The sequence below is a fragment of the Bacillus sp. AFS017336 genome, assembly GCF_002555445.1.
Taxonomy (GTDB): domain Bacteria; phylum Bacillota; class Bacilli; order Bacillales; family Bacillaceae_G; genus Gottfriedia.
The window spans coordinates 1-57,671 of sequence record NZ_NUCO01000145.1 but is presented as its reverse complement, the minus strand read 5'-3'; the positions used below and the strand labels follow the sequence as shown (position 1 = coordinate 57,671).

The 57,671-nt window shown below is 35.0% G+C and carries 33 protein-coding genes and 1 pseudogene (1 of these 34 running past the window's edge); 9 read left to right on the top strand and 25 right to left on the bottom strand.

Going from position 1 to position 57,671, the window contains the following annotated elements; translation table 11 throughout:
* A protein-coding gene (locus CN601_RS24915) for an InlB B-repeat-containing protein (RefSeq protein WP_098172698.1) crosses the window boundary here: on the bottom strand, window positions 1-4,396 show its 5' portion. Its footprint begins 1,538 nt before the window's first position; only the first 4,396 of its 5,934 coding nucleotides appear in the window; its start codon is at window positions 4,394-4,396; its stop codon lies off the left edge, out of view.
* An 841-nt stretch (window positions 4,397-5,237) separates the two neighbouring features.
* On the opposite strand from CN601_RS24915, the gene CN601_RS24910 reads away from it, so the two are divergent.
* A complete protein-coding gene (locus CN601_RS24910) occupies window positions 5,238-6,476 on the top strand; it encodes a hypothetical protein (RefSeq protein WP_098172697.1) in 1,239 nt (412 codons plus the stop codon).
* A 103-nt stretch (window positions 6,477-6,579) separates the two neighbouring features.
* Here CN601_RS24910 and CN601_RS24905 read toward each other — a convergent pair whose 3' ends face one another.
* From CN601_RS24905 to CN601_RS24880, 6 genes are all read right to left on the bottom strand, one after another.
* Window positions 6,580-8,211, bottom strand: a complete 1,632-nt coding sequence (locus CN601_RS24905) for an amidohydrolase (protein ID WP_098172696.1) — start codon at window positions 8,209-8,211, stop codon at window positions 6,580-6,582.
* A gap of 18 nt (window positions 8,212-8,229) precedes the next feature.
* Window positions 8,230-9,087, bottom strand: coding sequence for a YitT family protein (locus CN601_RS24900; RefSeq protein ID WP_098172695.1), 858 nt, complete (start codon window positions 9,085-9,087; stop codon window positions 8,230-8,232).
* A 49-nt stretch (window positions 9,088-9,136) separates the two neighbouring features.
* The gene (locus tag CN601_RS24895) at window positions 9,137-10,483 is read right to left on the bottom strand and encodes an APC family permease (protein WP_098172694.1); all 1,347 of its coding nucleotides are present in this window, start codon (window positions 10,481-10,483) and stop codon (window positions 9,137-9,139) included.
* 49 nt (window positions 10,484-10,532) lie between these two features.
* Window positions 10,533-12,149, bottom strand: a complete 1,617-nt coding sequence (locus CN601_RS24890; RefSeq protein WP_098172693.1) for an amidohydrolase — start codon at window positions 12,147-12,149, stop codon at window positions 10,533-10,535.
* A 239-nt stretch (window positions 12,150-12,388) separates the two neighbouring features.
* Window positions 12,389-13,738, bottom strand: a complete 1,350-nt coding sequence (locus tag CN601_RS24885; protein WP_098172692.1) for an APC family permease — start codon at window positions 13,736-13,738, stop codon at window positions 12,389-12,391.
* 458 nt (window positions 13,739-14,196) lie between these two features.
* Window positions 14,197-15,060, bottom strand: a complete 864-nt coding sequence (locus tag CN601_RS24880; protein WP_179865685.1) for a MerR family transcriptional regulator — start codon at window positions 15,058-15,060, stop codon at window positions 14,197-14,199.
* A 598-nt stretch (window positions 15,061-15,658) separates the two neighbouring features.
* Between CN601_RS24880 and CN601_RS24875 the strand changes: the two genes are divergently transcribed.
* The 4 genes from CN601_RS24875 to CN601_RS24860 all read left to right on the top strand — a co-directional run bounded on the left by CN601_RS24875 (window position 15,659) and on the right by CN601_RS24860 (window position 16,939).
* Complete coding sequence (locus CN601_RS24875; RefSeq protein ID WP_179865684.1) at window positions 15,659-15,859, top strand: hypothetical protein; 201 nt, start codon at window positions 15,659-15,661, stop codon at window positions 15,857-15,859.
* A gap of 219 nt (window positions 15,860-16,078) precedes the next feature.
* A complete protein-coding gene (locus CN601_RS24870) occupies window positions 16,079-16,477 on the top strand; it encodes a hypothetical protein (RefSeq protein ID WP_098172689.1) in 399 nt (132 codons plus the stop codon).
* Between the two features lie 12 nt (window positions 16,478-16,489).
* The gene (locus CN601_RS24865) at window positions 16,490-16,693 is read left to right on the top strand and encodes a helix-turn-helix transcriptional regulator (RefSeq protein WP_088011638.1); all 204 of its coding nucleotides are present in this window, start codon (window positions 16,490-16,492) and stop codon (window positions 16,691-16,693) included.
* Between the two features lie 39 nt (window positions 16,694-16,732).
* Window positions 16,733-16,939: a hypothetical protein gene (locus tag CN601_RS24860; RefSeq protein WP_098172688.1), complete on the top strand. Its 207-nt coding sequence runs from the start codon at window positions 16,733-16,735 to the stop codon at window positions 16,937-16,939.
* A 444-nt stretch (window positions 16,940-17,383) separates the two neighbouring features.
* Here CN601_RS24860 and CN601_RS24855 read toward each other — a convergent pair whose 3' ends face one another.
* From CN601_RS24855 to CN601_RS24800, 12 genes are all read right to left on the bottom strand, one after another.
* A complete protein-coding gene (locus tag CN601_RS24855; RefSeq protein ID WP_179865683.1) occupies window positions 17,384-23,551 on the bottom strand; it encodes an Ig-like domain-containing protein in 6,168 nt (2,055 codons plus the stop codon).
* A gap of 224 nt (window positions 23,552-23,775) precedes the next feature.
* On the bottom strand, window positions 23,776-24,825 hold the full coding sequence (locus CN601_RS24850; protein WP_098172686.1) for an aldose epimerase family protein: 1,050 nt from the start codon (window positions 24,823-24,825) through the stop codon (window positions 23,776-23,778).
* Window positions 24,822-26,327 carry a UDP-glucose--hexose-1-phosphate uridylyltransferase gene (gene galT, locus CN601_RS24845; RefSeq protein ID WP_098172685.1) on the bottom strand — a complete coding sequence of 502 codons (1,506 nt, stop codon included), beginning with the start codon at window positions 26,325-26,327 and terminating at the stop codon, window positions 24,822-24,824. The genes CN601_RS24850 and galT overlap by 4 nt, the downstream gene beginning before the upstream one ends.
* A 4-nt stretch (window positions 26,328-26,331) precedes the next feature.
* Window positions 26,332-27,327, bottom strand: coding sequence for a UDP-glucose 4-epimerase GalE (galE, locus tag CN601_RS24840; RefSeq protein ID WP_098172684.1), 996 nt, complete (start codon window positions 27,325-27,327; stop codon window positions 26,332-26,334).
* Window positions 27,328-28,509: a galactokinase gene (locus CN601_RS24835; RefSeq protein ID WP_098172700.1), complete on the bottom strand. Its 1,182-nt coding sequence runs from the start codon at window positions 28,507-28,509 to the stop codon at window positions 27,328-27,330.
* Window positions 28,510-28,642: 133 nt separating this feature from the next.
* Complete coding sequence (gene mglC / locus CN601_RS24830) at window positions 28,643-29,665, bottom strand: galactose/methyl galactoside ABC transporter permease MglC (RefSeq protein WP_098172683.1); 1,023 nt, start codon at window positions 29,663-29,665, stop codon at window positions 28,643-28,645.
* Window positions 29,666-29,678: 13 nt separating this feature from the next.
* A complete protein-coding gene (gene mglA, locus CN601_RS24825; RefSeq protein WP_098172682.1) occupies window positions 29,679-31,181 on the bottom strand; it encodes a galactose/methyl galactoside ABC transporter ATP-binding protein MglA in 1,503 nt (500 codons plus the stop codon).
* Window positions 31,182-31,278: 97 nt separating this feature from the next.
* Window positions 31,279-32,340, bottom strand: coding sequence for a galactose/glucose ABC transporter substrate-binding protein MglB (gene mglB, locus CN601_RS24820; protein ID WP_098172681.1), 1,062 nt, complete (start codon window positions 32,338-32,340; stop codon window positions 31,279-31,281).
* 371 nt (window positions 32,341-32,711) lie between these two features.
* Entirely contained in the window at window positions 32,712-34,289 is a 1,578-nt protein-coding gene (locus CN601_RS24815; RefSeq protein WP_098172680.1) for a response regulator, read from the bottom strand.
* Window positions 34,283-35,749, bottom strand: coding sequence for a sensor histidine kinase (locus tag CN601_RS24810; RefSeq protein WP_098172679.1), 1,467 nt, complete (start codon window positions 35,747-35,749; stop codon window positions 34,283-34,285). The genes CN601_RS24815 and CN601_RS24810 overlap by 7 nt, the downstream gene beginning before the upstream one ends.
* A gap of 18 nt (window positions 35,750-35,767) precedes the next feature.
* A complete protein-coding gene (locus CN601_RS24805; protein ID WP_098172678.1) occupies window positions 35,768-36,751 on the bottom strand; it encodes a sugar-binding protein in 984 nt (327 codons plus the stop codon).
* Window positions 36,752-36,974: 223 nt separating this feature from the next.
* The gene (locus CN601_RS24800) at window positions 36,975-41,801 is read right to left on the bottom strand and encodes a S8 family serine peptidase (RefSeq protein ID WP_098172677.1); all 4,827 of its coding nucleotides are present in this window, start codon (window positions 41,799-41,801) and stop codon (window positions 36,975-36,977) included.
* 780 nt (window positions 41,802-42,581) lie between these two features.
* Between CN601_RS24800 and CN601_RS24795 the strand changes: the two genes are divergently transcribed.
* The gene (locus tag CN601_RS24795) at window positions 42,582-43,754 is read left to right on the top strand and encodes an ROK family protein (RefSeq protein WP_257131814.1); all 1,173 of its coding nucleotides are present in this window, start codon (window positions 42,582-42,584) and stop codon (window positions 43,752-43,754) included.
* A 125-nt stretch (window positions 43,755-43,879) separates the two neighbouring features.
* Here CN601_RS24795 and CN601_RS24790 read toward each other — a convergent pair whose 3' ends face one another.
* The 5 genes and pseudogenes from CN601_RS24790 to CN601_RS24770 all read right to left on the bottom strand — a co-directional run bounded on the left by CN601_RS24790 (window position 43,880) and on the right by CN601_RS24770 (window position 49,515).
* Window positions 43,880-44,053 carry an aspartyl-phosphate phosphatase Spo0E family protein gene (locus CN601_RS24790; RefSeq protein WP_098172675.1) on the bottom strand — a complete coding sequence of 58 codons (174 nt, stop codon included), beginning with the start codon at window positions 44,051-44,053 and terminating at the stop codon, window positions 43,880-43,882.
* 205 nt (window positions 44,054-44,258) lie between these two features.
* Entirely contained in the window at window positions 44,259-44,624 is a 366-nt protein-coding gene (locus CN601_RS24785; protein WP_098172674.1) for a hypothetical protein, read from the bottom strand.
* An 850-nt stretch (window positions 44,625-45,474) separates the two neighbouring features.
* Window positions 45,475-45,742 (bottom strand): annotated as a pseudogene (locus CN601_RS24780) (DDE-type integrase/transposase/recombinase); the annotation flags it as partial.
* Between the two features lie 20 nt (window positions 45,743-45,762).
* Window positions 45,763-47,856, bottom strand: a complete 2,094-nt coding sequence (locus tag CN601_RS24775; RefSeq protein ID WP_098172673.1) for a sigma-54 interaction domain-containing protein — start codon at window positions 47,854-47,856, stop codon at window positions 45,763-45,765.
* Window positions 47,857-48,078: 222 nt separating this feature from the next.
* Entirely contained in the window at window positions 48,079-49,515 is a 1,437-nt protein-coding gene (locus CN601_RS24770; protein ID WP_098172672.1) for a YfcC family protein, read from the bottom strand.
* A 333-nt stretch (window positions 49,516-49,848) separates the two neighbouring features.
* On the opposite strand from CN601_RS24770, the gene CN601_RS24765 reads away from it, so the two are divergent.
* The 3 genes from CN601_RS24765 to CN601_RS24755 all read left to right on the top strand — a co-directional run bounded on the left by CN601_RS24765 (window position 49,849) and on the right by CN601_RS24755 (window position 55,455).
* On the top strand, window positions 49,849-53,967 hold the full coding sequence (locus CN601_RS24765) for a S8 family serine peptidase (protein ID WP_098172671.1): 4,119 nt from the start codon (window positions 49,849-49,851) through the stop codon (window positions 53,965-53,967).
* A 157-nt stretch (window positions 53,968-54,124) separates the two neighbouring features.
* Complete coding sequence (locus CN601_RS24760) at window positions 54,125-54,682, top strand: signal peptidase I (RefSeq protein ID WP_098172670.1); 558 nt, start codon at window positions 54,125-54,127, stop codon at window positions 54,680-54,682.
* A gap of 29 nt (window positions 54,683-54,711) precedes the next feature.
* Window positions 54,712-55,455: a hypothetical protein gene (locus CN601_RS24755; RefSeq protein WP_098172669.1), complete on the top strand. Its 744-nt coding sequence runs from the start codon at window positions 54,712-54,714 to the stop codon at window positions 55,453-55,455.
* Between the two features lie 1,271 nt (window positions 55,456-56,726).
* On the opposite strand, the gene lsrF is transcribed toward CN601_RS24755, so the two are convergent.
* Entirely contained in the window at window positions 56,727-57,518 is a 792-nt protein-coding gene (lsrF, locus tag CN601_RS24750) for a 3-hydroxy-5-phosphonooxypentane-2,4-dione thiolase (protein WP_098172668.1), read from the bottom strand.
* Between the last annotated feature and the right edge of the window lie 153 nt (window positions 57,519-57,671).

The following is a 57,671-nucleotide window of genomic DNA, read 5'->3' as shown; positions in this document are numbered from 1 at the left end:
GAGTATCATAAGTAACATTGCGATACTCAGGTCCATATATATCTGGGATTAATGGAACAAGTGGATCCATATCAAGTGAATTTTCGAATTCTACTAGTCCTATACCCGCGACTTTCGGTATAATTTTTTGAGTAGGAATCGAATCAAGATCACGATATAAGTAGCCTTCTTCGATGCAACGAACATCATATGCATTTATTTTACCATCACTATTGACATCATATTTACCAAGATCATTTCCATAATCATAATAATGCTCTACTAATAATTGAAGATCTAGGGCATCAATGATGTGATCACCATTCAGATCACCAGCATGGTTCGGATCAAATGATTCGTAGAACGTTCCGCCAATCACACTTCCAGCTACGTTCTTGCCAGCCTTCACCTTCACATTTACTGTTAAATGCTTTGGAATTGATAAATAAACAGTATACTTTTCAAGTGTTGCCGGTAGATTTTCGAATATTGCAGATACAGTCGCAACACCATTTGAAGAAACGTCTTTAAAAAATCTTCCAGGATAAGTAGTCTTTCCATCAGGTGATTCCGCCCAAGTCTTTGCGCCCATTGCAGCAAGGTCAACTTTATTATCAATCAATCTGCCTGCTTTCATGAAAGCATTTGACTCCATAAATACCCATAAGGTAGATTTATTCGTCTCGATTTTGATATTGTTTACACTCGTTGCTTTCGGTGGGAATTGATTATTAATCAGACCAGCTAACCCGTTCTCATCTGTCCACACTAGACTTGCTGAATTGACTGGGAAATATTCAGCACCTGGCGCTAAAGGTTCATCATTAATGACTTTAAATGTAATATCATACATTGGAATGTTGTTTACGTCATACGTATTGCCGTTATACGTAAACGTACCTCTATCAGGAACCGCTTTACTGAAAGTTGTAGGCGTACTTGGGTTATTATTAAAATCCTTTGTCCCAATTTTTAGTGAACCACTACTGAAATTTACTTTATTCGATTTCGTACCAATTGTCGCAGTTGCACCTTTTGATGCTAGATACGCATTAAATATAGGATTGATTTGTATATCTTGGTACTCGAAATGCTTTGCATCATACCCTAAAGCCATCGTCATCCCTTTAAAAGTTGATGTAAAATTACCAGGACCAGGAATCTTATTATAGTTATTTGCGTTCATTGATACTGTTAGTGTATCGCCTAAAACCATTTGTTTTTTGTCATAGGTTAGCGTGGTAACCGGCGAATCTGTCGTCATAAACTTGTAATTCATCACGGCATCACCGCAAGTCGCGTAATCGAGAACAGAAAGATTTGCACTAAAAATGCCGCCTATTAAATTTGGATCGGTCACCCATTTTTTGAAAATTGGGAATTTGAAATCGCCATCTGGTGACAGTTCTATAAACCCACCTTCATTAGGCGTACTAAAATAGGCAAAGTTATTTGCTTGTGTAGCCTCTGGATAGCCATATTTTTTAAGCTTATCGATAATTGGATCCGTCACCTTTCCATGAATCCAGATGGCAGGATCAAACCCATTTTCCGTCGTATATTCAGAATCAGCTACTTGGTAAAAACCAGGTTTTCGATCCAACGTCACTTTTGGAGGTGTATTATCGACGAGCATTAATGTTTCTGCATCATACGTATGACCATCAGCGTCTGTCGCAATCGCGACTAATTCATAGTCTCCCTCTGGCACATCTCTAGGAGTATCGGCCCACGGGTGATAAGGGTTACCAGTAAAGTAATGTACATTCCCCATAAAAAGGAATGGAAGATAGTATTGTATATCCGTCATAGCACCTTCCGCAACAAGTCCATCAACATAACCAACATACTGACCTGTTTTAATATCTTTTAAAACAATGTCAAGGTAGTCTTGTGGAGACTGAAAGCTAATGCTAGCATCCGCATAAGGAGATGCCATTGGATTTTCCCAATTCGTTGTGACTGCTAATGGATAGGTTGCAAATTCACCGATTCCTTTTTCAGAGATTCGAATGGAAAACGGAACTTGATAGTGCTCAGAAGGATCTTGTTTATTTGTCAGATTGATATACCCTTCAAATTGTCCAGGAGTGACGGCTCCAGGGATGTTAAGAGTAGGCTTTAAGTCAACTGTTTGCCCTGCACACACGTTAACAGTTGTCGGAAGTGACATCGTCACGTTATTTAACGAAGCATCCAAGATACGACCACCATTTGATGGGGTAAACTTCACACTCGTTGTAAACGTTTTGTTTTGACTTTGACTACTATTCTTGATTTGAACGGTTTCGGTTGCTGACGTTGCTTCATCCGTTACATTGTGATTTTGAAATGATAGTGATCCTGTTTGTTCATCAACCTGAATCAGTTTGCCATCTCGAACTTGGTCCGTCTTCGTTATTGCTCGAATCGAAACATCAGCATGTACAGCATCATATACATCGACACGACCAGCACCTACTTCGTTAACCGAGTGAGTTTCTTTTAAATCTACTGCAGTATTCATTAAGGCTACTTTTACATCAAATGGCGTATAGTCTGGGTGAGCTTGTAAAATTAAAGCTGCCGCGCCCGCCACGTGTGGAGAAGCCATGGACGTTCCATCCATTCGACCATAGGCAAGTTTATAATTTTCTCCATCACCTGGGTCGTTCACAAATTCTGGTAATGTCGAGAAAATGCCAACTCCTGGAGCCACCACATCTGGTTTAATGTTAAAAGTTCCCTCAACAGGCCCTCTCGAACTAAAGTCAGCTAATTGGTCACCGTCCAGAACAACACTTCCCATTTTTCCTAACGTAAACGAAACTGTACCAAGAGCTTGTAAACGTTCACCATCCACTTTGGTCATTGTGAAAGTTGGAATAAAGTTAGTTCCGTCACCGAAATTATATGGGATAACGCCATCTACGTTATTATAAAGAATAACAGCTTTTGCTCCTGCTTTTTTGGCATTTTCAATCTTTTCATTCAATGTGATATCGCCACGTTTAATCAGTGCAATTTTCCCTGTCAAATCTTTACCAGTGAAGTTATCTGCTGAACCATTTCCACTATCTACTACAGGAAGAGTAAGATTTTTAAAATCTGCAAGATTGTCATTGAAATTTTTAGCTAACACTCTCATCCCTGTGAATTGGTCACTTCCTGCGTTACCATCAAAAGTTGTAATCGTTTGACTCACAGTACTTGCTCCCACTGTGATTGGCAATTCTGCTGCCGCAGGTGTTCCTAATGTTTTCTCATTTGGGCCTGCATTACCTGCTGCAACCACTGTCACCACTCCAGATAACATTGCGTTGTTGACAGCAATCGCAACTGGGCTAAGTGGATCATTCACATCCATCCCTAAAGACAGATTGATGACATTCATCTTATCTGAAACTGCACGGTCAATTGCTGCAATAATATTGACATTGGACCCAGACCCACCTGGTCCTAATACTCGATATACATAGAGATCAGCTTCAGGTGCAACACCTTCTACTGCATAGTCTACATTGTTTTTCTGACGAGCCAAAATCGAACCTGAAACATGCGTACCATGTTCAGTAATATAGCTCTCCCACGAAGGTGGCTTTTGATCAGCAGGGGCTTTTTCCCAATCAGCAATGGTTGTTTCCATAGGATCATTATCATTATCGACAAAATCATATCCGCCTTTAAAAGCGTCTTTTAAGTCTGGGTGATTGTAATCCACACCTGTATCGATTACGCCTACTTTAATTCCCTTACCAGTAATATGTTCGCTGTGCAATTTATCAGCACCGATTTGCTTTATATCATCTCCAGGTGTTGCAGCATTTCCACCACTTGGTGTTTCTTTCGGTTCTTTCGGGAGGTCAAGTTTCACAACCTCTGACTTCCAAATGCGTTCGACAACCCCTGTGCTTAATAAATTCTTAACTTGATTTGCTGGCAATGTCATCGAAACACCATTAAGAGCATTTCGATATTCCCGTTTGATTGTTGCGCCACTTAATTTTTTTGATTTTTTAAGATTAGCTACTTTCGTTTTAAAAGTTGAGTGATTTGATTCAACTTCTTTTTTTGCATCTGTAAGTGATAATTTTTTACCCTTCACAGCCTGCTTAAGCACAGCAATTTTTGCTGGTGCCTGTTTAAACTGAACAATGACATCAATGGGTGCATTACTTTTCAGGTTAATACCCGGTGAAATCACTGGGAATTCCTGCAAATCTGGCCCTTTTAGAGCAGCTCTTTGTTCAGGTGTTAAGTTTTTAAGCAACTTGTTCAGTTCAGCATCATCCAATGTGACACCAGATTTAGTCGAAGTTGGTGTTGATCGAACTTGAGCTTTCGACACAATTGGACCTTGCATACTAAACAATAGTGAAGAAATGAGCATCGTGGATCCAGTCACCTTCATCAGGTGTTTACTTTTCTTTTTCCTCATCTACAAAACCCCTTATAGTAGTTTTTGATTTTTGAAATTGGCGTATCATCAAATAACACTTATCAATTAAAGAAAGTAGATAGATTGAGTTTTTTAAATGGGATACGATTTTCAATATAGCTAATTTTGATATCCTATCTATAAATCTCCTATTTCAACACTTTAATGATGTGGTTCGCTATAAACTAACGATTATAAATTTGAAAGTTTATAATTTCCCCCTATGTTTCTAGTAATTTACCCGAATGACTAAGAAAGGCGTTTTACCCAAAATGAGAAAACAACCGACTTACCGCAACCAGGTCATTACTTTCTGATGGATACTTTGAACACAATTGACGGTCAGGTCTTACTTCGCACTTTTTACTTGCTGGCAAACCTTTGGCCCATTAAATCTGATCCTCTCCTTCTTTCTTAGATGTTTAGTATATTTGTAAAAATGTGAAGATTTTGTTCTAATAACCAAAGATCACATTCAATACACTGTTTTATTTGTCAAGATCGCACCACTAAAATAGTTGACTAATCAAGCATCCTCTTTTGGGTTTTATACAACTTTTAATCTATTAAAAATCACTTTTCCCCAATTTAGAGTAATTAGTTTGGCAAAAAAATCGCATATCAATATTAATTTCAAATTAAGTATAAAGGCAGTTTGCAAAAAATCTCGGTTATAAATTTTTTGTCATTTTTTAAATTATTTTAATATTTATTTAATTCAATAGTTGACGTCATAATATTTAGAATTTATATTCTTTATATCTAATAAGAAAATAATAGATAAATCCTGACAATTAATAACTGGGTTCATATTAAAGACAATAGAAAGAAGGCATATAAAGTGAATACAACGTTATTAAATAGTCTCTTGCATCAGATAAAAAAGAATAATTGGAATAATTTAAAACTATCCCAAGTATCTGGTGTTAACAAAACTGATATAAGTAGAATTCTAAATAATAAAAAGCCCCTTTCTTTACTGAATTTAGATGCTTTTACCCGAGCTTTCGAATTGCCAGAAGACACTTTTTATTCTTATTACATTAAGGAATGTTTCCATGAAAATGGATATTTAAGTAAATCAAGAGGGAAGGATTTTTTGTATAAATGTGCTGAAAAACAATACGAGGAACCGCTTCAGAAGCTTTTAAATACTATATTACAAGAAAGATCGAAGCCAATTCTTACAAAAAATTTAAACTTTGTTTTTTCCGTTGCTGAATCTCTTTTTTTAAAAGGGACTGAGAAACAATCACTGCCCCTATATGAAATCATTATTGAAAGTATGCCTAACCACTTTTCTGAACAAGTTGCCATTAGTTATTCTAGGAATTTTTATTTGGTAAAGGGGACTAAAGAAGAACAGCAAGCTTTAGCACTTGTTTTAAAGCATATACCTTATATGCCAAACGAATTTCAACAATTATCTTATCTATGGATCGCAGCAGTATATCAATATCGTGAGGAATGGGGCCAGGCATTGCATTATGCGAAAATTTTGGAGAAAACAGCCAAAGAAGGAACTTGGTATGCAGAGGCGCTATTAATTCAGTCGTTTTCATTAAGACGATTGGGTGGTACTTTAAATGAAGTCTTAGAACTGATCAACCGTTCTGCTCTAGCTAGTGATTTCCATGCGAATTTTGCCGTCGGTAACCGTTTAATCACTTATATTGAATTTGGTCACCTCGAGTATGTAGATCAATTCATCTCCTGGTCTGAACGATGTGATTACGTTTATTTAGTTATACCTTATATGCTAGAAGGATTAGTAAAATCAGCTCGTTTAGAGGATGCACGCAATTTGCTAAATCGATTTCAACACATTATTAAAGAATTACCGAATCAACCACATAATTATAAAAGCTACTTGCATTTCCGCCATGCACATGCCTTATATCGTTGTGCGAGAAATGAAACAAATGAAGGACTACACGAACTATTAGATGTAGCAAATAAAGCTTTCGAATTAGGAAATTTAAATAGATTTAAAAAGTGCCTCCAGATTTATTGGGAGTATAGGGATCATACTAACGCTGAACATGAAAAAAAGTATTTGGAATTGCTGAATTTAGTATAAAAAAGCACTAAAAAAATGCCTCGAATTGTTTCGTGGCATTTTTTTTCTCTTTTAAATGCAGACTTTATCCTATATACAAAAGTAAATTCCGTAGTTAATTAAATTACATTTCTACTAATGAGTCAGTACGTTCAAAAACAATGTTTCCGTCAACAATCGTTAACTCTATCTTTGTATCCGGTATTTCCTCCTCCGGTATTTCAAAAAGATTTCGCTCTAAAACAATAATATCTGCCAGCTTCCCTACTTCTAGAGTCCCCAATTCATGCTCTCTGAATGTCCCGTATGCAGATCCGCTTGTATACGCTTTTAATGCATCGGCAAGAGTGATGCGCTCATGAGGATGCCATACTGTTTTTCCACTACTGTCTACTCTGGTCACTGCACGATAGATTTGTAGAAGAGGATTTAGACTATCAATCGGGAAATCAGTTCCAAATGCTAAGTTCGCACCGCTTTTTTGCAATGTACGAATAGCGAAAACCTTCTTTTCTCGTTCTAAACCAATTCGATTGGTATAGACGCCTCTTTCTGACATTGCAAAGTGATCCGGTTGCATCGAAGCTGTAACTCCAAGCTCCTTAAAACGAGGGATATCATTAGGATGTATCACTTCTACATGTTCAACGGAATGACGTGAATCCCGCTTCCCATTAACCTTTTGTGCTTTTTCATAAGAATCTAGCGCCAAACGAATGGCTCCATCTCCAATCGCATGAAAACGAATGCTGAAGCCGTCTTTATCTGCATCAACGACCCATTTTTTTATTATCTCAGGAGAAAAAGAAGTCTCACCACATATTTCTGGCTTATCCGAATAAGGTTCGAGTAAATAAGCAGTACGAGCGGTAATGACACCATCAATAAATTGTTTCAGTCCTGAAATACGGAGTTTATCCGATTGATATGTATCCCGCAAATTCTTCGCGCGTTCCAAGTTGCCATTCAATGCTGGCCACAAATGGATACGTGTTGTAAGTGCCCCATTATCTTCAAATTCTTTATAAATACTATAATCATTTAAAGCTGCCAATGATTCCGCTGCAAATAAATCGTGGACAGCTGTCACTCCTAAACTAGCAGCATGAGTAAGGAAATTTGTGAAAAGAGCTCTCTTTTGTTCTTTTGTAAAATCATAGGCATGGGAGATCACTTTATCCATTGCTTCTTCATATAGGAGACCATCTGGTTCTCCATTTTCGTCCTTTCCAATAGTTCCATAAGACGGAGATTCCGTAAAACGAGTAATATTTGTAATCTCTAATGCTTTCGTATTTACCCATGCATAATGAGCTTCGGCATGAAACATAAGAGCTGGACGATTGGGGAGAATTTCATCCAATGCATAACGATTTGGTAAATGTTGTGTATCCCAATAACCTGAATCCCATGAAAATCCTATTACCCATGGATTTTCAGGATTTGATTCGGCAAATTTACGAATCATTTCCAACGCTTCCCCTTCTGAACGAGCCGCGAAAAGATTGACACCATTAAGAGCGACGGCCCCCTGCATTATATGTAGGTGAAAATCATGGAATCCAGGCATGATTAGTTGGTCATTAAACTTATAGATTTTTGTATTCGCACCTGCATAGTGTTTAATTTCTTCCTCAGAACCCATAGCAATAATTTTATTGTCCTTAATAACAATAGAAGTACGTTCATATTGGTCTGTAAGACCTGTAAAAACAGCATTACTTGAAATAATCATATCAGCTATTTGTTTACTCATAATTAATCAAACCTTCCATTAATATATATTAATCTTATGAATGAGTTGATCTTGGGTAAAACCTTTCCCAATCACTTCGTGCACATCACTAACACTTACAAATGCATACGGATCAGTTCCTTGTACTAATAATTTTAGACGTCCTAGTTCATTTCTGTTAACTATACAATAAAGTACTTCCTTACTCTCTCCGGTGTATCCACCTTTGCCATTAAGTGATGTAACCCCTCTTCCCATTTCCATCGTTATTTTCTTCGAGATCTCAGTCGTTTTATTGGATATAATCATAACAGCTTTGGCTTTATATGCTACCTCTTGAACAGAATCAATAACTTTTGCTCCAATAAAAACAGCCACGAGCGTATACATAGCATGAGTAAGATCAAGATAATTGAGTGACAAAGCAATGACAATAAAATCTGAAAAAAACATTGTACGCCCGATACTCCATCCCATGTATTTATTCAAAAGACGTGCGATGATGTCGATTCCATCTGTTGCTCCTCCAAAACGAAAAACAATCCCTAATCCAATTCCTACTGAAACACCAGCATATAAAGAAGCGAGCAAAGGGTCACGTAATGGCAAAGAGAAGTTTTCAAAAATGCTAAGAAATACAGATAATGAAACGGTTCCTACAATCATATAAAAAAATTCCATTCTCCCTAACATCTTCCAGCCAAGAAACATTAACGGAAAATTTATCAATAAATTAACTAACCCTGGATTCCAATTAAAGAGAAATTTAAATAATATGGTTATACCAGTAATACCGCCTTCTGTTAAACCGTTACTTATATTAAAGCAATTTACAGCAAAGCCCATAATGGCAGATCCTAAAATAATCGCAATGAGCGCTATTATTTTATGTTTCATTTCGCTTAACCCTCCTGCTTTTTTTCTTTTACAGTTAGGGACTTTCACACTATTGAGCTTCTTCTAAACCAAGTTCCGGAGGCAGTTGCCTAAACATTTTTGTTAAGTTTAATAGATAGATTAATCCGATTAGAAGCCATGTACCACCTAGCAATAGAGAATGTTTATCTAGTTTTGTAATCAAAAGTCCAATTAGTACCGTTCCAATAAGCGGGATGATCAAATATTGAATCGTCCCTTTAAAGGATCTCTGTTTCTTTCGGAAAAAATAGTGAGAGATAACCGAAAGATTCACAAAGAAAAAGGCGAATAGCGCTCCAAAATTAATAAGCGAAATAGCAGATGTTAAATTTAAAAATAGCGCACTTAATGCAATCACACCTATAATTAATATATTAAACACCGGTGTGCGATGTTTTGGAGATAAATAGCCAAAGATCTTTTTAGGCAATACATCTTCCCTTCCCATTGCATATAAAATACGAGAGGCGCTTGCCCCGGAGGCAACTGCTGAAGCAAAACCAGCTGTTAGTCCAATCGCATTAAAAATACTCGTAAAGATGTTTCCTCCAACATACATCGCAATGTCTATATAGGCGGATTCAGGGTTTTTAAAAGACTGAAACTCTGGAAAAATGAGTTGTAAAAAATACGAACCCAAGATAAACATGAATCCGCCAATCAGCGTAATCAAATAGATTGCTCTTGGCAATGTTTTCGTAGGGTCTTTCGTCTCTTCTGACAAAGTAGTTACGGCATCAAATCCTAAAAAGGAAAAACAAAGAATTGGAATGATCGATAGAAGAGCTGGTACTTTAATTTCAGAATCATAAAAAGGAACGGTTGAAAATAATGTCCCTACGCCTTTTCCTGCATGCAGACCTTTAATCGACAAAATTAGAAACAGTACAAACGAAAAGATTTGCAAGAAAAACAAAATTGTATTAAAGTTTGCCGCTAATTTAATACCTAGAATGTTGACACTCGTAATAATGATAATAAATGAAATGATCCAAACAAACATCGGAATGGATGGGAAAATTGCATTCAGTGCTATTGCATTTAGCAGGGCACTGATCATCGGGCTAAACACATAATCAAGGATAATGGTCCAACCTACAATAAACCCCATATGAGGGCTTATCGATTTTTGCGTAAACGTATAAGCTGCACCAGCATTCGGGAACGCTTTCACTAATTGTGCATAACTATATGCTGTAAATAACATGGTAATTAATGCAAACGCATAAGCAGTTGGGATCATTCCGTTTGTGCTTGTTACAGTTACTCCATATGTTGAAAACATAGTTGTTGGAGCCATAAATGCTAGGCCAAAAAATACAACATATTTTAATGAAAGAGAACGCTTAAGAGTTGGTGAACTTGCATTGCTCATACATCAATCCTCCTTGTTTAAATCGCTTCATCGTAGTATTTTTCCTTTTCTATACCAATGCACCAGCATGATCAAATACAACTTTTCCATCAACAATTGTTAGTCGTACCTTCACATTAGGAATATCTTCCTCTGGTATTTCAAAAAGATTTTGCTCTAGAACTACAATATCAGCAAGCTTCCCTACTTCTAGAGATCCTAATTCATCTTCCCTAAAAGTACCGTAAGCTGAGCCGCTTGTATAAGCTTTTAATGCTTCGGCCAGTGAGATCCGCTCATGTGGATGCCATACCGTATTTCCGCTGCTGTCAATTCTCGTTACTGCACGATAGATTTGCAAAAGCGGATTCAAAATATCAATCGGAAAGTCGGTTCCAAATGCCAGTTTAGCACCTGCTTTTTGTAATGTATTAATCGAGAAAACATGCTTTTCGCGTTCTGAACCAATCCGATCGGTGTAAACACCTCTTTCGGACATTGCTAAGTGATCCGGCTGCATCGAAGCAGTAACTCCAAGCTCTTTGAAACGATGGATATCATCAGGATGAATCACCTCAATATGCTCAACTGAATGACGTGAATCCCTCTTACCATTCACTTTCTTTGCTTCCTCGAAAGCATCTAACGCAAGACGAATCGCTCCATCACCGATCGCATGAAAACGAATACTAAAGTCTTCTTTATCTGCATCAACGACCCATTTTTTTATCATCTCAGGAGGGAAAGACGTCTCACCGCGTGTTTCTATTTGATCTGCATAAGGTTTTAGTAAATAAGCAGTTCGTCCAGTAATGATGCCATCGATAAATTGTTTCAGTCCTGACACACGGAGTTTATCCGATTGATACATATCCCGCAATTGTTTGGCTTGAAAGAGATTACCATTTAAAGCAGGCCATAAATGAATACGCGTAGTTAATGTTCCTTTGTCTTCGAATTCTTTGAAAACATTAAGTGCTTCTATTGATTTTAGAGCATGTAAGTCATGTACAGCAGTTACCCCTAGACTTGCCGCGTATGACAAGAAATTAGAGAAGATTTCATTCTTTTGTGTCTTTGAAAAATTGAAAGCAAGGCGGATAACCGCATCCATTGCTTTTTCATATAAAATACCGTTTGGTTCTCCGTATTTGTCTTTACTGATCGTACCGTAAGAAGGGTTTTCTGTATTTCGATTAATGTTAGCAATCTCCAAGGCTTTCGTGTTTACCCATGCATAATGCCCTTCAGCGTGAAACATGATTGCTGGACGATCAGGAAGGACACGATCCAATGAATGGCGAGTCGGTAATTGTTGGGTTTCCCAATAACCTGAATCCCATGTAAATCCGATTACCCATTGATTTTCCAATTTTGCATCGGCGAATTCGCGAATCATTTCTATTGCTTCACCTTCAGAACGAGCAGCGAACAGATTGACACTATTGAGAGAAACAGCACCTTGCATAATATGAAGATGGAAATCATGGAATCCTGACATAATTAATTGGTCATTAAATTGATAGATTCTCGTATTCTCGCCTATATAAGATTTGATGTGCTCCTCAGAACCAATATCAATAATTTTGTTTCCTTTAATCGCAATAGAAGCAGGCTCTGGTTTATCCGAAACCCCTGTAAATACAGCATTACTTGCAATAATCATATCAGCTATTTGTTGACTCATTATCACTCAATCCTCTCATAATGTGATTCTCTCTGGGGATAAAATAATATCTATTAATCTATATCCCCTACATAGTTTAAAACGGTTTCTCTTCTTTAATCTTTAAAGCAATTAAACTGGCAAAAGTGCTGAACAATAGGAGCCTGTCGTACAGAATTCAGGTTTTACTTCTGGTGAAAGTGGCTACTTCTTATTAAATTCCGCTCTGCGTTCATAATATTTTTTTTAGATTTTATCCCTTATAATTGAGCCTCTTTAAAGGAAAGCTCCGGCGGAGGTTGTCTAAACATTTTTGTTAAGTTTAATAGAAAGATAACTCCTATAAGAAGCCAAGTACCACCTAGTAATAATGAATGTTTATCTAGTTTTATAAAAAACAATCCAATGAGTGCTGCACCAATAAGTGGGATCATCAAATATTGAATCGTTTCTTTAAAAGACCTTTGTTCTTTTCGGAAAAAATAGTGAGCAACAACTGAAAGATTTACAAAGAAAAAAGCGAACAACGCTCCAAAACTAATTAGGGATATGGCCGTCGTTAGATTTAGAAATAGAGCACTTAACGAAATTACACCAATTATTAAAATATTGACTACCGGTGTACGATATTTTTGGGATAGATATCCAAAGATTTTTTTTGGCAACACATTCTCCCTTCCCATTGAATACAAAATACGAGAGGCGCTTGTTCCGGATGCAATGGCTGAAGCTGTAGTGGCTGTTAGGCCTACTACTACAAAGAAACTAGAAAATATGTGTCCACCGATATACATTGCAATCTCTAAATAAGCAGATTCAGGATTTTTGAAAGACTGAAAATCCGGAAAAATGAGTTGCGCAAAATAAGAACCTGCGATAAATAAAAATCCGCCAATCAACGTTATGAGATAGATAGCTTTTGGTAACGTTCTAGTAGGATTCTTCGTCTCTTCAGACAACGTTGTTACTGCATCAAAACCTAAAAAGCTAAAACATAAGATAGGGACAACAGATAGAAAAGCAGAGACATTTATTTTAGAATCATAGAATGGATTAGTTGAAAACAATATTCCTGCTCCTTTTCCTGCAAGTAGCCCTTTAATCGTCAAAATAAAAAATAGTCCAAACAAAATAATTTGAAAGAGAAGCATGTACGTATTAAGCTTTGCTGCTAATTTAATGCCTAAGATGTTGACAATTGTTATAAATATAATGAACAATATGATCCAAACAAACATTGGTATGAATGGAAAATATGCTTTCAATGATATTCCAAGGATTAATGAGCTAATCATTGGACTTAATAAATAATCAATGATGATTGTCCAACCAACGATAAACCCAATATATGGATTAATTGATTTTTGCGTAAACGTATATGCCGCTCCAGCATTAGGGAACGCTTTCACTAATTGAGCATAGCTATAAGCTGTAAATAACATCACAACTAACGCCAAAGCATAAGCGGTTGGCATCATCCCGTTTGTGCTGTGTACAGCGACCCCATATGTTGAGAAAAACGTTTTGGGAGCCATGAAAGCTAATCCAAAAAATATGACAGGCATCAAAGTAAGAGAGCGTTTAAGTGTTGGTGAATTTGTTTTTTCCATTAATCAAACCTCCTTATAAATTGTTTCAAGGCTAACGAATAAAAGTTATAATTTCATTAATCTATAAATCACCTTAAATCAGATTATTCAGAATATTTATTATAAAATTCTATTAATACTCAGGAATAATATAGTTATTCATCTCTGGCTCCTTTGTTTTAGCAGGAAGCCAACATGAAAAGTATCTAATTATGCATACTTACTGGATGGTTTGTAAACATTCTCAAAAAGTCGTTCTAAAGTACTTTGCTATTTTTGTATTCTAAGAATATGTAACAATAAAATCACTCCTTTAAACATAATGATTTACTTTCAAATAATAACTTGCTGTTTCTATTTGGAAAAAGCATCACTCCATTAGAGTATGAAACCATTATAAAGTCTCGTCTAACTCCAGAGTAAACCATTACATAAAAAAAAGCCTTGAAATGATAAGTTATCATTTCGAAGGCTTTTTTCTAGTTTACTTCATCTAGAATCGGAATTTGTATTTCATAATAAGCTTCATCAGATTGATCAGTTAGAGAAACGTCAACCTGCATAATTCGAACGGCATCGCCGTTAATAACGTAGCCTTTTGTATCGCAATAATGAAGTATCTTCTTAAGCTGGGTTAGCATTTTCTCCCTTACGAGTCCTCCATAGTAGGAACATACATATAATCCTTTTTCTAGTTTTTGTGTTGGTTGATTAACTTCATCATCCTGCACAAGAATGAATAATTGCGATTGATATCCACTTAGATTATTGGAAAAATCAGTTGATTGACTAATTTCATCAAAGTACTCTTTATTAATAAAATCTCCGAATTTATTACTTGCTAATACTGGAATAGTTCCACCAATCCTGCTTTCAAGATCCAAAAATCCAAAATAGAGATTTTCTTTATCATCCCAACTTACTGGTCTGTCTAACTGAATATATTCTCGTTCTTCAAAATGCTTAATAACGATATCCGAATTCCTGTAACTGTTTGTGAAATCTTCAATATTGTTTATTCGGCTAAGCAAAGTATTATGAATATCTTGCAATTCCTTTATTTTCTCTTGTATATTAACTATTGATTTTTGTAGTAATTGAACCGATTTACTTACGTTGCGATTCGTTAAAAATTGTTTTATTTCCTCTAATGATAAACCTACATTCCTTAATTCTTTTATTGTTCCAAGAACTTCATATTGATAAATAGAATAATAACGATAGCCATTATTGGAGTCAATATGATACGGTTTTAGCAATCCAATTTTATCGTAATGACGTAACGTATCCACGGTGACACTTCTCAACCTCGCCATTTCTCCTATACTCAGCTTATTTTGCATCATTTCTCCTCCTAACCTCAAAAAGTAATCATTATGAACTTTAAATTTTTTAATGTTTTAAGAAAATTCAAAAGTTTCGATATTAGAATCTTACCTGACAACCCCATTTATAACAATAGATTGATAGTGTGGTAGGGTGTTATTTCAATTGATCAAGCTTTTCATGTCCAATCTTTACCAAAAAATTGTCCGAATTAGAAAATTAATCTCTATATCACTAATGACCAATTTTAGTTTTTGAGGATTGGAATATTAATTTCTTACATATTATTAAGATCAACAAAATGAATGGAATAATTAGTTGATATGAAATATTTATATATAAGTTCGTACTGCTAACAATTCTATTAAAAAAAATTAACCATATTATTCGAATATTTACTTGAAATTATAATCATAACAACAGAAATAGTTAGAGAAAAAATCCAATTACTTTTAATCTTATATATGTTTTTCATTCCTTCAATTGCTCCCATTTGAAAAACAACTATTCTCTATATAGTTGAAATAACAATAATTAAAACAAATATTGAAGCAAATCTCTTATCGACAACTTTATCAAAATTTAAATCTGCAGATGCTTTATTTGTCCCCCTGAATGTTTGGTCAGCTATTGCATATGGACTACAACCATCCAGACTTGAAAGATGCATATAAAGGTGGATATGATTTCGTTAATAATGATAATGATCCAATGGAAACGACCTATGCTGATTGGATTAAAGCTGGAAAACCAGGTACTTCAAATAGAACAGACTATTCTTTTTTCTACTGCTTGTTCGAACTCAGTTATATATGATCCAACTTTTTTCATCGCCTCATCATATTTACTTTAAGAAAAAAAGCCTCAATTAGCAGTTCTTGATCTTCAACTATCGCATGCGTTAATAGGCTTAAGATTTTACATATTGACATTTTTTTAAAACAACTGTAACATGAAGTAGACTTCACGTGAAATAAACTTCATATGAAGAAAACTTCACTTTTTGCGTGGTTAATGGGTTAGGAGAGATATATTTTGAAAAATATGTTTAGGGATCGCTTTTTATTGTCAAGTTTGCTCATTGTATTTGGGAGTATAAAATTAATTTTCAATAAATCGGTAGGATTTAATTTTGGATTTATCTTGTTATTATTAGGCGGAATACTTTTGTTATATTCAATAGCCTCTTACATTAAATCTAGAAATAACACTGAAATAGAAAAGGAATTATCAAAGGAGTATGACGAAAGAGATATGATAATTGATGGGAAAGTTGCCCATTTTTCCTTGAATTTGCTGCTATGTGAACTTTTAATTATTATGTTTTTATCCAATTTTGTTGTAATTTCAACAAATGCTGCATTATTTATACTTTTAGTTTCATTGATAATAAGTGATATGGTATCTAGAAAATTTTATAATCATGTCCTTTAATTAGGAGGAGTTATGATAAATAGAGTGAAAGAATTGAGAATGAAACATGATATAACACAACAAGAATTAGCTGATAAAGTAGGTGTATCTTCAAGAACAATCATCTCATTAGAAAAACAAAAATATAATCCATCTGTTCAACTTGCATATAAAATAGCTTCAGTTTTCAATTTATCAATTGAAGAAACTTTTATTTTTGATGAAGATGACAAATAATTTTATTACATTACTTAAACAAACAACGGAGGAACAAAAATGCTCATAATCTTATTTATTTTTGGAATAATTTTAATTACTTGGGGTCTTTATCGTATGAGAACAGACAAAGGCTTATTTGGAAAAAGTCAAAGAAGTAAAAACATATTCAATTTATTATTAATGGGAGAAGCATCTGGATTAGGACAATTTTTGGGTGGAGTTTTATGTATTATCATAGGTGTCATCGCTTATTTTATTAAGTAGTAACAAATTAGAATAATGTGGTTACTTCAACTAAACTGACATTTAGCCACTCATTCAGCGCAAGCGCTGCACCACAGCGAATGAAAATATTTCTACGTGTCTACGAAGAAGGTCATTGCACTATGGTGCCTTAGAGCCCATCATTTAATCTGACTCCGACGACAACGATGTACCACCGAATGTCAAGCTGGTTTACCCACTTACCGTTTTTCATTGCATCACCTACGACATACCCCCTTTACTTTTACAAAATAACGAAAAAGTGGATTTAAAAACATTGCAAGAAACATATAAATTTAGTGCAAAAGAAAAAAACTAAATCGTTTTTAAAATAATTGAAAAAAATAGCTGTCCGTCTCAAAGTGATGGATAGCTATTTTTATTTAAATTTCATTCAAATAGCTGATCATAGTAAAGTAATGAAGTAGAAATAGCGAATCAATACTAAGTCATTTTCCAGCTATCTTTATTTGATCCTACCTTTTCCTCTAAATTAGCTAAGGCTACATTTAAGGTTTTAGTTGCTGCATTTACTTCTGGTTGTGTAACTTCTTTATCTTTTAATACTTTATCAGCATTCTTTAATTCTTTCTTAAGTATTGCTACACTTTCCTTAGTATATTTTGATAAATCCTTATGCTTTACTTTATTTATTAAATCTTCTAGAGAAGATTTATCTGGTGCTAATTTTAAATCAAGGTAAGACTTAAGTAAGTTATTATAAGCTTCATCTACTTCTTCTTGAGCTACATCTTCATTTCCTAGAACCTTTTTAGCGTCTTTCATTGTTTTTTCAAACTTTTTCCAAGCTAATTTAATATATTTGTCTTTATTTAAGCCTTCAACCATATTTACTAAGTTTTGAAGATCTGTCTTATTTATATTCTTCTTCACTAAAGCATCTATAGTTGTCTTTAAGATATTAAATGCTTCATCTACTTCCTTTTGCATTGCATTTTCATCAGCTAATACACCTTCTGCTTCTCCAAGAGCTCTTTGTAAGTTAGCCCATGAATCTGATGTATACTCTTTTTCAACTAATGCTTTGACCGAATCTACAAGAGTTTGTAAAGCTTCCTTATTACCTTGCTTAAACTCAAGCATCTCTATTGAATTAATTAATCTCTTATATGCAGCATCTACTTCTACTTCTGTTGCATCATCAATTCCATAAACTTCTTTAGCCTGCGCTAATGATTCATTAAATTCTTTAACAACGGCTGGTACTACGCCTTCTAATCCACCATTAGCTACCAATTCATCAGCATTGTCTATAGCGATCTTTAATGCTGTCTTATCAACTTCTCTTTTTAAAGTTATTTCATATTTAACTTCTTTAAGTCCATTTTCGGATCTTACAATAACCTCTAGCTTCTCTGAATTATTTACAGTATAAACTACAGATGATGATGCATTATTACTTGCATCTACAGTTATTTTTGGTAACTCTTCATTAGCAGCTAGTTTAATTGTGTAGTTGTAACTATCAGCTGCAAAATCTTCTAAAGCTTTATCATTAACTTTTATTCCATTTACAACAAAATTTGAATGTTGCTCTACTCTTTCTTCAAAAGCTCTAATTTCATTTATTGCTAATGACATATTTTTATTAGCTACCATTTTTACTCTTAGTGCATATGTTTTAACCATATCAAATGTAAAAATATTTGGAGATGTTGAAGATGTTGAATCCGGATTAGCAACAAAATTTGTTACTGTTGCCCAATTTTTATCATCATTTAATGGGTTTTCACTATCGATCGATACTTGTCCTGGATTACCTGGTAAAATAATATTTTTACCAATATAGTATTGGGTTTCTATATTACTAGGAATCTTACATCCTGAATCTTCAAAGAAACTAACCTGTAAGTTATTTATATATTTTTCTTCTGGTATTCCAGTTCCAAAAATAATTCCAACCCACTCAATATCTCTAGAAGTACTTTGCCAGTTAGTCCATCTTGTATTATCCTTATTATCATTTAGATGGTTTACACTATCATTTGGAACTTCATTGGTAAATGAAGCTATTGCCATAGGTAAAGTAAATCCATTCTTAAAACCGGCAATATTATCTCCTTGCACTGTTTCATTAGTTACTCTGATACTTGCAGTTACAATTTTATCTGTTCCTTCTATTGTTCCATTTATAGGAAAAATTCCAACTTTACTTAATAAGTCTTTATCATAATCTTTCCAAGTAACAGGAAGGTCAACTATTGTTCCATCTGTATAGTAAGCCTTTACCGTTCGTGGAAGCTCTGGCTCTAGCTTTACATTAGTTGCCATTGAAATATTTTGTAATGCTGATAATCCTTTTACTACAACTGTTGCCTTCACTTTTAAAGCTTGTCCCTCAACACTTCCTTCAATTTCAAATACTCCATACTTATTATATAATTCTTCTTTTACTTTACCCCAACTAACCTTTACCTCTCTTGGTAATCCAATATCATATATCGCTTTTACCTTTTCTGGTAATACTGGTGAAACTCCCTTATCTGTTTCAACATTTACTTTTTCATATGAAGTAATAGTCTTTTGGGCAGTATTCTTTCCAATATTTATTACTAAATCTTTAGTGGTAATAGTCTTACCACTATAAGTTACCTCTGCATTTAACGTTACTGTTCCTTCTGTATAGGCATATAATTTACTTCCTTCTATCTTGGCTTTTCCTGTATTATCTGAAGATAAATTATATTTTACTTGTAGCTGATCTGGCGAAATTAAAGAATCATCTTCTAATAGTCCTTCTACTTTAACATCAACAATATCGTCTTCAATTAGATCTTCTTTAGATAATTGTATTGTTGCTGAAGTTAATTTTGGATCGCCTTCTGAAAAATTAACAATATAATTATTAGTTGTTCCATCTTCTGCTATTACAATTATAGTAGCGTTACTATCAGCATTTAATGCTGGAACTACAAATACACTTGCATTATCCTTAGCTGTAGCTGTAACTATTGGAACCTTTGATCCATAAGGTAGATTAATTCTGTATTCATTAATCTTTTCGTTAAAGTTTTCAACAGATCTATCATCTACTTTAATATCACTTAGTAACCCTGTACCTTCCATTTCTATTACATCAGAATAAACATAGAATTCAGTAAGCCCAACTGCTTTATTAGCTTCAGTATCTTCCTTTAATAAAGCTCTTATTTTAGTTGTGTTTACTTCATCAAAAGTAATTTCTTCTTTATCTATTGCTGAGAACCCTTTTGTCTTACTTTGATTAGAAACTCCAACCCACTCATTACCATTCCAATATTCAACTAAAATCTCACTTGGAATCGCAACTCCATAATCACTATATAATGAAGTTCCTATTTTATTTACTGAATACTTCTTATCGAATTCAATACCAATATAATCATCATAATTTTCTCCTGGTTTCCCCCAGTTCGTCCATCTATTTTTTGGATAGCTCTCCTTAGAAACCACGCCATCATTTATGTCATTTATACTATCCCATCCTTCAGTATATGAACCGAATGGCTTTGGATAAGCTTCACCTTCATTTAATGCTATATTTACTTCTTTAAAATTATTAGTTACAACTACGATTGCTTTAGGATGTATGCCTGCTAATCCGGTAATCTTACCCTCTATTGTAATAGTTTTAGGTGAATTAACATCCTCTGCGGTTAACTCTCTTTCCCAAGTTACTGGGTACTTTTCTATACTTCCATCATTACTTACTACGGATACTTCTTTTGAAAGCTTAGCTTGTTTGCCAACAGGTACTAACATCCTAGCATCTAATACACCAATAACGTCTTTAACAATTACTTTAATATTTACTGAAATACCACTGCCTGCTACAGTTCCTTTAACTTTAAATATTCCAGGTTTTATTAAAGCATCCTGTGAAACTGAATCCCAAGTAACATCTACATCTTTTCTAGTTTCGTTTGAATAAAGTGCTGTTACTTTCTCTGGGAGCTTTAGTTCCCCGTTAATAGGTACGATAACATCGCTTACATCATATCCTACTATTTTATCTTCACTTAACTCTTCTTTTGGAACAGTATGTACTGTTATATTATCAGAAGAAATTCCTTGACTTGTTGCAGTTAATGTAAATGAGCCTGCATTTTTTGTTGATTGAACAATCACTAAAGCTTTACCATTAAATGCCTTTCTCTTATTATCCTTATATCTCTCAACACTTGCAGCATTACCATTATCTACTCCGACAATCTTCCCATTACCTTTAACGTCAAAATTTACTAAGTTATCAGCATTCGGTACTAAAGTACCGTTTTCATCAGTTACATCTACTGTTATAAATGACAAATCATATCCATCTGCAGCTATAACTTGTCGATCTGCACTTAAATCAATCTTTTTTGCATCTTTAGCAGTTTTAACTACATCTCTTGCAATTTCTTTCCCATTTTCATCCTTTGCAACGGCAGTTAATTTACCTGGTTTATACGGAACTCTAAATTCTAAATGGAGCTTACCATCCTTAGTCTCTTTATACGTTCCATTGTATCCTGCATTTGTAACTTCATATCCTTTACTTTCTACTAGTTTACCTAAATCATCACTTGTTACATCTTCATTAAAGTATAAGTCTACAGAATTAGCATTCGTATATGCATAAACTAATATTTTATCTCCATCAACCTTAATGCTATCGTCATTCTCCCAATTCCAGTGTGGTAATAAATGAACCATTGGCTTATCTGACCATTGACTTTGATAGAAATAAAAAATATCCTTCTCAAATCCAGCTGTATCTATAGCACCAAAATAGGAAGATTTTGATGGGAATTTATCGTATGGTGCTGGCTCTCCAATATAATCAAAACCTGTCCAAATATATTGACCTAAAACAAACTTTCTATCTCTATCAATCTTCCATGATGATTCTGCCGTTTTACCCCACGAAACATAATCATTATCATAAGAAGATTGTTGCAAATCTGGATGAAGATCCCATACTTTAGTTTGTTCAGGATGGTCATATTCCCCTCTACTTCTTAGTGCTGAGGATGTTTCTGATCCATAAATAATCCATTCTGGATATTTTTTATGAAAGAAATCATAATGATCATCACCATAATTAAATCCAACTGCATCAACCTCATTAGATGCCTTCTCATGTTCACCTTCACCATTTTCTCCCAATTGGAATAATGACTCTCCATAAGTAGTTGGTCTAGTATTATCTATCTCTTTAACCCACTTATTTAGTTTTTTAGCGGTTTCTTGTCCCTTTTCTTGACTACTTACCCATACTTCATTCCCTACTGACCACATTATTATACTTGGAGCATTTTTCCCTCTATTAACCATTTGCTTAACATCATACTCTGCCCAGGTCATATCTCCATATATAGATTTTTGTTCAAAAAATCTTGCATAATCATAGGTTTTCTTTGCTAAATACCATCCATCAAAAGATTCTTCTACAAGTAAAATACCTTCCTCGTTGCATATGTCTATTAGATGTTGTGATGCAGGATTATGAGTAACCCTAATAGAATTTACTCCCATCTTTTTTAACTTTTCAACTTGTCTTCTTATTGATGTTTTATTATCAACAGCACCTAAAGCTCCTTGATCATGATGCATACTAACACCTTTAAGCTTCATTTGCGTCCCATTTAAGAAAAAGCCATCGTTAGGTTTCATATCAAACCATCTAATACCAAAATCTGTTTTATACTCATCGACTATTTTATTATCAATCATTACAATAGTAGCTACCTTATATAAATAAGGATTTTCAATACCCCAAAGTTTTGGATTATCAACCGTTACATCTGCATTGAATTTCTTAGTAGCACCTGCACTAACTACTTCAGTAGTTACATTTTCCGCTACGCTATTTCCTTCAGCATCTAAAATAACTGATTTAACACTTACATCTTTTTCTGTAGCTTTCTCATTCATAATGTCTGTTTTAATATTAACGTTAGCTCTACCTTGTTTGTATTCGTTTTCTAAATCTGGTGTAGTTACATAAGTACCATACTCTGCAACATGAACATTTTCAGTCACGGTAAGGTTTACATCTCTATATATACCACTACCTGAATACCATCTACTACTGGGCTGCTGATTTGTCGCCTTTACAGCTATAACATTCTCAGTAACCCCATCACATACCAGATCATTTGTAATATCAAATGAAAATGGAGTATATCCATATGGATGGTTACCAACCTGCTTTCCATTCACATAAACATAACTATCCATGTATACTCCGCCGAAGTTAATGCTTATTTTCTTTCCTTCCATTTCCTTTGGAAGTACAAAGTTCTTTCTATACCAGCCAGTTCCTCCATCTAGAAATCCACCTTCATGGCGTGCTAGAGAATCTTTATTAAAATCTAACTCTATGCTCCAATCATGAGGTAACGTTACCTTTCTCCATTTACTATCATCAAAATCTTTTTCTTTCGCTCTTGCTGCATCCCCTAAATTGAATTTCCAATCATCGTTAAACGATATAGTTCTTTGTTTTTCATTATTTGTTACTATCTCACTATTAACCTTTGCTGTAGTCTCTGCCAATGTAGTGATCCCTGAAGTAGTTGTAAATACTACTGTAGCTAAAACTAAGCTTAATATCTTATTAAACTTCATATCTCTAGCTCCATTCATCAATTTTTTAACTCTTCTTTAGTATTTTGTATATTCTGACTACTCACTTTGTAATGATATTTATACGCCAGAACCAGTATCTCAACTAAAAGAATATTGATCGAATTATTCGTAACTAATTTTTCTGTATTAAAAGTTCTCTTTAAATCTATCAATGCATTGTCATTTTCGATTTTAATAGAATCAGATATTCATTTAGTACTCCTTCACTTATCGACAAAAAAACGATACTTAGTTGTTGAACAGTATTTGTCCTCTCGTTCTAAAATGATAGATGGAAATTCAGGATAATTAATCGCATCTGGATACCCTTGGGTCTCAAGGCAGATTCCTAAGTATTTTCTCACTGGAACATTTGATATGGAATATTTGCCTACTAATTGATTTCCTGAGTAAAGAACAACACATGGTTGATCGGTTGTAACAAGTAAATTCCGCCCACTTTCCTCATCACTTAACATTATTGTCCGTTCACTCTGATTAGCGAAAACGATCGGATGATCATAACCATGACCAACAAGAACATTTTGAGGATGAGATAATAGGATTCCTTCTTTTAACTTTCGACCTTGCTTAAAATCAAAGGGAGTATTCTTAACATCTAGTAATCTTCCAGTAGGTGTTAAATCAGGACTTAATTCTAAAAAGAAATTAGTTTCTAATTGTAGCTTATGCTCTAAACAATCCCTTTTTAAATTACCACTTAAGTTAAAATAAGAATGATTCGTTAGATTAATCAAAGTCTTTTTATCAGTCTTACCCTCATATGTTATTTTTAGTTCATTGTCATTTGTTAAAAGATACAATACAGTTATATCTAAATTTCCTGGGTAACCTTCTTCACCATCTGGACTGAGGTAAAAAAATTTCATACCAATTGCATTTTCTTCTTCAATTTTTTCCGTTTTCCAAATGACGGAGCTAAGGCCAACTTTCCCACCATGTAAATGGTTAAGATCATCATTAGCAGCTAGTCTGTATTTCTTACCATCCAAGTCAAATGATGCACCTTTAATCCTCCCAGCTACTCTACCTACTATCGCTCCAAAGTATGGTGACCATTTTAGATAATCACTAAAATCCTCAAAACCAAGAACAACATTTTCAACGTTTCCAATAAGATCGGGAACCATAATTTTCGAAATGATACATCCATAATTTAGACAAGATACTGACATTCCTGAATCATTGTAAAAAGTATACTCTTTAACAGGTTTTCCATTGTAATGACCAAACAAACGATCTTGCATTTTCATCGGTTTATCTCTTCTTTTGGAGCAGATAATGAATAAAGGAAACGATGAAATCCTGCAATTCCTACTTCATCCCGTTTAAACACTCCTGCATTTTCTAATGCTCTTAAAAACTTCTTGCCTACTTCATCTTTCATAATCGATTCAATATTTGTTTCATTAACAACACCGAGATATTTACCTTTTAATTCTATAGCCCAGTTTAGATGATACTCGGCAACGACTTTTGTTTTATTAAGAATGAAATTTCCTACTTCTTCAAGTTCAGTCTTTAGTCGCGCAGGTAGCACGGCCAGCCCCATTACTTCAATAAGACCAATGTTCTCTTTCTTAATATGGTGAACATCTTCATGTGGATGAAAAATCCCAAGTGGATGTTTAGAGTCCGTTCGATTATTACGAAGCACTAAATCCAACTCAAATAAGTTCCCATTCTTACGAGCAATAGGGGTAATCGTGTTATGAGGTACCTCACCTGTTTTCGCTAAGATCCCTAATTCTTCGTCATTGTAGTTTTCCCAAGCTATTAAAATTTTTTCCGCAACTTCAACTAGTGTGCACGATTGTTCCGATTGCAACCGAATGACAGACATTGGCCATTTCAAAACTGAACATTGAACATCTCGAAATTCTTGCAATTCAAAAGTCCAATCAACGTCTGCTCTAGCCATAGCAAATCTATAACGACCACCCTGATAATGATCATGAGATAAAATCGAACCACCAACAATGGGTAAATCGGCATTTGATCCAACAAAATAATGCGGAAATTTTCCAACAAAGGCTAACAACAGTTCAAATGTCTTACGGTTAATAATCATATTTGTATGTGTTTTGGATAGAACAATACAATGCTCGTTGTAGTATAAATAAGGTGAATACTGTAAATACCAAGTTTCTCCCAATAAATTGACTCGAATCATACGGTGATTGGAGCGTGCTGGATGGCCTCTTCTCCCGACATAACCTTCATTTTCAATGCAAAGCAAACATTTTGGATAGTCTCTTTTGGGAGCTGCTCTTTCTAATTCAATGCTTTTTGGATCTTTTTCTGGTTTAGACAAATTAATGGTAATATCTAATTCACCATATTTTGTCGACACTTTATACTCAATATTCTTCTTGATTTGCCTCATCTGAATATAGTTACTATTTTTACATAATTGATAAAAATAGTTTGTTGCTGATAGAGGATCCAGTTTATATTTTTCATAGAAAAACTTGTTTACAGTTGATGGGCGAGGAATCAAGCAGTTCATTATTTTACTAGAGAAAATCTCTCTTTCATCAGATTGGTTCTCAATAATTCCTTTTTCACATGCATAATCAACAATTAAATCAAGTAAGTCTTGAATCATAACTTGGTTTTTCCCAATTGCTTCCTTATATTCAGTTAACTGTAAAAGGGAAAGGATTTGATTACGCGCAAATATTTCATCGTCCGACTCAATTAATTGAGCTAAAATTGCTTGATTGATTAATTGTTGTACGTATTGAAATATCATCTTTTCACCTCAATTTTTGATAACCATTAGGGTGATTTTGATGCCAGTTCCAAGCATCACTAATGATTTTGTGAATTGAGGTTCTCGATGGTTTCCATCCTAGTATCTGTTTTACTTTTTCCGAAGAAGCAACGAGAGTACTTGGGTCACCAGAACGTCGATCACCTTTTTTAACTGGAATATTGATGCCAGTTACCTGAATAGCCGTCTCAATAATTTCTTGAACAGAAAAACCTTGACTACTACCCAGATTAAAAATGTTGCTCTTTCCTCCATTTTGGAGATAACGAAGCGCTAATAGATGTGCTTCAATCAAGTCCTCTACATGAATATAATCCCTTACGCATGTGCCATCTTTCGTATCATAATCATCTCCAAAAATCTTAACAGCTTCCCTCTTACCTAATGCAGCTTCTAAAACAACAGGGATAAGATGTGTTTCTGGATGATGGTCCTCACCTATTTGTCCGTCACTTCTAGCTCCAGCAACGTTAAAATAGCGGAGGGATACATATTTCAAATCAAAAGCTTTTTCGCACCAAGCTATCATTCTTTCCATCGATAATTTCGTTTCACCATAAGTGTTCGTTGGAATTGCAATAGCCTCTTCTGTAATAGGTACGACTTTAGGTTCCCCATAAACAGCAGCTGTCGATGAAAACACAATGTGTTTAACACCAAATTCCTTCATCATTTCAAGAACAATCTGCGTACCGTATACATTGTTATCAAAGTACTTTAAAGGCTCAAGCATTGATTCACCTACAAGAGAATTAGCCGCAAAATGTAGGATTGCCTCAATGTTTTCTTTTTCAAAGACAGTTTTCATAAATTGTCGATCGCGGATATCTCCTTGATAAAAAACTGCCTTTGGATGAATTGCATCTAAGTGGCCTGTTTGTAATTGATCAATCACAACCACTTCAAAATCATGATCGATTAACTGATAAACCGCGTGCGAACCAATATAGCCTGCTCCGCCTAGCACAAGAATACTCATTTATATCCCCTCCGTCATTTCTATTTCTTTTGCACCATCCCCGATACTCGCTACATAGAAATCAGCATCATAGCCGATCAGTTCTCGATAAACAGCACCAACATTCGCTATAAAGTGATCAACCTCTTCATTCGCGACGATTGCAATCGCACAACCCCCAAAACCTGCTCCCGTCATTCGTGCTCCAAGTACCCCCGACTGTTTCCACGCTGCTTCTACTAAGCTATCAAGCTCTTTACCCGTCACTTCATAATCATCTCGTAATGATCTGTGTGAGTCGTTCATTAATTGCCCAAACCCCTCTAAATTCGCTGCTTTTAGCTCTTTAAGTGCTTTTAAGGTTCTTCTATTTTCATAAACTGCATGCTTGGCACGCTTACGAACAATTTCATTTGAAATGAGAAATTGATTTTCATCGAACTCTTTTTCAGTAAGCTGCCCAAGAGCTTCAATGGTCAGCTTTTGCTGAAGCTGAGCCAGTGCTTCTTCACATTCACTTCTACGCTGATTGTACTTCGAATCCGCTAGCTCTCTGCGCTTATTTGTATTCATAATCAATATTTTATATCCTTCAAACTGAATTGGAGCGTACTCATAATTAAGTGTCTTGCAATCTAGCAAAATCCCTGCATGTCTAACTCCCATACCAATCACAAATTGGTCCATGATCCCACTATTTACCCCAATAAACTCATTTTCAACACGTTTTCCAAGCTTGATGAGATCTAGACGAGGAATATTAAGATCAAACAAGCCATTTAGCATTACACCCGTTAACATTTCAAGCGATGCAGAAGAAGAAAGCCCTGCACCATTAGGAATATTCCCATAAATAAGTAACTCAAATCCTGAAGTAAATTCGTATCCTAATTCTATTATGTAACGAAGGATACCTTTTGGATAATTTGCCCAGTTATCATTCGGATTAAAATCTAATGAAGTCAAGTCAAACTCGATTAATCCTTGGTCAGGAAAATTAATTGAATACATGCGAATTATCTGATCATTACGCTTTTTAACAAGAGCATAGGTTCCATACGTAATTGCACATGGAAAAACATGGCCGCCATTATAATCGGTATGTTCTCCAATTAAATTAATTCTCCCAGGTGCAAAAAAAACTTTTTGTGGCAATTCGTGATATAAGTTCTTAAATTTAGAGATTAATGTGTCGCTTTTCATACTGTTTAAATTTGGAATTGTGAGCATTCACTTTATTCCTTTCTTCAATTTTTTAAAATTTAAAGCCCCTTTAATAGTTTATTCACATTTTAATAAAGGGGCTTTTAGCTATATTTAAATTTTTACTATTAATCTATTTTTTCTTTGCATGCTTACGCATATCAAATGCGACGGCCACAATAATAATTGCACCTTTTACAATGAATTGGATGTATGGGCTTACTCCTAGGAAAGCTAAACCATAGTTGATAATTTGGAAAATTAAAACCCCAGTAATAACACCTGGCACTGTACCAATACCACCTGATAATGACACTCCTCCCACAACGCAAGCTGCGATGGCATCAAGCTCATACATATTACCGGTATTGTTTGTAGCGCTACCTACGCGTCCAGCTTCAAGTGTTCCAGAGAAACCATAAAGAAGGCCTGCAATCGTGTAAATTATTATGATATTTTTTGCAACGTTTACACCAGAAACCTTAGCTGCTTCAGGGTTTCCTCCAATTGCATACATATTTTTACCTAATTGTGTTTTATTCCAAAGAACCCAAATAATGATTGAAAAGATAATAGCATAAAAAATAAGAAATGGAATTTCATAGTCACCTATTGGAATTCCCCGTTGAGCAAACTTTGTAAAGCTTTCACTTAATCCACCAATTGGTTGTGCACCGTATGGAGGACGATCAAAGTAGATAGAGGTAATTCCATATATACCAATCATCATCCCTAATGTAGCAATGAAGGGAGGTACATGAAATTTTGAAACAATGACACCGTTTAATGAGCCAAATAGCCCAGTAATTAACATGGCAATAATAATTGGTACAAACAAAGGTAATTCCGGCAAGCTTGGATACATTTTATAAGCATAATCACCAGCTTGAAGCAACGATGCCGACACTACAGCCGCAAGACCGACCATCCGACCAGCAGAAAGGTCCGTTCCAGCTGTAATTAGAATTCCTGCTATTCCAAGCGCAATAATAATACGTGAAGAAGATTGACTTAAAATATTGATTAAATTGGTAACCGATAGAAAATCAGGAGAAACGATTATTATTCCTATTACAAGAAGTATTAAAAAAACATAGATTACATTATCGAATAGCCATTTGGTTATTTTTGAATTTTTGATGGCTTGTGAACTCATTTTACATTTCCTCCTAATACAATGCTGCTAATCGCATGATTTCTTCTTGAGATGTAGTGGCTGTATCAACGATTCCAGCTACTTTTCCATTACTCATTACTAAAATTCGGTCTGTTACACCCAAAAGTTCTGGCATTTCAGAAGAAATCATTATGATCCCTTTTCCTTCTGCTGCTAGTTGATTAATGAGTTGGTAAATTTCAAACTTTGCGCCTACATCAATTCCTCTTGTAGGCTCATCTAGTAATAGAACTTCCGGATTAGTTAACAACCATCGGCCAATGATTACCTTCTGTTGGTTTCCACCGGATAAACTGCCGATGGCTGTCTTTTGAGATGGAGTCTTTACCTTCATTGATTCAATTACCCACTTAGTATCATGGTGTACTTTCCTGTCAGAAAGGAGGATCCCTTTTTTATACTGAGCTAGGTTAGCTATGATAGAGTTAAAGCTTATACTAAGATCAGGGTATATACCTGTGGATCTTCTTTCTTCTGTCACGAGTGCAAAACCATTTTTGATAGCATGCTGAGGTGAATGGTTTTGCACTTCTTTACCATGAAGTTCCAGCTTCCCTGATTTCATTGCTCTCATACCGAATATTGACTCCATTACTTCTGTTCGTTTAGAGCCGACTAGACCAGCAATACCTAAAATTTCACCTTTTCTAATCTCAAAATTGATATCAGAGAAGGAGGATTCATTTTCGGCCGTTAAATCTGTAACTTTTAATATAACGTCACCAGGTTGATTTATTTTTGTAGGGAACCTCTGTGAAAGATCCCGTCCAACCATAAGCTTAATAATCTCCTCGGTTGTTAACTCTTTCGCACTTTTTGTAGTAATGTACTGACCGTCACGCATGATGGTTACTTCATCTGATATCTTCAGAATTTCTTCCATTTTGTGAGAAATATAAATAATAGCGACATTCTCACTTTGTAGTTTTCTAATGATTTTAAATAAGTGGTCTACCTCTTTTTCTGTTAGAGATGAAGTAGGCTCATCCATTACAATAATTTTCGAATGATAAGAAACTGCTTTAGCGATTTCTACCATTTGCATTTCAGAAACAGATAAAGTGCTCACTCTACTCCGTGGATCGATAGAGATATCCAGACTTTTAAAAATAGCATCTGTATCTTCATACATTTTCTTTTCATCTATAAAAATGCCTTTTTTTGGAAAACGTCCTAACCAAATATTATCCATGACATTTTGCTGACGAACTTGATTCAATTCCTGATGGACCATAGAAACTCCGTTTTCTAGTGCTTGTTTGGAATTGGCAAATGAGACCTTCTTGCCATCCAAATGAATTGAGCCATCATCCATTGAATAAATACCAAATAAACACTTCATCAAAGTTGATTTTCCAGCACCATTTTCACCCATTAAAGCATGTACAGTCCCAGCCTTCACTTTAAGTGAAACATTTTGAAGTGCGATTACACCAGGAAATTTCTTTGTTAAATGACTCATTTCAAGTATATTAGTCGTTCTGGTTTCTAACATGAGCATGCCTCCTTTTAATACCTATGAAAAAATATGAGAGGTACTTAATGAGTGCATCTCATATTTTTTTTGCATCCGACAGCTACTTTCTTCTTTATTATTTATAAGCATCTTTACCTACTTGAATATTTTCTTTTGTTACTTCAATGTATGGAACACGAACTGCTTTAGAATCATCTAATGTCCAATCTGTTCCTTCAAGAACGTCTTTACCATTTGCTGCATTTGTAGCAAGTTCAATAGTCGCTTTACCTTGGTTAGTAGCGTCATTTAATACCGTTCCAACCATTTTACCTTGTTCAATCATATCAAGCGCTTCCGGAATTGCATCAACACCTACAACTGGCATAAACTTGTTTCCAGAGAAATAGCCTGCTTTTTCAAGAGAAGCAATTGCGCCTAAAGCCATACCATCGTTATTAGCGATTACAAATTCGATTTTATCTTTGTATTTAGCGATCCAAGCATCCATCTTTTCTGTTGCTTTAGTTGCATCCCACATAGCTGTATCCATTGCTAATTCTTCTACTCCGATCCCTTTTTCTTTTATTGTATCAATTACATATTTTGTACGAGCTTCTGCATCTGGGTGACCTGGTTCACCTTTTAGTAAAACATATTGAATTTTCCCATCGCCGTTTTTGTCATATTTTTTAATGTTTGCCTTCCATGCTTTTGTAACCATTTCCCCTTGAATCACACCTGCTTCTGATGATGTTGTACCAACATAGTAAGCTTTTTCAAAACCTTTTAAAACAGATGAATCCGGCTCTTTATTAAAGAAGATAACAGGAATATCTTTCGACTTTGCCTTATCAACAATCGTCTGTGCTGCCTTGGGGTCTACTAGATTAATAGCCAATGATTTAGCACCTTTTGCTATTAATGTATCTACTTGTTCAATTTGTTTTGCTTGGTCATTTTGGGAATCATTTAACATCAGATTAACTTTCCCTTTAGCTGTCCCTTCCATCGCACGACGAACATAAGACATAAAGTTATCATCAAATTTGTAAATCGTTGCTCCAACAGCTGGAAGCTTATCGCCACCTTTATTGCCAGAATCAGAACCACTAGTAGAACTACTACATCCAGCAGTTAATAGAATGCTAGAAGCAACTGTTAAAGATAAAATAAATTCCTTTTTCTTTTTAATCATGTGATTATTCTCCTCTTATATATAGTAAAAACAAAGGTAAAATGGCACTTACCTTTCACTTTGGAAACCCTTACAAATATGTTAACATGAGCGATTTCGTTAAATAAGTTTAACTAATAGCATAAAATTGTGAATTCCTAGATTATTTTATAAACAATTTTAAAAAGAATTTATTAAGGAAATTAAAAGGACCAATCCTGCCTTCAATACATTGAATATTTATTAAATTTAATGTCTTTGAAAATAATAAAAAATCCCCCTTTAGTAGACTACCGCTCCTTTTGGAAGGACTTTTTTGTGTCTACTATATGGGGGATAATATATTCCATTAAATTGAATTAGTCTTTTTCAAAGTCTATAAATTTACTCACTTAACTTACTGTGGCTTTACGGAACTCAGATGGTGATAAACCTGTATTCTTCTTAAACACCCGACTAAAATAATTTGGATCTTTATAGCCGACTGAATAACATATTTCCTTTAAGCTCTTTCCACCACCTAGCATTTCCGTTTTTGCCTGCTTCATTCTTACTTCTGTTAAATAATCAATAAATGTCATACCAAATCGGTCTTTAAACAACTTGCTAAAATAAAACGGACTTAACTCCACAAACTCAGCAACTAATTCTAAATTAATAGATTCAGAGTAGTTCTTTTCAATATACTCCTTCGCCTTTTGAAGCATACCTTTTGCATGATTACTTCGCCAATCCTGTACTTGATGAACAACTGACAGTAAATAAGACTTACCCTTATCATAAAGAATTTTCAAATCTTCAGTCTGATTAATGGAAGGCGATTGTTCATAACCTATGCCCAAATCGTGTAGCATTCGTGAAACGAGAATAAACAATTCATCAAAAGATTTACTAATTTTTTCGCAATTCGATTGATTAGTGGAAAGTCTCCTTACAAATTGCTCATAAATGATGGTTACTTGGTTAACATCTCCTTTACGTAAAGCATCTAATAGTTGCTTCTCGGCTTCTAATACATCTGTAAAAGTATATCTTTCAATGCCCTCTTCATGATTACCGAATAAAAATTTTTGATTGGACATTTTTAATAATTGTTGTAGGGCGGATAGTGCCTCATTATAGGATTTATACAGTTCACATGCATTCATATATGGTAAACCGACTCCTACCCTTAATTCCGCGTGAAAAAATTCTTTTTGAAAAAGTTGGTTTATTTCTTCTATTATATTAATGGCGTTCGTATTAAAATGTACCTTTTCAGTCGTTTTCCTGCTAAGGAATAAAACAGGTACTTGTGTATCTGTGATAGGTCCTACCATTAATTCATATTTTTTAACAACCCATTTTAATGTGTCCTTCAGCCATAAATACCAGGTTTGTTTATCGTAATGCTCAGGCTCAACGACTTCTTGAATCGAAAAAAGCATCATGTATCCATATGTGATTTCAACTCCTAGCAGTTCACCCCACTCATTATAATTAAAATCATTAATCTGGTTAAGTAATAATGTATTTATACATTCCTTGCCCGCAATCGATACAGCACGATCAAAGTTTCTCCGTAAACTTTTCTCTTCGTTTATTCGATTATGTTCTTCGCAAATTTCAAGTGATACACGTTGTAAGCTCTCGAGTATATCTTGCTTTCTACTTGGTTTCAATACGTATTCCTTTACGCCCTGCTGCATCACTAATTTAGCATACTCAAAGGTATTAAAAGCAGAAACCATGATAAACCTTATACTAGGATCGATTTTTTTTATTTCCTGTACAGCTTGAACACCATCAATACCTGGCATTTTAATATCCATAAAAATAATATCAGGCCTATCTTTTATCGTCATTTCAATTGCTAATCTTCCGTTGGGGGCTTCTCCGATGACTATTACCTCCTCTGAAAATCCATTTATGATTTTCGTTAATACCTTTCTTTCAAGAACTTCATCGTCAACAATTAGTACCTTCAGCAAGCTTCTTCCCCCTCTTCCTTAGTCATATAAGGGATGGTTAGTCTGAAATTTGTTCCTTTATTCAATTCAGATTCAATTTCAACGACATCATTTCTTTGATAAAAGAGTTGCAATCTTTTTATCACATTTTTCACACCTATGCTTGTAGAATGACCAGTTGATTTTTCTGGAGAAAATAGCTCCTCTGAATCCTTCCCTTTTACGTAATTAAGTAATCTAGTTTTCGTTTTATCATCCATTCCTTGCCCATTATCTATCACGTCTACATGGATACGATCTTCAAAACGGTAAATATTTAAGCTAATCCTTGCATTTTCTTCATATGATTCAACACCGTGGATGAATGCGTTTTCAATTATTGGTTGCAAAATTAAGGTAGGTATTTCAAGATCTAAACAATCATCGTCTATATCTGTAGTAAATTGAATTCGGTCGCCAAACCTTGTTTGTTGAATAAAAAAATACTCTTGAACAATTTTTACTTCATCTCTCAGTGTCGATGCCTTCTTTAAATTTCCAATATTATAACGTAGCAGTGCTGCAATAGCCTCAATTAATCTGGAAGTATGCTCCGCTTCTTCTAAAAAAGCCATTTTTGAAACGGTATTTAATGTATTAAATAGAAAATGTGGATTGATTTGATTTTGAAGACTCTTTAACTCCAAGTCTTTTAACAGTTTGTCTAACTCTGACTTCTGTTTTATTTCCAAGACATACTGTCTAAGATTCGTTCGCATCTGGTTAAAAGTTTCAGTTAAAAGCTTTAATTCATCATTCGTTGTAATTTTTATATCTTCCCCAGATAAATCACCTTTTGAAATTTGCCTTGCTGCTCCTGATAATTTACTAATGGGCTTTGTAATTCCACCGGAAATCCATAATGCTAGCAACATACTCAGAAAAAATGTAGCAGAAAAAAGGGAAATAAACATAAGTTTATATAAATGATTTTGCTGTTCCATTTGATCATAAAATAACTGATAATCGGATAATTTATTATTTAATAAAGAAAGTGTACTCTCTTGAAGAAACCCGTTTATTTTTAATACTTCATTAAAGTGATTGGAGTAGTAGTTTATATCATCCTTTTGAAAAGACCTTACAGTTGCATCCGTTTCCTCTAAAAAGCTATTAATCATATTTTTATAGTTTATTAATGTTATATCGCTCTTCTTCATTACCTCATCAAGTCTTCTTTTATCTTTGATTAATTTTAGCTTTTCTTTTTGGTAGTCGGCTAAGTAAAGTTCTTCTTTGTCCAAAATATATGCATGCAGCTTCTTCGAAATAAAATTTGTTTTTTGTGAAATATCATTAAGCAATAGAAATCGTTCAAAGCCATCATCATACTCATTGACGAGTTTTTCATTGCTTTTATAATAAAAAAAACCTACTGATGATAAAAGAACGACTAATACAATGAAATATAGAAGCAGTTTGGATCTGATTCGAAATAACATTAACGGCTACTTTCCCTTCTATTCAATATGACTTACTTGTAAATCTTCTACCCTCATAATTCTAGTATTTGTATGGACAATAGTTGGCACCTTTTTCCCCTCTATTAGATCAATCATCATTTCTACTGATTTATATCCCATTTCATAAGGCTCCTGTACAACTGTAGCTTTAATGATCCCTTGTTTTATGTAATTAAGCGTTTCAGGAAGTGTGTCAAAGGCGATTATCGTCATACTGTTTTTCATTTTATATTTTTCGACCACTTGTGCAATTCCAATCCCATCTAAAGCACTTGTCCCAAAAAATGCATTAACTTCAGGATGCTCTTGTAAAATTTGGTTTGTCTTCTCAGCAGCCTGAACTCGACTAATATCTGATTCTTTTACCGTAATAATGCGAATCCCTTTTTGATTTTTAACTGCATCCTGAAAACCCTTTACCCGCTGTATTTGGTGATTCTTATAAAAATTCCCGGTTATGATTGCAACATTGGCGATTCCATGTGTTTCTTCAATCATTGCTTTGCCCGCCAAATAACCTGAGTAATAATTATCTGTTCCAATATAAGCGTTTCGTTTACTATTTAACGCATCTGAATCGACTGTAATTACCGGAATTTTTTTCTCAACAACTCGATCAATTAATGGCGTATACTGCTCGTCACTTAAACCTTGCATTAAAATACCATCTACATTTGAGGCAACTGCCATTTCAATTGTTTTTACATGTTCATCCATATTGGATTGCTTGGGTCCTACATACTCCAAAAATACATCATACTTTTCGGCTGCAGCCCTTGCTCCTTTCTCTACAAGTCTCCAATACTCATTATCTTGTTCTTCCGGAACTAAAACAAAATGATATTTATATTTTTCTAAATTGGTACTCTCAGTAGGCAATTTATGGATGAACACTTTGTATCCAAAATAAATAGAAAAGAAGAAACTTACGAGGAGCAAAATAGTCCCCAAAATGTACGCAACGCTCGCTAACCTGCTCACTTAACTCCCCCTTCACCCTGAAACTACATAACTGATCAACCATGTAAGTGTATAAATGAATGTATAATAAAGATTTATTTACATTAAATGTACTAAGTCCACCTTATAAAAGGTGGACTTTTAGTAGTACTATATAGATTGAATTACGTTATTTAGTCTACATTTAAAATAAATATTTAAACAAGAAAGCTTATGGAAGCCTGTTTTATTGTGTTCACCTTCATTATTTCTTCACTACAACTTTTTTAAGTTGACCAATATTCCCGGCTTTATCCTTTGCATAAACGTAAAGAGTTGCTCCGACTTTTTGCTTTTTATAATTAACAGTATATATTCCTTTACTGTTAGCAGTAGTTGAGCCAATAATTACTTTTCCTGATTTCACATAAACTTTTGCACCTGGCTCGGCTTTTCCGCTCATTTTTGTTTTAGATATGCTACTAACAGATGGAATTGCCGGTGGTGTTATGTCTTTTATTTTAACTTGTTTATTAGCTCCAACATTCCCCGATTTGTCTAAAGCGTAAACATACAGGATTGTTCCCACCTTTTGCTTTTTAAAGCTAATAGAGAATTTTCCAGTACTGTTAACAACGGAAGAACCTATGATTTCTTTTCCTGATTTAGCATATACTTTAGAACCTTTTTCTGCAGTTCCAGATATTTTAGTATATGTAACATTTTTTACTGAAGGAATAGTTGGTGCTGTCTTGTCTTTTACAGTGATATTCGTTTTAATCTCTTTACCAGCTTGGTCAGTAACAGTCACTTCTAGAATTGTTCCAGCTTTTTGAACTCTGATTGGGAGTGAAAAAGTTTCTGAAGTATTTACAGTTCCTGAAGCAAGAATAACTTTGCCAACTTTTATCGTCACTTTTGAATTAGCTTCAGCCTCACCAGTTACTAACTTATCTTTATCACTTACTTCATTTACTTTCACAAAGTTACTAGGGTTTGTACTACCTGAACCAGGTTTTTCATTGTTTGTTACATTAAATTTTACGATTTGTCTGTCTGCTTTTGAGCCACCTACAGGAGAAAGAATTGCTTTGTATACCCCACTAGCAGCAGATCCATTTGGTGTAAAGCTTCCATTATATGTTGAACTTGGATTCTTTGTGGAATCAATTTTGATTTCATTCCCGTTTGGATCAATCACTTTAAAGTCCCAAACAATTGGTTTAGATGCCCCAGCTTTGAATGTAAAAGGATTATTTACACTTACATCCTTGTCTTGAGTACCTGTTAAAGATGTAATAAATGGTGTAGGTGGTGTATCACCTTTATAAATTGAAATAGTCTTAAACGTAATATGTCCTGTAAGATCAGTTACATAAAATTGGAAATCATTTCTGCCTTCTGATAATTTAAGGGTCATCTTATGTTCATAATTTAATGGTCTTTGCTCGAAAGGTTTTTCAAATTCTTTATTATCTTCTTCATTACCATTTACTGTTAAACGGAAGGCATCGAAGTTATCTGAAATTAAAGCTGTTATTTCTGGATCTGCCGCATTTTTTGCAACATAATTATTCGCTGGTAATCCTTTAATATCAAGTTTAGCACTTTGAGTATCAATAAAAATTTGTCGTCGGAATTCAATTTTATTTCCAACTACATCTTCTCCTACAAAAAACACGTCATGTACACCATCTTCACTAAACTTGATTTGTGATTTAAAATCATAACGCTTTAAGGTTGGGTTATAAGTTAAATCTATGTTCTTCTCTGTATCCCCAACAAGTTTGTCACTTCTCACATGTAAATATTTAACTAGTGAACTATCAGTTACGTATCCTGTAACAGAAATATCACGAGTATTATATGCACCAGTAGGACTTGGTGAATTCGAAACAATATATGGAATCGTGTTATCAGGAGAAGATAATGTAACAATAGAACCATTACTTGCATTGTCCCATACGACAATATCAATATTATTTTTGATATCAACATTATATTTATCTTTAAGTTCTTTTAAATCAACTACGTATTCCTTTGTAGTAGGATTAACTTCTTTGATGTTATCTACCCATACTTTCTTATTATCAGTATAGATATCAACGTCACTAATACCACTGCCGTTATCTTGAACTTTAAAATATAGCTTATTTTTACTGTAAGTAGCATTTGAGATAACTGGAGCAGTGTTATCAACAACTACAGGGAAATTTACAACTTGTTGAGGCTTACCAGGGTAATCAACCTGCGTTTTAATTGTATAGTAATATAAACCTTCTGGAACAAGTTTGTTATTTACTTTTCCATCCCATTGAGTATATTCAGGTTTGTAGGAATAGCCTGCTTGAGCTTTACCGCTAGTATAATAATCCTTGCGTTCTCCATATTTATTAGTGTATAGCTTGCGAAGTGTATTGCCACTTCTGTCTGTAATGCTGTATTCAACCGTTTTACTATTTCTTAAAAATTGAAGGACTGGAGAAAGTGCATCATTATGTTTATCTCCATTTGGAGAAATAGCAAGTTTTGCTTTATTGAAAGTACCTAGAAATCCATAATTATTACCAATAGCATTACCATCTTGATCAACAAATCCCGAGCCATATGTCAAGCCACTGAAGTATGAAGTTGAAGGGTCAGCCATTGTATCGTCTAGGATTGGAGCTGCATTCCAATCACCTTTAAAGCCTACATATGGTACAGAAATATCTGGAAGTCCTGCATCTTGAGAGTCATTTTTTAAAGTGATAAATCCTTCTACAAAATAACCATTTTTCATTGCTGCTTCTAACTCAGCTTTTGCATTTGTAAGATCGATGCTAATCGTAAAATCTTTTGATTGACCTGGGACTAATGATAGAGTTGGTGAATCAGTTGTAACGATAGCCTTTGAAATCACCTGTGATTTTAGAGCGTTTCTCCCATTTGAAATTGCATCAGTTAAAACTGATGTGTCCACATTATACGTTACATCTTTATCACTAAAGTTAGTAGCTGTTAACGTCATTTCAAATTTATCGGTCTTGATTTCTTTCAATTCAACCTTTGCATCATTAGTGCCTTTTCGCACAACATAAACAGGTGTATTAATAGCTGAATATAGTTGCATAAGTCCAGCACCTTGTCTACGTGGAGAGTAGTATATATTATTGTCATCTGGATCCTGAACTGGTTTTGCTGTATTCATCAGGAGCGTTTTTACTCTTTTTACTTTATCCGCTCCCTGTAAATTTGGGAATAATTGTTGAACTTTTTGTAGTACTAGTGCAGCTCCCCCTGACACATGAGGTGCAGACATTGAAGTACCACTCATTGTTCCATATTTTCCGTCATTTAGGGTTGAGTAAATTTGTCCACCTGGTGCGGTGATTTCAGGCTTTAATTCCAAACTTGGCGTCACACCCCAAGAAGTTGATGAGTTCATTCTACCAGCAGCGCTATTTACAACCGTCTTCATTTTTCCTGTAAATGTAACCTTCCCGGTACCACCAGCAGCAATAAGTTTAGACTCAAGATCATTTCCGTCACTAATCCCTATTGAAACAACAGGAATAGTTGGGTTTGATAATGCCATGTGTACATAATCTCCATGAGTTTCATGACCTCGAATAATAACTCCAGCAGCCCCTGCCGCTTGAGCAGTTGCTTGAATTGCAGCATAGTTTGGACCACTTGTCGTTGACTTTCTTATTGCATATACAATTTTACCTTTTACATCCTTACCATCATACTGTGAACTATACCCATTGCCCACATAGACAACATCAAGGTCCTTATTCGTCCCAAATACCTCAACCGGGTTAGGAGCGGATTGTCTCTGAAAAGCCATTGAAAGCGTTTCGTTTCCAACTGTTACTTTCATTTCGTCCAATTGTATATAGTCATTTTCAATATTTGCTACTGAAATTGAGTTAGTTGCAACACTAGGATCACCAACTAGTCCGATATCAGGGTTAGATGCGAACGGATTAGGACCACCACTTCCAATTTGATCAGAGTTTCCAGCAGCAATTGACATTAATACGCCACTGTTAACAGCTCTTTCAACCGCTTTTTGTTCTATACTATCAGAATTAACAAATCCTGCAGGTGAACCTAAGCTCATATTCAGAACATCTGCTCCAAGCTTAATTCCATCATCAATCGCTTTTACATAAATGTCACCATATGTAGATGGATTAGCTGGATCGTTACTGAATACTTTTAGGGCTAATAGCTGTGCTTCTGGAGCGACACCTTTAATACCATTCCCACTCTCGTCACCATTTGCTCCAACAATTCCAGCGACATGCATCCCATGCATTGTTGCATTTGGTCCAAGATCCAGAATTTCTTGGTTTTTATCTGCATAGTTATAGCCATACGGAACTTTTGTAGTAAAATATTTTCCTTGTAGGTTATTTGCTGAGATAAGTTCATCTGTTTTTGTTTTTGTTAGCTTATTTTTAGGATCTTCGTTTAATGTCATGTCTGGATGAGACGAATCAATGCCAGTATCAATGATTCCAACTACCATGCCTCTTCCGGTATAACTATCATGCCAAGTTTGAATGGCTTGTACCATTTTTTTACTAGACAGCATATTTGGTTCTTCTTTTGGTCTTTCATATTCATTTACTAGATTAACAGATTCTACATTTGGTAAACTCTCAAGTTCATCAATCTGACCATATTCGATTTCACCACTGACACCGTTAACAACTGTTGTAAAGGTATTATCAACTTTAAAATCGACGTTATCTTCTTTAACATCTGTTAAAAAATCTTTTTGCTCATCTTTAACTTCTGATTGCAACTCTACTTTTTTTGTTTCTGGTAGATCTTTATATCTAATGCCTTTTTTAATAGAATAAGATATTGCAGGTGCCCCTTCTAATTCAACTATTACACGAACTTTTTCATGGTCTTTAGGCTCTGGTGTAGGAGCAATTCTCTTTTGTTCGGTTCTATCTGGGGCAACTAAAGTGTCTCGATTCAATGTATCTGCCTTTACCTTTGCAGCGCCCACAAAAGAAGCTGAACCTGATATTGATAATAATGATGCCAACCCAACTGCTGTGAACTTTTTTAGCTTTTGATGATTCTTCAATCTTCTCTCTCCTTCTAGTTATCAAGATAATGCCTTGACCCCCGTTTTCTAATTTTGAGATGTTCCTAGAAAATTTAATAACCCTTTCTTAAAATTCTGAATTTTCCCTAAAGGATCGTTCACAAACATAATATACTAAATATTCCGGCATTGTAAATAACTTTTTTTGTTTTTGATAAAAAGTTATGTAGAATTATAGATTTAAATTTACATAAACAAAAAATACTTGATAAAACACTATTCAAACTATAAAATACTGCATTAAAAATTTATATTCTTATAGACTTTTTATCATTTTGTTAAAAAGAACATATTGAGACCATGAAATAAGAATGTCATTTTATTGAATATCAATAGCATTTTTAATCAAGTTCGCTAAAATTCCTAATCCGGATCTAAGGATTAGACCGATTTCTGGCCGAAACCCGATATGATTTCCTATAACAATGGTGCTTCTTAAATGCGTACACACATTCCCCTTTTTGAATAATAAGATTTTAATAATATACTAGAACACTAAAATAATTTATAAACAAACTTAAATTCAAAATGATATTAAATTACTTGTTTTATAGGTTTTAATATGTATATAAATTGAAATAACATATATTTTTCTTTAATAATCAATATGTTTTTATCAAAAATAAACAAAGTTCATATTTTCTAATTCTAATTCCCTTGTTGTCAGATTCTGAAAAGTCTATAATTATGATTAATACAATTTCGAGCAACTGGAGGAAAGTTATGTTACAGCATTTTGTTGGTTCGATGTCTCCTAAGATGAAGAGTCTTAAAAGTATTTATAGATTAATTCACAAAAATGGACCTATAGATAAAAACACTTTAATGAAATTAACAGGCTATAAATCAGCAACATGTGCACGTCTAATTGATGAGCTCTTACAAGCAGAATTAATTTATGAAAGCGGTCTTGGAATATCGATTGGCGGACGAAAACCGTCAATGTATACGATTAATCCGGCCATTTTTTATGTAGTTGGTGTGGACATTGCAAGTTCGTATACTACAGTACTACTTCTTGATTTAAGCTTAAATATCTTAGACTCTGCCAGGCTGGAGATGACTTGGCAAAGCACAGCGGAATACACCTTGCAATTCATTATCGAAAATATTGAACAGATGCTATCCAAACATAGTGTTAAGCATGAGCAATTACTAGGAATCGGAATGGGTGCCGTCGGTCCCATAGATCGTGAAAAAGGCATCATTCTTAATCCTAAAATGTTTATGTCTGACGGGTGGGAAAACGTAGACATTGTCAAACCTTTAAAACAACATTTTAATACACTTGTGCTGCTTGACAATGGTGCCAATTTAGCTGCACTCGGTGAGTACCAAAGCATTTATCTGAAAAAAGAAGTAAATAATCTTATCTTTACCTTATCAGGATTCGAAATTCGATGTGGTATCATTTTAAACGGAGAAGTCGTTCGCGGAAAAAACGGTTTGGAAGGTTCATTTGGTCACGTTCCAATAGATATACATGGTCGTCAATGCTCGTGTGGCTCATTTGGTTGCCTGGCAGCATACAGCAGTATACCTTCAGTTCGCAAAGAAATCATTGATCGCATAAAAAGAGGGAAGAAGTCTATTATTTCGCAGCTGGTGAATAATTTAGATGATTTGCAATTTAATCATATTTTAAATGCTTTAAAAGAAAATGATGCACTTTGTGAAGATGTCATTCGGGATGCTGCCTACTATTATGGAGTTGCTCTTACTACACTAACTCACTCATTATATCCAGATGTCGTTGTTATTGGGGGACCGCTCGGATCAAATCAAATCTTTTACGAAGTAGCATCCGAGACAGCATTACAACGAATCCGGCATTTTTCAGACTATCCAGTTCAATTTGTCAAAACATCATTGGAGTATAATTCAGTTGCCATTGGTACAGGCAGTATGATTTTTAATTATTTTGTTGAATGAAAATGAACCTCGTGAAAAAATCACGCGGTTCATTTCTTTATTCCCCATACTACTATTGAAGGTTTGTTCTTTTTTTAAGTACTAGTATCAGTATGTCCTAATTTTAGAGATTAATTGTAAATGTATTAAGTTTTTTTCACCAGAATTAATTTTTGCCACTTGATAATCTTTCTATCTAATTGTTGGCTAACTTTTATTATCTGTGGATCTGATAAGCCTTTCTCCTTTACTAATTCATACATGGCATCACGTTGCTCATCAATACTCTTATTTAGAACTAATAATTTTCTCAAACGCATTATTTTTACTCACCTTTCAATTCTTATCAATTTCTTCATAAATATAAACAATAGTTATTGTATAAGGTTTGTCATTCCGAACAAAAATTGCTAATTGGGTATTTTGAATATATTTCTTAGTCTAATACGAATTCTCCCTTCCCTTTATATCCAAATTGTTTTATACAGCATTATCGCAAGTTCACACAATTCCCGTTAGCAGAAGTTAACAATAGCTTCCTTCTTCGTCAACTCCAATTGGATAATATGGCATAGATTTTATAATCTCATATAGTTCTTGGTACGTTCCTGATAACCAATCTACAACGAAGTCTCTCGGATTAGCGTACTCATCTTCACCTAGCATATTTAATTCTTCACATTTCAACCAATATTTCCTAAAGACAGCAATAATGCGTCCTTGAATAGAGATAGGGCCAAATCTCTCTTGAATCCACTTTTCTAACTCTTGCTTACTTTCGAATCTACTCTGATTGATCTTACGAATTCTTTCAAATCGTTCTTCTTCTTCGATAACAGCATTAATTAGTTCAAAAACGTAACCTTGAAATAGCTTATCGTATTTAGTCATTCTTATTTTCTCCTTCTAAAATCGAATCTGTTTAGTTTTATCTTACGAAGCATCTAAGATTTAAAACTATATAGAATATATGTATACCTACACATATCGAGTTAACTTAACGCAATATTAAATGAACCCACTCATCCTAAACCCCTTGTCAAATAAATAAAAAATAGGTTCAATATTTTCTTTTGTTTCAAATCCCACTGAAGAATGGATTGCATGATGAAAGAATTCAACTTGCATGAATTTTTCTAGAAAACTATTAACTTTCAAAACAAAATCAATAGTTTTTGTAGTGGTAAAATAATATCAGACTCATAGTGCTTTTGTTTATTTTGGTTGTAAAATTTTCTTTCCGAATAAAAAATTGCTCCTGGGATAGGTAATATTCATTTTAAGTTAGCTTTCTAATTCTTTTTACACCAGCCCCCTGGGCGTCTGTCTTTCCAACTGTTGTCTCTTTCCTAATGGATTGGATGAGGTATCCACCAATTCTGAATTTTTTTCAATCTTGCTCCGCTTATTTCCTTTGAAGCATTGAGCACCTTATTTTGATTAACTCTTCAATCGGATATCCCCCTCATTTCATTGTGTTATAAACTTCAGAAGTTACAGTTTATTATGCAAGAATCATGCCGATTTTTAATTAATAAGAATATTCAACTAAACACAGATATTTAGTCAGTTTTTTAGTTGTTTTATTTGTTATTGGGTCAGTTTTTAAATCTCTTTATTGGTTATTGGATAACCTAAAATATAACCATTAAGGTACTCTTGCCGAAAAGGTGGATTCGCTTCACCATTCTCTAGTCTAATAACGAGGAAAAAGAGAAGTCTGACCAAGAAATATCAAAAGACGATTCTCCTTTAATTGCTGAATAGCTACAGGATAAGCTGGGTTTTATCGACTGTTATGATACGCGGTCTGGAAACATACGAAAAAGCCAAGGCTTTCTTGAGAAAGCACTTGGCTACTTGTTTATCTCTTGATTCACTTAGATAAATATCAATGGTATTTATTTCGTATCTATTGCACGATAAAAGAACATCCATTGACTCTTTACTTTGATAAATGTATTATCAACTCGCCTGGAGTCATTTCTTGACTTAAGTTGACACCGTAGCATCAGAACCTTTTTTACAACTAATGAACTTTCTTTTCAATTAATTTCTCTCTGATACTTTGTAAAACCTGTATTCCCATAGGTGTGATCGTTGTACCTTGCTTCTTGACACCTATTGTGACACATCCATACCGTTTAAGAATCGATAGCTTATTGCGAATTTGAGCCTCGGATAAGGGACGGGAGAGCAATGAGCATAAAACAGTTCGTCCCACCCGCTCCTGCCGTTTACTGATATTCCACAGGATCGTCAAGATATCTTCATAATCCATCAGGGAACCGTGACGTGACAAGAATTGAAGTACGTCCTCCTTTTCGGCTGTTGGAGCTAGAGGAGTTGACAAGATGATACTGTTATTTAAAATACGCTCAGGAATATGCTGTAATTTCACTGTATCTCCTTCTACGATTACCTTCAGATACTTAATGAAATTTTCCAACTCCCGAATATTACCTGGCCAGCTGTAGTTTAAAAGAGCATTTTTTACTTCTGGTGTAAAACGTAGCTTTATCTCATTATCATGAAGGAAATAGTCAATGAGGATAAAAAGATCTTCTTGTCGTTCTCTAAGATTTGGGATATTTAACGGCAAAACGTTGAGCCTATAGTACAAATCTTCCCGGAAAGTACCCTGCGACACCATACTATTCAGGTTTCGGTTTGTGGCAGCGATCACCCTGACATTGATTGGAATTACTCGATTTCCTCCTACCCGCATCACCTGTCGCTCTTGGAGCACACGCAGCAAGGCTGCCTGAATACTGAGAGGAGCATCCCCAATCTCATCCAGAAAAATGGTTCCATTATGGGCTAATTCGAATAGACCCATTTTCCCTCCTTTTTTAGCTCCTGTGAAAGAACCCTCTTCGTATCCAAACAATTCACTTTCTGCCAAACTTTCTGAAAGGCCGGCAAAATTCACCGGAACGAATGGGCCATTACGCAGGGTCGAATACCTATGAATCGCTTGGGCAAATACTTCCTTACCCGTACCGTTTTCTCCTGTGATCAATACGCTAAAATCACTTACTGCCAGTCTGACAGCAACCTGTTTCGTAGAGGTGATGGACTTGCTTACTCCGATAATATTTTCGAAAGAATATTTTGTCGTTAATCCCAGACGGCTACTATTTTTGCGGATTTCCTGTTCATTTCGTTGGACGATCGTTACATCTTTAAACGTAACAACGACGCCCATCAAATGCCCGTCCAGCATCATGGGAACTTTGGTAACCAGAAGAACCTTGCTCCGTATCACTAATAATTGATTAGACTCCTCCGCGTGGAACTGAAAAATCTGATTCAGGTTAAACTCAGGGATTACATCCCAACACGTCTTTCCAAGGCAATTATCTGCAGACAGGCTGAGGATTTTCTCCGCTTCATCATTAAAAACCGTAATGTTTCCCGATTCATCCATACTGATAATCCCTTCATGAACAGCATTAAATACGGATTCCAGCTTTTGATTTAATCGCTTCTCATTGTTTACGGAATTGGCTAATTTTCTTCCAACGCGAACAAAATCACGGAAAAACTCAGCTTTATAGAAATGCGCATTCTCCATAGGAAGCTTCAATTGTTGGGCAATATCATAAATCGTTGTCAAATCAATTGGACGCATGCCCAAATCAATCACTTTATCAATCGTCTCCGGGATGAGTTCTTTTAATCCATGAGTAACCGCTACATCAATGCCCTCAAGTGTAGGGCGGATTTCCGCTGGCTTCGGAGCATATGGAATAAAATCCAAATGTTCAAACCCCAGACGATTCAAAAGCTCAATGGCATCTTCAATTGTGTCCATACTGTTAGCGACAAATAAGCATTGGGTTCCCGGTGCTAAATCCATCAATTGTACGAGTTTTGGCAAATGTAAGGTTCTTCTGGCAAACAGTGCCCGCTCATGGAGTAGTTTTGGTAAACGATCCAATAATCTTTCGGAGGAAACTAGAATCAGTTCACACTCACTAACTAATTGGGCATCCAGCTCCTGGTGCTCATGAACGGTATAAATCTCAATATTGTTACCGAAAAATATTCTCATATTAGTCTTAAATGTCTGTACTAGCTTCTCCCCTCTTGTTAGCAGTAAAATGCTTGGTATCCCCATTTTTCTCACCTCTTAAAATCTTTTTTAGAATAATAATAGCTTAAAAACAAACCTAAAACTACACGTAATAAAAATCTCTTACCAGGGTCAGGGTATTTTAATAAAGCCAGCCCTCTATTAAGGAATGTATTTAACCCGATAGGAAATCCGATTGCTTTTCCGTTTTTTCAAACTTAAAATTTCCTATGTGTAAATGAAACCCCTTAATTAATGTTCAATTTTTTAAAAAGGTCCCCAGTTAATCATCATACCGATAATGATGAAACTAATTCCGAGAACAAACCAAACTACCGTTAATGGAAGCATGAACTTCAGCCATTTTCCATAGGAGATGCCACTAGTCGCTAGTATAGCCATCAGCACACTGGATGTCGGATTGATCGTGTTTACTAATCCTTCCCCAAACATGACCGCTTGGACAGCTACTTGACGTGTAATATGCAGCAAATCTGCCAAAGGAATGAGAATCGGCATCAACATAATAGATTCCCCTGAACCCGAAGAAATCAAAAAGTGTAGAGCAGCACTTCCGATAAACATACCAATCGAAGCGGCAATTGGAGACAAAGATTCAAGGGGTTGAACCAACGCATTGACAATGGTATCTAATATCTTAGCATCCTCAAGAATTAAGCCTACCGCTCTGGCCATCCCAACAATGAGAGCTCCATAAACCATTTGTTTACAACCTTGAATAAATGTCAATGCAATGTCATTTGCACTCATTCGTGCAATCAAACCGGCGCAGATGGCAATAAAAATGAAAAGACCCGCCATTTCATTTTCTGTCCATTTAAATATCTGAGAGAATATCATAAAACCTAGCAAGGATAATCCTGCAAATAGTAAAATTAGCTTTTGTTGCAAGGAAACCGATACATTATTAGTCTCTACTCCCGCACCTTTTACTGTGATCTCAGGTGTGAATGATTCTAAGCCAAGGATGTTCTTGGTCGGGTCACTTCGAATTTTGCGTGCATAAAAATATACATAAAGAATAGTAACGGTCAGAAATGTTAGATAGATAATGATCCTATAGCCTACTCCTGAAAAAAGTGGAAGTTCGGCAATACGCTGTGATAGTCCGAGCGTTTGAGGGGCAAAAACAGGTACGTTCCAACCAGCGTAGGTTCCTAGATAGATAAGGGAAACGCCGAAAATAGGATCTAATCTCAATTCTCGTGCGATATATAATCCTAAAGGAATAAAAGCAATAACCGAATTGACCACAATCCCTGTTGTTCCCAAAACAGAAAATATCAATCCTATAGGGATAATTAAAAGTAACAGATGATTCTTGAAACGAGTAAGAGTGGATTTAAGAAGCGCATCGATCGCACCCGATTTTCCAATGACAGCGAAGGCTCCGCCTGTAAATAGGATAAGGAAAATAAGTGGCGCTCCATTTACCATTCCACTTTGGAACGTAGTAAAGAAATCTACAAAACCAATAGGATTTGAATGAACAAAATGAAAACTCCCAGGTACCGTTATGGTGATGTCATCTTTTCTAATCCTTTCAAATCCACCTGCCGGTAAAATGTATGTGGCAATAGCGCAGATCAATGCAACAAAAAATAATAGAACATAAGCGTCAGGTTGTACGAATCTTCTTATCTTCTCCACTCTCTCCTGAGCCTCTTTCCTTATATATTGCATGAAGTATCCTCCAATTTCTAATTCTTATTTTACTTTACCCTATCGTTTTTTACAAAATGATAAAAAGTTTATTTTTTTATAAATAAAACACTTTTTAAAAGCAATATTTTATAGGTTAAACAGTTAATTATCAAGATATTTTTATATTTATAAATTAGAAGATTACGAATCTATAAAACTTTTTATCAAAAACAAAAAAAGTGATTTACAACATCAAAAGATTTAGTATATTATGTTTGAGAACAATCCTTTATGGATAATTCAGAATTTTATGAAAGGATTATATAATTACTTTTTTTGGAAACCTTATCAAAATTAGAAAGCGGGGGTCTTATGGACATTAATTCATTAATTAAGAAAACAGTTGTTATCGCATTTTCTGCAGGCTTAATAGTCTCACCTATTCATTCGGTACTTTCCTCTAAAGCTGCAGCACAAGAACTTAAGACAGAGGACATACTGTCATCTCTGACAAAGGAACAACGTGAAGCATTGAATAAATTACAAGTGAACAAGCCTACGGGGCTACAAGGCTTCAGTGAGGCGGAGTTAAAGACGGAAAAAGATATTTCTGTCATTGTAGAATTCAAATCGAATCCTAGTAAAGTTGCTGTATTAGAAGCAGCTGCAAAAGGCAAAAAGTTAACAAATAAAGACGCTGCAATGCAAGTCGAAAAAGAACATAAAACCTTTAAGGAAGACATCAAAAAACATTTGTCTAAAGAGAACTCTAAATCGAAAAGCATTTCTTATCCCATCACCAAGACCTTCACCGAAGCTTATAACGGCGTATTAATGACATTGCCAGCCGATCAAGTCAAACTCCTATTGGAATCCGATGTTGTCCAAGCTGTTTACAAAAACCAGACCTTTACAATTGATCCTGTTGATCCTATAAAAAAAGATCTTCCAAAAGATGTTAATAGAGAAATCACTACTTCTGTTGATAGTATTCCTTATTTAAAAATTGACAAGTTACATAAGGAAGGCATTACCGGAAAAGGCGTAAAAGTAGCTGTTCTTGATACTGGAATTGACTATAATCACCCTGATTTAAAGGATGCATACAAAGGTGGTTATGATTTTGTAGATAATGATAATGACCCAATGGAAACAACGTATGCTGATTGGCAGAAATCAAACGAGCCTGAATATAATCAATACGGAAGTCCCTATTACACAGAGCATGGTACGCATGTATCTGGAACGATTGCAAGCCAAAATAAAAATGATAGTGAAGTTTCTGTAGAAGGTATAGCTCCAGATGCCGATCTTTATGTATACCGCGTTTTAGGACCATATGGTAGCGGATCATATGGATCAATCCTATCAGGTATTGACAAAGCAGTGAATGACGGAATGGATATCATGAACCTTTCACTAGGGGCAGCTGTAAACGATCCGTATAATCCAATTAGTACTGCGATCAATTATGCTGTGTTGAATGGTGTGACGGCTGTTGTAGCTGCAGGAAATTCAGGTCCGGATTTTGGAACATTGGGTTCACCGGGTACAGCTGCACTAGCTTTAACGGTAGGAGCAAGTGATGTTCCTGTTAAGCTAGCTTCATTTACAGGTAGCATTTCAGGAGACTGGTCCACTAAGCTCATTAGCATGGGCAGGAGCTATTCGGATAATTTCTCTATCTTAAATGAAAAATCACTTGAGCTTGTAGATGTAGGCTTAGGTTCACAAGAAGAATATGCAAACAAAGATGTTAAAGGAAAAATCGCTTTTATTCAACGCGGGACCGTTGCCCTCGCTGACAAAATCAAATTTGCAAAAGAACACGGGGCAACTGCTGTTATTATGAGTAACAATGTAGATGGACAGATTGGTATTAATCTAGGGGAATCCCCTTCATTCATTCCTGCTTTTTCTATTACAAAAGCGGCAGGTGAGGAATTAAAGGCAAAAATCGCTCAAGGGAACACAGCATTAACTTTCTCAAATTTGCAAGATATCGTAACTGGAGGAGACAAATTAGCTGACTTCAGTTCAAGAGGGCCAGTCGATAAAACTAATGATATCAAACCAGAGGTCGTTGCTCCTGGAGTGAGTGTGCTTTCGACAGTACCTTCTTACACGATTGACCCTAAACATCAAGAAGATTATAAATATGCCTATGCACGTCTTTCAGGAACATCAATGGCAACCCCACACACGACTGGAATTGCCGCATTATTATTACAGGCAAACCCAGAGCTTGATCCAGATGATATTAAAACGATACTTATGAATACGGCTGATCCTTTAAATGGCGAGTATAGTTTGTATGAAATGGGAGCAGGTCGCGTAGACCCTTATCAAGCCATTCATGGTGAAATGAAAATACAAGCTACCGAGGATACCCTTATTCCAAATGGCGCGGATTACATGAAGGTAAAAAATCCATCCGGTAAAATAAGCTTTGGCTTTTACGACCGCGAGGAAGGAAGCAATATTCGTGTTAGTAAAAACATAAGCTTCACAAACAACGGTGACATCACAAAAAATTTCACTGTTTCTGTAGAAGAAAATATATTGAAAGGTAGCACGAACAGCCTGAGTAAAAATGGTATTGTCGTTAGCACAAGCAAAAGCATTACAGTACAAGCCAACAAAGAAGTGAAACAAACTGTATTTTTGACAGCACCAAAGACGGCAAAACCAGGCCTATACGAAGGTTATATAACGCTGACGAATAAATCAGATTCATCCGATAAGTACCGTATTCCATTTAATTTCTATATTAAAAGCAATGCATTCTATACTTTAGATCTCATGACACCTTCCTTTTTGCCATTATATTTAGATCAAGATCCAGGTCCAGATAGACGTCGACCTAACTATAATTATTTGAGTTATGCTTCCCTTTATTTAAATCAAAGCATGAAATCATTGGATATCACCTTGCAAGATGCAGAAACAGGAAAAGATTTAGGCTTTATCGGAACGATGGCAAACGCAGAGTCTCTTCCAGTGGGTCTTGAATTTTCCATATCATGCTTTTGGGGGACGTACTATGCATTCACAGGGGATCCTAAACAGCCTATTGCAAAAGAAGAGAGTTATGCAAAACCTGGCCACTATAAGTTGAAGTTTACATTTGTAAGTCAAACTGGAAAAGTAGTAAAAGACACTCGTGATATTTTCATTGATATTGACGATCCTACATCCACAAGTTCATTAGATGGGCAGTCTCCTTTCATTGAATATAAACCAGGTCAAAAATCATATCCATACAATGTTCAAATTACCGATCCTCTCGTGGAAGAGATGCAGAAAGCAGGAATAGATATCGATCAATCTTCGAATGATTTGTTTCCTAATTGGGACCCTAAGCTCCCTCTCTACCCTATTTCTATGGATAAGGAAGGAAAATTTGCAGGTGTAGTTGCCTTGGATGATACCATTCCAGCACAGAGATTTACATTAGATAGTTCAGATTTTGCTGGTAATTTACCATTAACAAAAGAATATTTCTTTGTCAAAGAAGGGACACCAGTTACGTATGCAAAAAGCGATATCAAAAAAGCAAAAACAGGTGAAACGATTAAAGGCCAATTATTCTTGGACAATGTAAGTGACGCAAAAGAAGTCGTTTGGAACTTGAAAAAACAATATGGCAATACAGTGGCCTTTGTCGATGCTAAACTTGCGAATGGAGTATCAGACAAAGCAACCATAAAGGTTAATGGAGACGAAGTAAAGGTTGTCTTTAACGATTCCAATTTGGCATTTGATCATACGGCAGTTGTGGATGTTACATTAAAGATTACGGATGAAATCTACACCTTAAAGGCTAGCATCAATCCAACGGCTACTGTACTAAATAGTCAAAATCAAACTAGTAAACTACTTAACGCTGGTTACAATTTTGAGATTCTGCCGCAATTCAACGCCGCTTATGGTCGAGTATTGCCGGATGGATTCCGCACCGCTCGTTTTAGTCCTATTCTTGATAAGAAAGATTGGACAAAGGTTGGGGCTTCGCTAAAATTCAAGGAGTCAAACGGATTTACTTTTGACGCTACTTCTTTAATCCAGCAAAGTGGATTTTACAGAGTAGCCAAGCTTCCATTAAGCAAGGATCCATATATCGTTGAGATTAAAATACCTGGTCACTTTGAAGTTCACCATAAACAAGAGATTGGGTTTGAATATAAAGGTGAAAATTATAGTCAAAATATGTATGTCAGCTACCCATTTGATCTTGATATTAAAGCTGGGGATGTCAACCAAGATAACGTCATTGATGTTTTAGACGCGATTGAAATTCAAAACGCTTGGAAGACAAACAACCGTGCGGCAGATATTAATTTTGATGGTACTGTTGATGAAAAAGACATCGTCTTTGTTAAAGACAATTACTTATTGCAGAATAAAGATGTTGAAAATCCACCAGCTGCAAAAGAAACGTATGATGGCAAGACATTAGAAAGTATCTTGAAAGAGTTGGGGATTCAGTAATAAATAGAATGCATTTCATTCATCAAATTATGAACTAATTCATTCCCCTACCACCATTTCTTGATTAATTGTGGTAGGGGTTACGCGATTATGTTTTTTTCTGACATCAATAACAATAAGAAAACAACGCAAAAATAATGATGTTAGGAGCAGAATTATGAGAAGAAAAACAACAAAATGGCTTTCAAATATTATTCTACTTATCTTTTTTCTATTAACGATTTATATCGGCGTTAAGGTGTATCAATCTAGTAAAAATCCTGGCAGCTTACCGCGTTTTTTTGGATACACACCATTAATCGTTCTCTCTAATAGTATGCAGCCGCATCTTCAATCGGGAGATCTTGTATTGATTAAAAAAGTAGAATTCAAAAATATAAAAGTGAAAGATGTTATAACCTTTAAAGAATCAGATACAAAATTCATTACTCATAGAGTAATAGCTGTTAAAGAACAGGATGGACAAGATGGTTTGGTGACAAAAGGTGACAACAACAATGTTGAAGATTCAATGATCGTCACGAAACAACATTTCTTTGGAAAACAAATAGCTGCAATACCTAAACTCGGATATGTATCAGATTTTGCAAGCAGTCCGATCGGATTTTTACTGTTAATCACCATTCCTCTCACAGGGTACATCTGTCTAACGGTTTTTGAACGTCTTTCCCGAAAAGAAAAACAGCATTCTAATGAAGAAATTGTATCCAGATAAAAACTATTTTAAGACGGAGGAATTATTTTATGAAAATCGTTAAAGCAAAGAAAGCATTATTAGGCACAACACTTGCTGGTGCAGTTGCTGTTGCAGCAAGCTATGGAACGTATTCTTGGTTTACTTCCGAAACAACTGCTAAAGGAAAAATCACAAATACAATTGTGCAGCTTAATAACGGTGAAGATATTAAAGGGAGCATTGTTGAGGCTGAAAATTTTGCACCATCACAACTAGTATTTGGAGATTGGCTAACTATTGATAACACAGGGACGGCCGATACATTTTTACAAGCAAAATTGCAGCAATCACTAGATAAACCTCTTCCACTAAATAAGTACAAAGTCGGCTATGTTGCGCTTAAATACAAAGTAAAACCAACAGAAGAAGTATTAAAGGAATCACAAACGAAACTTGAAGAATTATTCGAAGGAACTACGAATGAAGTACACCCTTCTCTAGCTCCAGCTGAACTTCCAAAAGGTGTAGAAATGGTAACTGGCTTCCTGAACGCTCCTACAGCAGCGGGATTTGTTGCTACAGGAGCAGCAGCGAACTCTGCTGCTGCCGGCAATAAAACACTTCTTTTGGGTGATGGTGCAGAACCAGGAGAAGATAACGAATTCTGGAATTTAGAAACAGATGAATACATTGATATTTCATTTGGCGTAAAGCTTGATGAGTCAGCAAAGAATGATTACCAAGGTGTGGCATACTCTGCTAATCTATCTGTTAAAGCTAAACAAAAGGACGATGGTGCTTTATACAAGTAATGTATTGATCGAAACAGATGACCAGTTGGTCGTCTGTTTATTTGTTGTCCAGAAAAATAATGACAAACTAGTAGTTGGTTTAGTTACCTTAGAATTAAACAATAATAAGGAACTGTTTTGTTTCAAGAATAGTTTAAAATAAGAGCTCTGGTTCCTCTTTAAATATTTTTTGTAATTTAAAATACTATATTCGATAGATAATGTTTAATATTTTTATCAAGTCGCTCAATTAATAGTTTTTTTCCACAACATTATGAATGTAGATCAGATGAGTTATCGTTCTATTTATTTTAAATTCAAAACAAAATCGAATATTCCAGTTAGTCTTTTTAGGAATTTCTTTAGTTACAAATCTTTAATAACATAATCAAAGTTAAGATACTTTCTAATCCATTAAGAAAACTACCTAAAAAAGGTGGCTTTAAATATACTTCCGATGTATATTCTTCCCATCATAACTAAACAAAACAGACTTATTCTCAATATCCGTCTCCAATTGAACCCCTCTACCTCACAACTGATGAATATATGGCATTTGGATATACTTCATCGCACTAATATAAAGTAAGTTTTCAAATTTCACCAACTTCTTAGGTAAACTTAATCACATTTTTAAAATGATAGATGTATTTCCCTTAAGAAAGAACACCTTTTAAAATAAATCCAAAAGTTATACCGTTAGCATTGATGTTAACGTACCAAGTAAAAAACATTTTGCCCAATCTCTATCATCCATTTGCTTAAACCTGCTTCGATTAAGCGAAGCGCTAGAAGATCTTAATAATTATAGAAGTTATGATCCTACATTTTGAAAATCGAAAAAACGTATTTCGATGAATGAAATAAGCAAGTATAAATTTTTCAAACTACTTGTCATTCTTTTATCAAGGCTCTGTTAAAGTAAAATCTTGATATTTAATATTTGAAAAAGGACTGTCTAAATTTTGACAGTCCTTTCACAATCTTATTGAACTAATGCGTTATTCAATGTGGAATTTCAGTTTGTTAAACTATTAAATATTCATTCCAATCCTATTTTTAATGGACTTGTGTTATAAAGAATTTAGAAAAATATGGATAGCCAATTATGACTATCCAGACTAAATGGTTAGCCTCTTTTTTTTAGTGCTATCAATAACATTATCGTTGTTCTTATTTTTGTTGTTATAATTGACATATGTTTTATATTACTAATTGAAGTTCAGAAATTGTGATAAGTAAACACCAGGTGTTCATGCGTTTTTTTACATGGTACCCTTTAACATCTTATATTAAGCTTTTACTTTTGAAGAAGATTCATATAAATCTACTGCTTCATTTACTGTGAATCCTTTATGAACGATGGAATGTATTGCTTGGATCATTGCAAGAGGATGCTGAGATTGCCAAATATTTCTTCCCATATCTACCCCAGCCGCACCTTGCTCCATAGCATTATACGTAATTTCCAGTGCTTCACGAATTGTTTTAAATTTTGGGCCTCCTGCAATAACTATTGGAACCGGGCACTTACTCGTTACCTGTTCAAAGTCGTCGCAATAATAAGTCTTTACAATATCGGTTCCCATTTCAGCAAGAACTCTTGAAGCTAATGCTAAAAACCTGGCATCCCGTTTTTCTAGCTCTTTTCCGACTGCAGTAATTCCAAGTACAGGCAATCCATAATCATGAGCATCAGTTACAACCTGAGCTAGATTTGTTACTGTTTGAGTTTCATAGTCAGATCCGATAAAAACCGAAACCCCTACACCAACAACATTATGGCGAATTGCTTCTTTTATTGAAGTAACGATCCTTTCATTCGCTAGATCCTTCCCTAACGTTGTAGGACCGCCTGAAACACGAAGAACCATTGGTTTTTCCGTATTTTTCGGAATACATGCTGCAAGTGTACCTCTTGTTAAATATAGCGAATCCGTGTATGGAAGTAAGTCTCTGACAGTTTCCTCAGGCTTTTCTAAGCCTCTTATTGGTCCTAAGAAATAGCCATGATCGATTGCAAGCATTACTGCTCTCTTATTTGGTAATATTTTGTTTAATCGATTTTGAAATCCCCAGCTCACTATCTATTCACCCCTTAACTTGATTTCTGGATTCATTATATTCACAACATCTCTTTCTAAAATATGCGGAGATTTAATGAAGAGAGCTTTAAAGGTTTTGTCAGTTTGATTGATAAGGTAATGTGCATCGCCCGGGCGGCATTGAATCATATC

What these genes read in the sequence shown, in the direction of transcription:
- CN601_RS24905 (WP_098172696.1), bottom strand. Translation starts at nt 8,211, where the DNA reads ATGAGTAAACAAATAGCTGATATGATTATTTCAAGTAATGCTGTTTTT.
- CN601_RS24900 (WP_098172695.1), bottom strand. Translation starts at nt 9,087, where the DNA reads ATGAAACATAAAATAATAGCGCTCATTGCGATTATTTTAGGATCTGCC.
- CN601_RS24895 (WP_098172694.1), bottom strand. Translation starts at nt 10,483, where the DNA reads ATGAGCAATGCAAGTTCACCAACTCTTAAGCGTTCTCTTTCATTAAAA.
- CN601_RS24890 (WP_098172693.1), bottom strand. Translation starts at nt 12,149, where the DNA reads ATGAGTCAACAAATAGCTGATATGATTATTGCAAGTAATGCTGTATTT.
- CN601_RS24885 (WP_098172692.1), bottom strand. Translation starts at nt 13,738, where the DNA reads ATGGAAAAAACAAATTCACCAACACTTAAACGCTCTCTTACTTTGATG.
- CN601_RS24880 (WP_179865685.1), bottom strand. Translation starts at nt 15,060, where the DNA reads ATGCAAAATAAGCTGAGTATAGGAGAAATGGCGAGGTTGAGAAGTGTC.
- CN601_RS24875 (WP_179865684.1), top strand. Translation starts at nt 15,659, where the DNA reads ATGTTTGGTCAGCTATTGCATATGGACTACAACCATCCAGACTTGAAA.
- CN601_RS24865 (WP_088011638.1), top strand. Translation starts at nt 16,490, where the DNA reads ATGATAAATAGAGTGAAAGAATTGAGAATGAAACATGATATAACACAA.
- CN601_RS24860 (WP_098172688.1), top strand. Translation starts at nt 16,733, where the DNA reads ATGCTCATAATCTTATTTATTTTTGGAATAATTTTAATTACTTGGGGT.
- CN601_RS24855 (WP_179865683.1), bottom strand. Translation starts at nt 23,551, where the DNA reads ATGAAGTTTAATAAGATATTAAGCTTAGTTTTAGCTACAGTAGTATTT.
- CN601_RS24850 (WP_098172686.1), bottom strand. Translation starts at nt 24,825, where the DNA reads ATGAAAATGCAAGATCGTTTGTTTGGTCATTACAATGGAAAACCTGTT.
- galT (WP_098172685.1), bottom strand. Translation starts at nt 26,327, where the DNA reads ATGATATTTCAATACGTACAACAATTAATCAATCAAGCAATTTTAGCT.
- galE (WP_098172684.1), bottom strand. Translation starts at nt 27,327, where the DNA reads ATGAGTATTCTTGTGCTAGGCGGAGCAGGCTATATTGGTTCGCACGCG.
- CN601_RS24835 (WP_098172700.1), bottom strand. Translation starts at nt 28,509, where the DNA reads ATGAAAAGCGACACATTAATCTCTAAATTTAAGAACTTATATCACGAA.
- mglC (WP_098172683.1), bottom strand. Translation starts at nt 29,665, where the DNA reads ATGAGTTCACAAGCCATCAAAAATTCAAAAATAACCAAATGGCTATTC.
- mglA (WP_098172682.1), bottom strand. Translation starts at nt 31,181, where the DNA reads ATGTTAGAAACCAGAACGACTAATATACTTGAAATGAGTCATTTAACA.
- mglB (WP_098172681.1), bottom strand. Translation starts at nt 32,340, where the DNA reads ATGATTAAAAAGAAAAAGGAATTTATTTTATCTTTAACAGTTGCTTCT.
- CN601_RS24810 (WP_098172679.1), bottom strand. Translation starts at nt 35,749, where the DNA reads ATGTTATTTCGAATCAGATCCAAACTGCTTCTATATTTCATTGTATTA.
- CN601_RS24795 (WP_257131814.1), top strand. Translation starts at nt 42,582, where the DNA reads ATGAAGAGTCTTAAAAGTATTTATAGATTAATTCACAAAAATGGACCT.
- CN601_RS24790 (WP_098172675.1), bottom strand. Translation starts at nt 44,053, where the DNA reads ATGCGTTTGAGAAAATTATTAGTTCTAAATAAGAGTATTGATGAGCAA.
- CN601_RS24785 (WP_098172674.1), bottom strand. Translation starts at nt 44,624, where the DNA reads ATGACTAAATACGATAAGCTATTTCAAGGTTACGTTTTTGAACTAATT.
- CN601_RS24775 (WP_098172673.1), bottom strand. Translation starts at nt 47,856, where the DNA reads ATGGGGATACCAAGCATTTTACTGCTAACAAGAGGGGAGAAGCTAGTA.
- CN601_RS24770 (WP_098172672.1), bottom strand. Translation starts at nt 49,515, where the DNA reads ATGCAATATATAAGGAAAGAGGCTCAGGAGAGAGTGGAGAAGATAAGA.
- CN601_RS24765 (WP_098172671.1), top strand. Translation starts at nt 49,849, where the DNA reads ATGGACATTAATTCATTAATTAAGAAAACAGTTGTTATCGCATTTTCT.
- CN601_RS24760 (WP_098172670.1), top strand. Translation starts at nt 54,125, where the DNA reads ATGAGAAGAAAAACAACAAAATGGCTTTCAAATATTATTCTACTTATC.
- CN601_RS24755 (WP_098172669.1), top strand. Translation starts at nt 54,712, where the DNA reads ATGAAAATCGTTAAAGCAAAGAAAGCATTATTAGGCACAACACTTGCT.